This window comes from Citrobacter sp. MGH100 (genome assembly GCF_001034465.1).
GTDB classification, from domain to species: domain Bacteria; phylum Pseudomonadota; class Gammaproteobacteria; order Enterobacterales; family Enterobacteriaceae; genus Citrobacter; species Citrobacter youngae.
In genome coordinates this window covers 1486882-1544552 of sequence record NZ_KQ089800.1, presented here as the reverse complement: position 1 = coordinate 1544552, position 57671 = coordinate 1486882, and the positions used below count along the sequence as shown (strand labels likewise).

Here is a 57671-nt window from a genome sequence, read left to right as displayed (position 1 = left end):
GACAACGTGAGTGGCATTTTCACCCACCAGTTTGCTGCCAGGCGGCGGGAGCGGCCAGGTATTCGCTTGAGCCGGAAGCGCTAACGCGACGGTCGCCGCGAGTGTAAAAAGCGTTAGCCAGCGAGAGAGTTGTTTCTTGTTTAACATCACCATAAATCCATTGTTTTTACGTGGTTTTTATAATGTAAAAGTAAACAGGAATTATGGCGGTTTGCTGTGTCGGGAAGTGCAGGGAAGTGCAAAGAGTTTGTAAATTCATCGGCCGGGCAAGCACCGTGCTCACCCGGCCGGAACGCTACGCTACGGCGTTTTCTTCAAGTTGACGCATAAACTGACGTACCCAGTCGATACGGGTTTTACGCTCGCTCAAATCTTGCATGAACTTCAGCCGGGTTGGGCCATCCAGACGGAAGTGTTGGGGTTGCTTTTGCAGTAAGCCAATCAGCCACACCGGGTTGACGTGGTTCTTCTCGGCAAACTCAATCGTCCCGCCTTTTTCATTGCCTTCGAGTTTTCTGATGCCCAGTTTTTGCGCTTGCTGGCGCAAACGGGCAATATCCAGCAGCGTACGGGCCGGGTCAGGCAACAAACCAAAACGGTCAATCAGTTCGACTTTAATCTCTTCCAGCTCGTTTTCGCCTTTCGCACTGGCGATCCGCTTGTAGAACGACAGTCGCGTATTCACATCGGGGATGTAGTCATCTGGCAGTAGCGAAGGCATCCGCAGCTCGACTTCAGTTTGCTGGTTGGTGAGATCTTCGAGCGACGGTTCTCGTCCCTCTTTTAGCGCATCAACCGCGTTCTCCAGCAGTTCCATGTACAGTGAGAAGCCGATGGTTTCCATCGAACCGCTCTGATCTTCACCCAGCAGTTCCCCCGCGCCGCGAATCTCGAGGTCGTGAGTGGCCAGCGCAAAACCTGCACCCAAATCTTCCAGTGATGCAATTGCCTCAAGGCGTTTTTGTGCATCGGTGGTCATTGCTTTCGGATGCGGCGTCAACAGCCACGCATAGGCCTGATGGTGTGAGCGTCCCACACGTCCGCGCAACTGGTGTAATTGCGCCAAACCGAAGTGGTCGGCACGTTCAATGATGATGGTGTTCGCGGTGGGAATGTCGATCCCGGTTTCAATAATAGTGGTACACACCAGCACGTTAAACCGCTGATGGTGGAAATCGTTCATCACGCGTTCCAGCTCGCGCTCACGCATTTGCCCGTGGCCGATGCCAATACGCGCTTCCGGCACCAGTTCTGCTAATCTGTCAGCGGTTTTCTGGATATTTTCGACATCGTTAAACAGGTAATAAACTTGTCCCCCGCGCAGAACTTCACGCAGGATAGCTTCGCGTACTACCAGGCTGTCGTATTCGCGCACGAAGGTTTTGACCGCCAGACGACGGGCGGGCGGTGTGGCGATGATCGACAGATCGCGCATCCCGCTCATTGCCATATTGAGCGTACGCGGAATTGGCGTTGCCGTCAGGGTCAGAATATCGACGTCTGCGCGCATGGCCTTGATCCGCTCTTTGTGACGGACACCGAAGCGGTGCTCTTCATCGACAATCAGCAGACCCAAATCTTTGAGTTTCACATCGCTTTGCAGCAGTTTGTGCGTGCCGATGAGAATATCGATTTTACCTTCGGCAACCTGCTCCAGAATCTGCGCTTGCTCTTTGGCGCTACGAAAACGGGACAGCATCTCAATGCGTACCGGCCAGTTGGCAAAGCGGTCACGGAAGTTGTCGAAGTGCTGCTGGGCGAGCAGGGTGGTCGGCACTAAAACGGCCACCTGTTTGTGGTTCTCGACGGCGAGAAATGCGGCGCGCATCGCCACTTCGGTTTTGCCGAAGCCGACGTCACCACACACCAGACGGTCCATGGCCAGCGGCTGACACATATCGCTGAGCACCGCGTTGATCGCCTGTGCCTGGTCGGGCGTGGTTTCAAACGGGAAGCTGTCGCAAAATAGCTGGTACTGCTCACGGTCATGCTTAAAGGCAAAACCTTCTTTCGCCGCGCGCTGGGCATAAATATCCAGCAACTCCGCCGCGACATCACGCACCTTTTCGGCGGCTTTCTGCCGGGCGCGTGACCAGGCATCGCCGCCAAGTTTATGCAGCGGCGCATTCTCTTCCGCGCCACCGGCGTAGCGGCTGATCAGATGCAACGACGACACCGGCACATACAGTTTGGCGTCGTTGGTGTAGGTGAGCATCAGGTATTCACCGGTGATGCCGCCGGCTTCCAGCGTGGTCATCCCGGCATAGCGACCCACGCCGTGCTCAAGGTGCACAACGGGCTGCCCCGGATGCAGCTCCGCGAGGTTTCGGATCAATGTATCCGGGTTAATCGTGCGGCGGGAATCCTGGCGGCGGCGAGCCACACGTTCACCAAGGAGATCGCTTTCGCAAATCAGTGCCAGGTTGCGTTTGGTATCAATGAAACCATGTTCTGCCGCACCAATCATCAGATAACGACCGCTGTCGGCGGCTTCATCAAGGCGTAAAATACGTTTAGGCGCGACTTTGATGCGAGCCAGAAGCTCGCCGAGTGCTTCACGGCGACCTTCACTCTCTACCGAGAAAATGACCGGGCCGCTGAAGGTTTCCAGGAATTTACGCAGCGCATCCAGCGGCGATTTCTGTTGCGCTTGTACGGCGATGTCCGGCAGCTTCTGGAATCCCAGATTAGTGTTTGCCGCTTTGTTTGCCAGACTTTCGGTTTTGAGCTGGACGCGAGGCCAATGTTTAAGCTCGGAAAACAGTTCGTCAACCCGCAGCCACAGCGATTCTGGCGGCAGCAGTGGGCGCATCGGATCGACACCCCGGTTCTCAAAACGTGACAGTGTATCCGCCTGGAAACGCTCTGCGCTGGTTTCAATATCACCGGTATTCACTAACAGCGTATTGGCAGGGAAGTAACTGAACAGCGGTGGCAGCGGCTCACTGAAAAACAGCGGTTGCCAGTATTCAATCCCGGCAGGTAACGTGCCTTTACTGACCTGCTGATAAATATGTTCGGCGTCGCGTTTAACTTCAAAGGTGTCGCGCCACTGACTGCGGAACAGCTCAATGGCTGTTTTATCGGTTGGAAATTCGTGGGCAGGCAGCAAATTAATGGCATCGACTTCTTCCAGCGTGCGCTGAGTGTCAGTATCAAACAGGCGCAGGCTGTCGATTTCATCATCAAAGAAATCCAGGCGATAAGGCAATTCGCTGCCCATCGGAAACAGATCCAACAACGCGCCACGCGTGGCGTATTCACCGTGTTCCATGACCTGATCAACATGGCGATAACCGGCGCTGTCCAGTTGCTCACGCAGGGCATCACGCGACAGGCGCTGACCCTTTTTCATCACCAGTGCATGGCCGTGTAGATAGCTGTGCGGACAGACGCGCTGCATCAACGTGTTGACCGGTACGATCAGCACACCGCGTTGCATCGCAGGCAGTTGATACAACGTGGAGAGTCGCGAGGAGATAATTTCCTGATGTGGGGAAAAACTGTCATAGGGCAGCGTTTCCCAGTCAGCCAGATTCATCACCATCTGGTCGGTAAACTGACGAATTTCATCATGCAGACGCAAGGCATTTTGCATGTCCGGCGCGATAAGCACCACTGGTCCCGGATGGTGTTCGGCGATTTCTGCGACCAGCGTCGCGCAGGCGGCACCGGTAAGTTCACCCAACTGGCGCTGATCGCCAGCTTTTGCTGGAAGCGTGTAACGATGTTGTTCAGGCATTCGGTTGTCAGGATCTCGTTTGGATATACGTCTGATAAGCAATGTTCTTTATTATCCGTGATCGTTTCTCATAAGCAAATTGATTCGCCCCCGGATGGGGGCAAAAAGCGCGTAAGGTTTAGCGGGGAACGGTGGAGAAAGACGGCGGGGAGAAGAGCAGGTCGGCAACGGTTTTTTGTGAAATTTTTCGAACCATTAGTCCGACCAGCGTACACAACAGTAAGCAGGCGAACGGATACACCAGTAGCAGGGCCAGCTCTACGTTTGCGGACCAGGCGGTATGATTGAGTTTGGGAAGCAGCATTAAACTTATCAGTTCCACCAGAATTCGGTGGGTAGTGTAGATGGCGATGGTATTGGCACCAATCACGCTTAACGGACTGGACGTGCGCATACCAAAGCGGAGCTCAAATTGATAAAACAGCTTCATGATCAGCACAATGGAAAGAAGAGAAAGGAATAGTGAGACATTTGCCAGCCACGCGACGGCGGCGACGATTGTGCTAACCAGAAAAAGCACAGAATGGCGGCGCAGGGGAACATCTTTGATCCACATCATCAGCGTTGTGCCAAACCAAGCGCCGAGGCTGTAGTATGGCAGATTACGTATTACGCTGTTCAGCCCCCACCATGGGGTCGGGAAAAAGTTGATTGCCACACTCAGGAATGCAAACAGCACCAGTAGCGGCAAGGCCCAGCGGCTGAAGATCTTACACAGGACAAAATAGACAATCAGCGCATACAGATACCACAGACTGGTACTGGCTGTGAGCATTCCCCGGGTAAAGTCTCCCACCGAACCGGCATAGGCTGCATTGGCCGCATGGCCCAGGTCGCGTTGCGGAGCCAGCCAGTTATTGAGCGTGGTCAACGCCAGCCATTGCACGATTCCCCACAGTATCAGCACCCAGGCAATACTCCAGATGCGTTTGTCTACACAGGTTGTCCACGGGACGTTTGTAATGTAGCGGCGGATCAGATAGCCCGAAATAAAGAAAAAGACTGGCATGCGAAACGGTGCCAGATACAGATTGAGGTAGATCCAGCATTTGGTTAGCACCTGTGAGAGTGGATGCTGAAAGGTAGTGAGATGGGGATAAAAGGTAATGACTGAGTGGTAAATGACCACCAGACAGATACATAACCCTTTGATTTGATTAATCCATAACTCTTTTTTATTCATTGCAGTGGCGTATCCATATTGTGTGAGATAGCTTGCCATCCTGCAAAACCCTGCGTTCACTGTAATGCGTAACCGTCTGCTTTTTATTTTTTTAAGATAAAGATCAGGAAAATGGATGAGGGCAAAGTGGAAACTTTAGCGAATTGATTTGGTTATACTTTTCAGAACAATGCTGACGAACACTTACGGTTCAGTCATTTACCCATCCCGCTTTCGCTTATATACTCGTGACTTTGCTAACAGCAACCAGACGGATTTCATGTACCAACCTGTCGCTCTATTCATTGGCCTGCGTTATATGCGTGGGCGTGCAGCAGATCGCTTCGGTCGTTTCGTTTCCTGGCTCTCTACCATTGGCATTACTCTTGGGGTAATGGCTCTGGTCACAGTATTGTCGGTGATGAACGGTTTCGAGCGCGAGCTGCAAAACAATATCCTTGGCCTGATGCCTCAGGCCGTTCTCTCGTCTGAACAGGGTTCTCTGAACCCGCAGCAACTGCCGGAAAAAGCGGTGGTGTTGAACGGCGTCAACCGCGTCGCACCGATAACTACGGGGGATGTGGTGCTGCAAAGTGCGCGTAGCGTGGCGGTCGGCGTGATGCTGGGCATCGACCCGGCGCAAAAAGATCCTCTCACGCCGTATCTGGTCAATGTGAAGCAAACAGATCTGCAGCCGGGTAAGTATAATGTCATCCTCGGTGAGCAGCTTGCCGGGCAGTTGGGCGTCAATCGCGGCGATCAAATTCGCGTGATGGTGCCTTCGGCCAGCCAGTTTACGCCGATGGGGCGTTTGCCGAGCCAGCGTCTGTTTACGGTGATTGGCACCTTCGCCGCCAACAGCGAAGTAGACGGCTACCAGATGCTGACCAACATTCAGGATGCTTCCCGCCTGATGCGCTATCCGGTGGACAATATTACCGGCTGGCGTCTGTGGCTGAACGAACCGTTAAAAGTTGACACGCTGAGCCAGCAAACGCTGCCGCAGGGCACCAAATGGCAGGACTGGCGCGAGCGCAAAGGGGAACTGTTCCAGGCCGTGCGCATGGAGAAAAACATGATGGGGCTGCTGCTTAGCCTGATCGTGGCAGTTGCGGCTTTTAATATTATTACCTCGTTGGGTCTGATGGTAATGGAGAAGCAAGGGGAAGTGGCGATTCTACAAACGCAGGGGCTAACGCCGCGGCAAATCATGATGGTGTTTATGGTTCAGGGGGCCAGTGCCGGAATTATCGGCGCGCTGCTGGGCGCGGTGCTGGGCGCATTGCTTGCCAGCCAACTGAACAACCTGATGCCGATTATCGGCGTGCTGCTGGACGGTGCCGCGTTGCCGGTTGCTATTGAGCCGCTGCAGGTGATCGTCATTGCGCTGGTGGCGATGGCCATCGCGCTGCTGTCTACGCTTTATCCTTCCTGGCGCGCTGCCGCCACTCAACCCGCTGAGGCTTTACGTTATGAATAAGATCCTGTTGCAATGCGACAACCTGTGCAAACGCTATCAGGAAGGCACGGTGCAGACTGATGTTCTGCACGATGTCAGTTTTAGCGTCGGCGAGGGTGAGATGATGGCGATTGTCGGCAGCTCAGGCTCCGGCAAAAGTACACTGCTTCATCTGCTCGGCGGGCTGGATACACCGACTTCCGGCGACGTCATTTTTAGCGGTCAGCCGATGAGCAAACTCTCGTCAGCGGCGAAAGCGGAACTGCGTAATCAGAAGCTCGGATTTATTTACCAGTTCCACCATTTGTTGCCAGACTTTACCGCGCTGGAAAACGTGGCGATGCCGTTACTGATTGGCAAGAAGAAGCCGGCTGAAATTACCGAGCGCGCACGTGACATGCTGAAAGCGGTTGGGCTGGATCACCGTGCCAGTCATCGCCCGTCTGAACTGTCGGGCGGCGAACGCCAGCGCGTAGCCATCGCCCGTGCGCTGGTGAATAACCCGCGCCTGGTACTGGCAGACGAGCCAACGGGTAACCTTGATGCGCGAAACGCGGACAGCATTTTCGAACTGCTGGGTGAGCTGAACCGCTCTCAGGGCACGGCATTTCTGGTGGTGACGCACGATCTACAACTGGCGAAGCGGATGAGCCGCCAGCTTGAAATGCGCGATGGTCGCCTGACGGCTGAACTGAGCCTGATGGGGGCCGAGTAATGGCATCGCCTTTATCATTATTGATTGGTCTGCGCTTTAGCCGCGGTCGGCGACGCGGTGGCATGGTGTCGCTGATTTCCGTGATTTCTACCGTCGGTATTGCGTTGGGCGTGGCGGTGTTGATCGTCGGTCTAAGCGCCATGAACGGATTTGAGCGAGAGTTGAACAACCGTATTCTGGCCGTGGTTCCGCACGGTGAGATTGAAGCGGTAAATCAGCCGTGGAACAACTGGCAGGAAGCACTCGACAAAGTTCAGAAAGTGCCGGGTATTGTCGCTGCGGCGCCTTATATCAATTTCACCGGGCTGGTGGAGAGTGGGGCGAACTTGCGCGCCGTACAGGTAAAAGGTGTTGATCCGCAGCAGGAACAGCGTTTAAGCGCACTGCCATCCTTCGTGCAAAACCACGCCTGGGATAATTTTAAAGCCGGTGAGCAGCAGGTCATTATTGGCAAGGGGATTGCGGACGCGCTGAAGGTGAAGCAGGGGGATTGGGTGTCGATTATGATCCCCAATGCCAGCGCGGATCATAAGTTACAGCAGCCTAAACGCGTGCGTTTGCACATTACCGGTATTCTGCAACTGAGCGGTCAGCTCGATCACAGCTTCGCCATGATCCCAATGGAAGACGCGCAGCAGTACCTGGATATGGGTTCCAGCGTTTCCGGGATTGCCCTGAAGGTCAACGATGTCTTTAACGCCAATAAGTTGGTGCGAGATGCGGGCGAAGTGACCAATAACTATGTTTATATTAAGAGTTGGATCGGTACTTACGGCTATATGTATCGCGATATCCAGATGATCCGCGCCATTATGTATCTGGCGATGGTGCTGGTGATTGGCGTAGCCTGCTTTAATATCGTTTCAACGTTAGTGATGGCGGTAAAAGACAAAAGCGGCGATATTGCGGTATTAAGAACGCTGGGAGCGAAAGACGGACTGATCCGCGCCATCTTCGTCTGGTATGGACTGCTGGCGGGTCTGTTCGGTAGCCTGATAGGTGTGGTTATTGGTGTTGTTGTTTCTCTACAGCTCACACCGATTATCAATGGTATTGAGGCGCTTATCGGCCATCAGTTCCTCTCCGGCGATATCTATTTCATTGACTTCCTGCCATCGGAATTACACTGGCTGGATGTGATTTACGTGCTGGTGACAGCATTAGTGCTGAGTCTTTTGGCGAGTTGGTATCCGGCGCGTCGCGCCAGCAATATTGATCCTGCGAGAGTACTTAGCGGCCAATAACAATATATACACTAAAGCATTCATGCTGCATCAAGGAGCGGTGATGTATTACGGATTTGACATCGGTGGGACTAAAATTGCGTTAGGCGTATTCGATAATCAACGTCGTTTGCAATGGGAAACGCGCGTCCCTACGCCGCGTGACAGTTATGACGCTTTCCTTGATGCGGTGTGCAATTTGGTGCAGGAAGCAGACCAGCGGTTTGGCATTAAAGGTTCGGTTGGCATCGGCATTCCTGGTATGCCGGAAACGGAGGACGGTACGCTGTATGCAGCCAACGTTCCTGCTGCCAGTGGCAAACCGCTGCGGGCCGATCTCAGCGCACGACTGGATCGTGATGTGCGTCTGGATAATGACGCCAACTGTTTTGCACTCTCCGAAGCCTGGGACGATGAGTTCACCCAGTATCCGTTAGTGATGGGCTTAATCCTCGGCACCGGTGTCGGTGGTGGCCTGGTGCTTAACGGAAAGTCTATCACTGGACGTAGCTATATTACCGGCGAGTTCGGTCATATCCGTTTGCCTGTTGATGCGTTGACGTTGATGGGATTTGATTTCCCGCTGCGTCGTTGCGGATGTGGTCAACTGGGGTGCATCGAAAGTTATCTTTCCGGTGGCGGATTTGCGTGGTTGTACCAGCATTACTACCATCAACCTCTGGATGCCCGTGAAATTATCACCCTCTGGGAGCAAGGCGATGAGCACGCGCATGCGCATGTAGAGCGTTATCTGGATTTGCTGGCCGTTTGCCTGGGGAATATCCTGACTATCGTCGATCCAGATTTAGTGGTGATTGGCGGTGGCTTGTCGAACTTTACCGCTATTACGACGCAACTGGCGGGCAGGCTGCCACGTCATTTGCTGCCCGTTGCCCGTGTGCCGCGTATTGAGCAGGCACGACACGGTGATGCGGGTGGGATGCGCGGAGCCGCTTTCCTACATCTTACCGATTAATACAAAGAGGTTGTTATGCTGTCGCGTCGGGGTCATCGATTAAGCCGTTTTCGTAAAAATAAACGCCATTTGCGCGATCGCCTGCGTCAACGGATCTTTTTCAGAGACAGAGTGGTGCCTGAACTGGTGGAAAAACCAAGGGTGTTAGTCCTGACTGGCGCGGGAATTTCCGCTGAATCAGGGATTCGTACCTTCCGTGCTGCGGATGGTCTTTGGGAAGAACATCGGGTTGAGGATGTGGCAACGCCGGAAGGATTTAGCCGTAATCCTGGGCTGGTTCAGTCGTTTTATAACGCCCGTCGTCACCAGTTGCAACAGCCCGAAATTCAGCCAAACGCGGCGCATATTGCGTTGGCAAAACTCGAAGCCGAGCTGGGTGATCGCTTTCTACTGGTAACGCAAAATATCGATAATCTGCACGAACGTGCGGGAAGTCAGAACGTTATCCACATGCACGGCGAGCTTCTTAAGGTTCGCTGTTCGCAAAGCGGGCAGATTTTAGACTGGACAGGGGATGTCACGCCAGAAGACAAATGCCATTGCTGCCAGTTCCCCGCGCCCCTGCGACCGCACGTTGTCTGGTTTGGCGAAATGCCGCTGGGGATGGATGAAATTTATATGGCGCTGGCGATGGCAGATGTTTTCATTGCCATTGGCACGTCAGGGCATGTTTATCCGGCTGCGGGTTTTGTCCACGAAGCGCGTCTGCATGGGGCGCATACGGTGGAGTTAAATCTGGAGCCAAGCCAGGTGGGTAGCGAGTTCGAAGAGAAGTATTACGGCCCGGCAAGCCAGGTGGTGCCCGAGTTTGTAGAGAAGTTATTGAAGGGATTGTGATCACGGATGGCGTAGGCCCGATAAGCGCAGCGCCATCGGGCAGTGATGATGCGCCGGATGCGACGCTGGCGCGTCTTATCCGGCCTACGAGGAGGGCAATTAGCGTCCTGCTTTCAGCTTCTGATAATACTCTTCATAGATGGCGCTGGCGGAACCAACATCGTTCTGCCATTCCCCTTTGTTGATGGTTTCTGCATCCGGGTACAGAGTTTTATCATTCGCGACTTCCGGACTTAGCAGCTTGCGTGCCGCCAGGTTTGGCGTTGGATAACCAATAGTTTCCGCCACTTCTTTCGCCACGTCCGGGCGTAGCAGGAAGTTAATCAGCTTCAGCGCACCTTCTTTGTTTTTAGCATTTGCCGGAATAGACAGGCTGTCCATCCAGAAAATCCCACCTTCTTTCGGCCAGACGACTTCCAGCGGTGTACCTGCCTGACGCGCAACATATGCGGAGCCGTTCCACACCATCCCCAGATTGACTTCACCTTCCATATACGGGTTGGCCGGGTTGTCAGAGTTAAACGCCGCAACGTTAGGCATTAGCTTCTTCAGCTCGTTATACGCAGCTTCAATCTCTTTCGGGTCGGTGGTATTCCCGGAGTATCCCAGCTTGCGCAGCGCCATCTGGAACACTTCGCGGGCATCATCCGTTAACAGCAGGCTGCCTTTGTATTCCGGTTTCCACAGGTCAGCCCAACTGGTCACGGTTTTGGGATCAATGGCATCACTGTTAATACCAATGGCCGTTGCACCCCAGATATACGGGATTGAGTAGTCGTTGTTCGGGTCAAACGGCTTATTGAGCATTTCCGGATCGAGGTTGTGGAAGTTGGTTAACGTCGACTTATCGATCTTTTGGATCATGCCTTCTTTACGCATTTTGTCGACGTAATAGGTGGAAGGCACCACCAGATCGTACGCACCGTCTTTATAGGTTTTGAGCTTGGCGTACATGGTTTCGTTCGACTCGTAGGTCGAATAGATTACCTTAATGCCGGTCTCTTTGGTGAACTGTTCCAGTAATCCTGGCGGAACGTATTCGGTCCAGTTGTAGAAATAAAGCGTGTTGTTGTCATTCGCGTGAGCGGCGCTCATGCCCAGTGCCAGAGCACCCGCCGCGAGCAGGTGGCGTGACCATTTTTTCATCATTTAACGTCCCCTGAATTAAGGGCCTTAACGGCCCTTGGTTTTATCACGTGCAATAAGCTGGCTGGCGATCACCATAACCAGCGACAGAACCAACAAAATGGTTGCCAGTGCATTCACCTCTGGTGATACACCGACTTTAACCATTGAGTAGATTTTTAATGGCAAAATTTCATAGCCGGGTCCGGTGACGAAGGACGAAACCACGACATCATCCATCGACAGCGTAAAACTTAGCAACCAACCTGCAGCTACCGCCGGCATGGCCAGTGGCAGAATGATCTTGCGCAGAATGGTCACTTCACTGGCACCCAGGTCTTTAGCTGCTTCAAGCATACGTACGTCAAAGCCTTTCAAACGTGAGTAGACCGTTACGACCACAAAAGGCAGGCAGAACGTGATATGTGAAAACAGCAGCGACCAGAAGCCCAGTTGAATGCCAATCAGCATAAACAGCACCAGCAGCGAAATTGCCATCACGATATCCGGCGACATCATCACCACAAACAACATGCCGCTGACAAATGGTTTGCCACGAAAACGGTAGCGATATAAAGCGACCGCAGTCAGTGAACCGATCAGGGTGGCAAAGGTCGCGGAGAGCACGGCCATCGTCAGTGAGTGCTGTGCCGCCTGCAGCAAACTGTCGTTGTTCATCAGCAGCCCGTACCATTTGGTGGTAAAACCCTGCCAGTTAATGCCGAAGCGCGAGCTGTTAAAGGAGTTCACAATCAGAATGATGATTGGAATATACAGATACGCGTAGATAGCGGTCATGAAACCGCCTCTGAGCAGCCGACCGATCATTCGAGTTCCACCTTCTTGTTCAGCAAGCGCGAGGCGCGCCAGTAGATCAGCAGCATCAGCCCCATCACAATGGTCAGCGTAATGCTGGTGGCGGCACCAAACGGCCAGTCGCGGATGTTCAGGAACTGCACTTTAATCACATTACCAATCAGCAGGTTTTTCGCCCCGCCCATTAAGTCGGATACGTAAAACAGCCCCATGGCTGGCAGCATAACCAACAGACATCCGGCGATAATTCCCGGCATCGTCAACGGAATAATGATGCGGGTGAAGGTCTGAAGTTTACTGGCACCCAAATCACGCGCGGCTTCCAGTAGCGGTTTATCGAGTTTTTCAATGCTGGAATAGAGCGGCATCACCATAAACGGCAGCAGGATGTACACCAGGCCGATAATCACCGCGCTGGGTGTAAACATGATACGAATAGGAGTATCGATAACGCCGAGCCACAACAGAAACTCGTTGAGATAGCCTTTGGTACTGAGGAAAATTTTGAGTCCGTAGATGCGGATAAGTGAGTTGGTCCAGAACGGAACAATCAGCAGGAACAGCAGCAGCGGGCGCACTTTTTCCGGCAGTTTCACCAAAAACCAGGCAAACGGGTAGCCGAGTACCAGGCAGGCGAGCGTGGCAATCAGCGCCATATTGAGGGAATGAACCAGCACCTCAAAATAGAGCGGATCGAGCAGGCGTGTATAGTTTTCCAGCGTAAAGACCATTTTGACGAAATTGGCGTCGTCGCGGGTCAAAAAGCTGGTACCGATGATCATCAGGTTGGGCAGAAAGACAAACAACACAAGCCAACCGACAATGGTGACGATCACCACACTCTGGAATTTACTTGTGTTCTTCATCAGCCAGTACGACCTCCCAGCTTTCTACCCAGTTAATCGCCATTTTCTGGTCGAGCGAGTGGTCAAAGTCAGGATCGTCTTCATTGAAGAATTCGCTGACCATCACCATCTTGCCATTTTCCAGTTCCACAACCGACTCCAGCGTCATGCCTTTGTAGTTGCGTTCGCGCACGTAGCCGATCAGGCCTTCGATATGATTATCGTCGTTGATTTCATCCACGCGCAGATCTTCCGGGCGTAACAGAACGTGCAGTTTCTGTCCGGGAACCACCGCGAAGTTGACGTAAATATTGCACTCGCGGCCTTCAACGTTAGCACGAACACGCTGCTCGTCCAGACGTTCTATCACCGTGGCGTTAAACATATTGATCTCGCCGATAAATCCGGCAACGAACAAATTTTTCGGCTCTTCGTAGATCTCGCGCGGTGTACCGTCCTGCTCAATCTTGCCGTCACGCATCACCACGATACGGTCTGACATAGTCAGCGCTTCTTCCTGATCGTGAGTGACAAAGACGAAAGTGATACCCAGCTTACGCTGTAACGCTTTCAGTTCGTTCTGCATCTGCTTGCGCAGTTTGTAGTCCAGCGCAGAGAGAGATTCATCTAACAGGAGTAAACGCGGTTTATTGACCACCGCACGGGCAATCGCCACGCGCTGCTGTTGGCCACCGGAGAGTTGATGCGGTTTTCGCTGAGCGAACTCTTCCAGTTGCACCATGCGCAGGGCTTCAGTAACGCGAGGAGGAATATCGGCTGCGGGGGTTTTCTGCATGCGTAAACCAAAGGCCACATTCTCATACACGGTCATGTGGGGGAATAACGCATAGCTTTGGAAGACGGTGTTCACGTAGCGGTTTTCCGCAGGAACGTGAGTGATGTCCTGGTTGTCCAACATAATATGACCGGAATCAACCGTTTCCAGACCGGCAATCAGGCGAAGAACGGTTGTTTTACCGCAGCCAGAGGGGCCGAGCAGCGTGAGAAATTCGCCATTGTTGATGGTCAAATCCAGGCTGGAAATCACCTCTTTGCCATCGAAACTTTTGCGAATTCCCGCTAATTGCACCAGTGGAGAAAGCGAACGCGGTTGTTTATTCAATTTTTTACTCTGTCCCATGTAAACGCAACGGATGGCTGACCGATGCGGGGTTTGTGGTTAACCACCTTGATGACTCTTAATGAGGGCGGTTATTCTACGGCAAACCATTGTAATCGCCAATCCTTGTTGCGAATTACTGACTTAACCCTATAGTCAGAGGGGATGTCAGGGAGAAATATTCTCACTTGCGGGGATAAAAGTGACCTGACGCAATATTTGTCTTTTGTTGCTTATTGATAATGTTGTCACAAAAAGTGAGGGTGACTGCATGGATAAACTACTTGAGCGTTTTTTACACTACGTGTCGCTGGACACCCAATCAAAATCGGGCGTGCGGCAGGTACCCAGCACTGAAGGACAGTGGAAGTTATTGCAGTTGCTTAAGCAGCAACTCGAAGAGATGGGGCTGGTCAATATTACCTTGAGCGACAAGGGGACGTTGATGGCAACGTTGCCCGCTAACGTTGCAGGCAATATTCCCGCGATCGGTTTTATTTCCCATGTGGATACCTCACCGGATTTCAGCGGTAAAAACGTTAATCCGCAAATTGTCGAAAACTATCGCGGCGGCGATATTGCGCTCGGTATTGGCGATGAGGTTTTGTCGCCGGTGATGTTCCCGGTGCTGCATCAACTTCTGGGTCAGACGTTGATCACCACAGATGGCAAAACGCTGCTGGGTGCGGATGATAAAGCCGGTATCGCCGAAATCATGACCGCACTGGCTGTGTTGATACAAAAAGATATTCCGCATGGCGATATCCGCGTGGCCTTTACGCCAGATGAAGAGGTCGGTAAAGGCGCGAAGCATTTCGACGTTGCAGCATTTGATGCGCAGTGGGCCTATACCGTCGACGGTGGCGGCGTGGGCGAACTGGAGTTTGAAAACTTCAACGCCGCGTCGGTCAATATCAAGATCGTCGGTAACAATGTGCATCCGGGTACGGCAAAAGGGGTGATGGTGAACGCGCTGTCGCTGGCGGCTCGCATCCATGCCGAAGTTCCCGCCGATGAAAGCCCGGAAGCGACGGAAGGCTATGAAGGTTTTTACCATCTGGCAAGCATGAAAGGGACGGTTGATCGGGCTGATATGCACTACATTATCCGCGATTTTGACCGTAAGCAGTTTGAAGCGCGTAAACGCAAAATCATGGATATTGCCAAAAAGGTCGGTAAAGGGTTACATCCGGACTGCTATATCGAGCTGGTGATTGAAGACAGCTACTACAATATGCGTGAAAAAGTGATCGAGCATCCGCATGTGCTGGATATCGCCCAGCAGGCAATGCGCGATTGTGACATTGAGCCGGATCTTAAACCCATTCGTGGTGGTACCGACGGCGCGCAACTGTCGTTCATGGGATTACCTTGCCCGAATCTGTTCACCGGTGGCTATAACTACCATGGTAAGCATGAGTTTGTGACACTGGAAGGCATGGAAAAAGCCGTGCAGGTGATTGTGCGAATTGCGGAATTGACGGCGAAACAGTAGCCGCTTTTGCCGGTAGATGCCGGATGGCGCTTCGCTTATCCGGCCTACAAATATCGTATCCCGTAGGCCGGATAAGCGAAGCGCCATCCGGCGCACTCTCAATAGGTTACCCTTCGAAGAACCAGTATCCGCTATTCACCAGTGCGGCAAGCATGGCGAGGAAAGACGGATCTTCCAGTGCATCCTCAAAGTTTTCCGCTGTTAGAACAATATGGCTGGCGAGCGCATCCAGCGCCGGACGGTGAGGGGAGTCAATTTTCTCACCATTTACATAAACGTCATCGTCAATGCGCAGTACACGCAATCCACCCAGACGAACCAGGACATCGCCTTGCTTCAGGGCATCATAGATTTCGTCAGGCTGATAAGGCGGCTCAGGCGGAGCAACGTCCAGTTCATGACGCGACTGAGAGATAAACTCGCCAAACCACTGTTTAAAATGCTCCGGCTGGTTAATGAGCCCCAGCATCATTTCGCGCAGCTTGTCCATTTCCTGTGGCAGCACGTCTGCTGGATGGTCGCGCGGCGGTAGATCTGGATCGCTGTAGTACGTGCTACCCAGTTCGCGTTGCAGAACGTAATCCGCAAATCCGCTGATCAGCTCCCGGGTATTCGGTGCGCGGAAACCTACCGAGTAATTCATCGCGTTTTCTAACGCGTAGCCTTCGTGCGGGAATCCAGGTGGAATATACAGAATATCGCCTGGCTCCAGCTCTTCATCAATGATGGCTTCAAACGGATCAACCTGGAGCAGGTCAGGGTGCGGACAGTGCTGCTTCAACTGCAGTTTTTCACCCACACGCCAGCGACGGCGACCGGTTCCCTGGATGATGAACACATCATATTGATCCAGATGCGGGCCAACACCACCGCCGGGTACAGAAAATGAGATCATCAAATCGTCAATGCGCCAGTCCGGCAATTCACGGAATGGCCGCATCAGCGCGGCAGTTGGTTCATGCCAGTGGTTTACGGCCTGGACCAGCAGTGACCAGTTGCTTTCACCAAGATGGTCATAGCTTTCGAAAGGACCGTGGCTAACCTGCCATTTGCCATCCTGGTGGCTGACCAACCGGCTGTCGACTTCGCTTTCCATTGCCAGCCCAGCCAGTTCGTCAGGGGAGAGTGGATCAATAAAGTTGTTAAAGCCGCGTTTTAAGACCACCGGGCGTTTTTGCCAGTGGCGTTCAAGAAAATCGGGCCAGTTAAGAGTGAGTTGGTATTCCATAATGAGCATCCCGCAGGCTGGTATCTGCAACCGATTATAACGGATACTTAACCTCAAGCGTGAAGTCAGTACATATTTATTACATGTAAAGATTACTCGTCTTTTTGTCCCGGATGTTGGCGGCCGAAAATAACTTCCATGCGCGCTCCGCCCAGCAGACTGTCGCCAGCGATAATCTGCCCGTCATATTGCTCGGTGATCTCACGTGCGACAGCCAAACCCACGCCTTGCCCGGGGCGTAAGGTATCCACGCGCTGACCACGGTCGAACACCACTTCACGTTTACTGTGTGGAATACCGGGGCCGTCATCTTCTACCACAATGTGTAGATGATCTTCCGTTAATTGCGCTGAGATCTCGACAAATTCCAGGCAATATTTACAGGCGTTATCCAGGACGTTGCCCAGCACTTCGACGAAATCGTTCTGTTCACCCACAAAGCTTGTCTCAGGCGAAATGTCGAGATTAATGTTAACCCCTTTACGCTGGTACACCTTGTTTAATGCAGAGGTCAGTTTATCCAGCAACGGTGCAACCGGATGCAATTCCCGGCTGAGAAGGGCGCTACTGCCGCGCATGCTGGCACGATGCAGATAATAGCCAATTTGCTGTGAAATACGGCTAATTTGCTCCAGCATGACGGGTTCAGCATCGCTCACGCTCATTTTCTCATTACGCATCGAGCGTAGCGTGCTTTGCAATACGGCCAACGGTGTTTTCAGGCTGTGGGTGAGGTCAGTTAACGTGGTACGGTATTTATCGTAGCGCTCACGTTCGCTCTTTAATAAGCGGTTGAGGTTACGCACCAGACTGGTGAGTTCACGCGTGGTGGCAGGATTAAGCATCTCGCGATGATGCTCTTCAAGCTCACGGACTTCGCGCGCCAGTGATTCGATAGGTCGCAGGCTCCACCAGGCTGCAACCCACAGTAACGGGATAACCAACAGTAAATTGGCAACCAGCACATAAATAAACCAGCTCCAGACCATATATGAGCGTTTGAGCTCAATAGGAATGGTATCAACAACCACAATGGTCAGTTGTGGCATTCTGGCGGTGGCAGGGTAGATGTTCACTGCCACGGAGTGGGTCATTTCTGCATTATCGTCATCTTCTCTGACTTCTCTTAGCTTCTGTTGCGCCGAATGATCCTCGCGTAGCAATGTGCTGGTGGCGTCGACATTGGCTTCAATCTCATGAAAACCATTTGTCTTTAGCCAGTCTGGTTGAATACGTTGTACCAGCCAGGGTACGTCGCGTTGGGCCCAGAGCAGCTTACCGTTTTCATTATAAATCAGCGACATTGTAGGGCTTTGCATATCGAGATTTTCAGGTAGCTCGACATTGATTTTGCCGTTTTCCCATTTCGCCAGGGTATAGAACAGATTACTTTCGCCACGTAGCAGACGAAATGTTGTTTTATCAAAGCTGACGCTATAGCCAACCAAAGCCACCATGCCGTAAGCCAGCGAGAGGACCAGTACAACGCCTGCGGTTGCCAGCAAAAAGCGCAGCCGCAGTGATAACGGGAAAAAATGACGCAGTAATTTATTCATCAGCGCAGTTCAAAAAGATAACCTTGCCCACGTACCGTGGTGATCACATCGTCCGGATATTGCGCCTGAATTTTCTTGCGCAGACGTCCCATTAAGACATCAATGGTGTGACTTTCACGCATTTCAGCATCCGGGTAGAGCTGTAACATAAGCGAATCTTTACTAACGACTTTGCCGCTATTACGGATCAGCGTCTCCATAATGGTGTATTCGAACGCCGTGAGTTTGATCACTTCATCGTTCACGGACAGTTCGCGGCGAGAAAGGTCCACCTGAAATGGTGGAAGCGAGATTATCTGCGAGGCCAGACCACTATTGCGGCGCATCAATGCCTGCATTCTTGCAACCACTTCTTCAATGTGAAACGGTTTTGTGACGTAATCATCTGCACCGGCACTGAGCACTTCCACTTTGTCCTGCCAGCCTTCACGGGCGGTTAACACCAGAATGGGCAATGAAACGTCATTACTGCGCCAGCGGCGGATCAGTGACAGTCCGTCTTCATCGGGGAGTCCTAAATCGACGATCGCAATATCCGGCAAGTGTTCATTAAGAAAATAGTCTGCTTCCTTTGCATCTTCTGCATCATCCACCTGGTGGCCTAAATCCTGGAGCTGAACCTTAAGGTGGTGGCGTAATAATGCATTATCCTCAACAACCAGCACGCGCATCATTGTTTCTCCCTAAATTCATGGTACGAATAGTTTAACGCTGATTATGTGGTAGTGGGGATAAACATTTAATAAACCGGGGGAAGGGATGTTAATGCGGCGATAAAAAGCCGGAATCGCTTACGCTTATCCGGCTTCTGTTCAGCATCTGGCGGAGTGCTGATTACTTCAGTTCATCAACCATGGTGATGGCGCGACCAATGTAGTTGGCCGGTGTCATCGCTTTCAGGCGGGTTTTCTCGTCTTCCGGCAGGGCCAGACCGTCGATAAACTGCTTCATGCCTTCAGCGTCAACGCGCTTGCCACGGGTCAGTTCTTTCAGTTTCTCGTACGGTTTTTCAATGCCATAGCGACGCATTACGGTTTGAATCGGCTCAGCCAGAACTTCCCAGTTGTGATCCAGTTCATCCAGCAGATGATCGCGGTTCACTTCCAGTTTGCTCACTCCCTTCAGCGTGGACTGATAGGCGATCAGCGCATAGCCAATGCCCACGCCCAGGTTACGCAGAACGGTTGAATCGGTCAGGTCGCGCTGCCAGCGGGAAACCGGCAGTTTGCTCGCCAGGTGCTGCAGAACCGCGTTAGACAGGCCCAGGTTACCCTCAGAGTTTTCGAAATCGATAGGGTTCACTTTGTGCGGCATGGTGGAAGAACCAATTTCACCGGCGACAGTTTTCTGCTTGAAGTGACCCAACGCAATGTAACCCCAGACGTCGCGATCGAAATCGATCAGAATGGTATTAAAACGGGCGATGCAATCAAACAGCTCAGCAATGTAGTCGTGCGGCTCAATCTGCGTGGTGTAGGGGTTCCACTGGATGCCCAGCGAGGTGACGAACTCTTCGCTAAACTGATGCCAGTCAACTTCCGGGTAAGCGGCGATGTGGGCGTTATAGTTACCCACAGCACCGTTGATTTTACCGAGGATTTCAACCTGGTTGAGCTGGCGATACTGACGTTCCATGCGGTACGCCACGTTTGCCATCTCTTTGCCCATCGTTGACGGGGTGGCAGGTTGACCGTGAGTACGGGAGAGCAGGGGAATATCGCGATATTCAACAGAAAGCGCGGTGATGCTATCAATCAGTTGGCGCCAGTACGGCAGGACTACTTCGTCGCGCGCCGTTTTCAGCATCAGCGCGTGAGACAAGTTGTTGATGTCTTCTGAGGTGCATGCGAAGTGGATAAACTCGGAAACAGCGTGCAGTTCCGGGATATCCGCCACTTTTTCTTTCAGGAAATACTCAACTGCCTTCACGTCATGGTTGGTCGTACGCTCGATGGTTTTGATACGCGCAGCATCTTCTTCATTGAAGTTAGCGACGATCGCATCAAGGTAACCGATTGCGTCGGCAGCAAAAGCAGGAACTTCCTTGATCGCTGCGTGCGCGGCCAGTTTTTGCAGCCAGCGTACTTCAACCTGTACACGGAATTTCAGCAAACCGTATTCGCTGAAAATCCCGCGCAGCGCGCTGACTTTATCGCCGTAGCGTCCATCGACAGGGGAAACGGCGGTCAGTGAGGATAATTCCATAGATCACAACTCCGGGGTTAAATGAGCAAGAATTTGTTTTGCCTGAGTCGTCAGGCGATTACGAGAAAACATGAGTTGCAGACGGCCGCCACCTACCTGATGCCAGAGCACGGCAGCGCGAATGCCAGCCAGCAATGAAGCGCGTACTTTGGCCTGAACCTGTGGGCTCTGCAGGATAGCCGGGGAGCCAGTGACCTGAATACGCGGGCCGAGTGGGCTGATGACGTCAACATAAATGCCGGCCATCGCACTCATCAGTGTTTCTGACTGCAAATCAAAATGGTCCAGTTGGCGCTGCAAGCCGTTGATACGGTCTCCCAGCGTGTCCATGGCGCCTTTGGCGGCTGAAAGCTTACGCTCCAGTACCATCAGGCTTAATGTATAGCGGGTAAGTTCCGCGTTCAGCCCCTGACGGCTGCTGGCGTTGAGCACGCCGAGCATCGTTTCCAGACCGAGACGCAGGTTGGCCTCGCTGCCGCCAAACACGCCCAGCGTAGAGCTGGGATTCATGTCAATGACGCTGTTCAGTGAAACGTGTAATGCATCGGCATCACAATGCCCCTGGTGCGCCAGTTCTTGCACCAGGCGTGCCGACTGGCAAATGCCTGCCAGGGCGAGGGTGATGTCATAATAATTCTTTGCCACGTTCACTGCTTCCTTGTATCAAATGTGTAAATAATTATACCGGCAGAGGCAATCGTTGTTCGATAATGCCGCCGCCGAGGCACACTTCGCCATTGTAAAAGACCGCCGACTGACCCGGCGTTACTGCCGCGACGGGTTCATCGAAAATGACTTCAATACGCTCGGCATCCAGTGCCTTAACGGTGCACGGAATGTCGGTCTGACGATAGCGGGTTTTCACCGTGCAGCGCATGGTGCCGGTGAACGGTTGACGGTCGACCCAATGTAATTGCTGTGCAATCAGGCCAACGGACATGAGGCGCGGGTGTTCATGACCCTGAGCGACAACCAGAATGTTGTTCTCAACGTCTTTATCCACGACATACCATGGATCTTCGGTACCTTCTTTTGTTCCGCCAATACCCAGACCTTTACGCTGGCCCAGGGTGTGATACATCAGCCCCTGATGCTGGCCAATTTCTTCACCGTCAACGGTAATGATCTTGCCGGGTTGTGCCGGCAGGTAACGACCGAGGAACTCACGGAACTTACGTTCACCGATGAAGCAGATGCCGGTGGAGTCTTTTTTCTTCGCAGTAACCAGACCCAGATCTTCGGCAATTTTACGTACCTGCGGTTTTTCCAGTTCGCCAACCGGGAACAGGCTTTGCGCAATTTGCTCATGGCCGAGGGTATAGAGGAAATAGCTTTGGTCTTTATTGCCATCAAGCCCACGCAGCAGTCGACTTTTACCGTCGACATCCGCGCGACGCACGTAGTGACCGGTGGCGATGTAATCGGCACCTAAATCTTCAGCGGCAAATTCGAGGAAGGCTTTAAATTTAATTTCTTTGTTGCACAGAATATCCGGGTTCGGCGTACGGCCCGCTTTGTACTCTTCAAGGAACAGTTCAAAGACGTTGTCCCAATATTCTGCGGCAAAGTTGACGGTATGCAGCTCAATGCCGAGTTTGTCACAGACAGCCTGAGCATCCGCAAGGTCGGCGGCTGCTGTGCAATATTCCTCGCCATCGTCCTCTTCCCAGTTCTTCATGAACAGGCCTTCTACCTGATAACCCTGTTGTTGCAACAGCCAGGCAGAAACGGAGGAATCGACACCGCCGGACATGCCGACGATCACTTTTTTTGGGCTTTCAGACATAGGAATACTCACGACATTGAACTTCAAGGCGGCATATTCTAGCACGCAGCCCCTTACTTGACACCCTCTGTAAACGGCCAGTTAAATTCACCGATCATCGCCAGCGGGTAGCGTTGTCCGCTCTGGTAGCAGCGAATGCTCTCCGCAACCAGCGGTGAGCGCAGGTTTGGCGCGCAGAGAACCTCTTCTGCGCTGACCCAGTGACAGCAATCTATATCGCTGTCATGAGGTTCGGTAGCGCACATATTGGCAAGCTCGATAGAAAACAGAAAACGTAAAAAGGGCGTTTTATCCGGCGCAATCCATTGATGCATTCGAATGAAATGCTGTGGCTGTGCGTGGATACCTGTCTCTTCCCAGAGCTCGCGCGCGGCGGCCTGCACTAACGTCTCATCCGCTTCCAGATGTCCTGCTGGTTGATTCCACAAGGCTTTGCCATTGATTGTTTCCTCAACGACCAAAAACTTATCTTCTGCATGCACAATGCAGGCGACCGTGACGTGCGGTTTGAACATACCTGTTCCTTATTCAGTTAGTTACATCCCGCCATTGACCATTGGCGAGATTATCCAGTGTGTAATCCCCCATGGCGTAGCGAATGAGGCGCAGCGTCGGGAATCCAACGTGGGCTGTCATGCGGCGAACCTGGCGGTTGCGGCCTTCATATAAGATCACTTTCAGCCAGGTGGTGGGGATATTTTTCCGCTCCCGAATGGGCGGGTTTCTCGGCCACAGCCATGCAGGCTCTTCTACCACTTCAATACCTGCTGGCAGCGTGGGACCGTCATTGAGCGTTACCCCGGTACGCAGCGCATTCAGCGCTTCTGTCGTCGGCTCGCCTTCAACCTGGACGTAATAGATTTTCCCGGTGCGCTTTCCGGGTTGTGTTAAACGGGCCTGCAGTGCACCGTCATTGGTCAGCACCAAAAGCCCTTCACTGTCCCGGTCGAGTCGGCCCGCAGCATAGATTCCCGGCACGGGAATAAAATCTTTTAACGTGCTTCTGCCTGCCTCGTCCGTAAATTGCGGCAAAACATCGTAGGGTTTATTGAACAAAACCACGCGTTTTGGCTGGTTTTCTTTACGCTGCCTGGTGACTTGTCGTGAGCTGAATCGCTCAACCCGGTGATTTCTAAAAGAAGTTTTTTGCATGGTATTTTCAGATTATATCAATTGCCGCATTATAGCCTAAGAACGAGTGTCTTTCATGGCGGCAAACATTAGGGTAGTATTGACATGCTCATTACAAAACATTAACAAAAAATTGCTCTAACGCATTCGTGCAGCAGGACGCAAACGCACATGCAGCGCGATGACAGACGAGCAGAACCAGAAGCGCTCGAAGGAGAGGTGAATGGAAAGCAAAGTAGTTGTTCCGGCGGAAGGTAAGAAGATCACCCTGCAAAACGGCAAACTCAACGTTCCTGAAAATCCGATTATCCCGTTCATTGAAGGCGACGGTATCGGCGTTGATGTAACCCCACCGATGATCAAAGTTGTCGATGCTGCTGTCGAGAAAGCCTATAAAGGCGAGCGTAAAATCTCCTGGATGGAAATCTACACCGGTGAGAAATCCACTCAGGTTTATGGCCAGGACGTCTGGCTGCCTGCTGAAACTCTTGATCTTATTCGTGAATATCGTGTTGCCATCAAAGGCCCACTGACCACTCCAGTTGGCGGCGGTATTCGCTCTCTGAACGTTGCCCTGCGTCAGGAACTTGACCTGTATGTCTGCCTGCGTCCGGTGCGTTATTACCAGGGTACACCTAGCCCGGTTAAACACCCAGAACTGACCGACATGGTCATCTTCCGTGAAAACTCAGAAGATATCTATGCGGGGATTGAGTGGAAAGCTGACTCCGCTGATGCTGAGAAAGTGATTAAATTCCTGCGCGAAGAGATGGGCGTGAAGAAAATCCGCTTCCCGGAACATTGCGGTATCGGTATCAAGCCGTGTTCCGAAGAAGGAACCAAGCGTCTGGTTCGTGCAGCGATTGAGTACGCCATCGCTAACGATCGTGATTCTGTTACCCTGGTTCATAAAGGTAACATTATGAAATTCACCGAAGGCGCGTTCAAAGACTGGGGTTACCAGTTGGCGCGTGAAGAGTTCGGTGGTGAACTGATTGATGGCGGTCCGTGGGTTAAAATCAAGAACCCGAAAACCGGTAAAGAGATCGTGGTTAAGGACGTTATCGCCGATGCGTTCCTGCAACAGATCCTGCTGCGTCCCGCTGAGTACGATGTTATCGCGTGTATGAACCTGAACGGTGACTACATCTCCGATGCGCTGGCAGCACAGGTTGGTGGTATTGGTATCGCACCGGGTGCCAACATTGGTGACGAATGTGCGCTGTTTGAAGCAACCCACGGTACTGCACCGAAGTACGCAGGCCAGGATAAAGTGAACCCAGGTTCCATCATCCTGTCTGCAGAAATGATGCTGCGCCACATGGGTTGGACCGAAGCGGCTGACCTGATCGTTAAAGGTATGGAAGGCGCGATTAACGCGAAAACCGTCACTTACGATTTCGAACGTCTGATGGACGGCGCTAAGCTGCTGAAATGTTCAGAGTTTGGTGACGCGATCATCGAAAACATGTAATCCAGATTCTGGGTTGTGTGAGAACGGGAACCGGGGGGTTCCCGTTTTTTTTAAATGGAATTCGGTGGCGATTAAAACCGCTTTAAACCTGCCGGGGCTCTACGCCAGATTTGTATTTTTTACCCTCATGGTATTTGTGATTAGTGTTGGCGAACATAAATTGATATTTACGTCTGGTCTGTAAGCTCAATGACGCGGTTCTTGCCAGGATATCTCGACCCGACAAGCAATCATATTTTTTATAGATGAGCTGCAAAACCAGGTTCTGGTGATTCATTGCACAGCACTCATTCGATGAGAGGCGTGAAACCCTCTGCCGGAAAAACAATATCCTGCTGTTGCCTGAAAAAATAGACCTTTATATTTATGTGTGTTTATTTTTACCACTTAAACAGGCAGCTTATTTTTTGTACGGTGGTAGCGAAATTTACTGTGTCGCAAATAACAGCAATGGCCTTTTTTAAGCAATGTCAAAAAATAAATTTAGATTAACTCTTTGATTTTAATGGGCTAAAAGATGGGGAGGCTTACAGTATCAATAATCGCTGGGCAGCATGTGTAAATAGCATAATAACTAAATTATAATTCTCTTACATTCGATAGATTGGTGAGGTTAGAATGCGGTTAATTGTCATGTTGTTAAGCTTTGTCGTCACTACCCAGGTCTGGGCCGGTGAACTTTCCAAACCTGTCGGTAAAGTCCTTTTAACAGTGTCCGGTAATATAGAAAATACCAATGAAGACGGGAAAGCCATTTTTGATATCGCCAGTCTCGAGAATCTGGGCACGGTAAGTTTCCAGACCTCCTCACCCTGGTATAATGGACGCACTACCTTTACGGGTATCTCACTGCAAAAGCTCATGGATTATGTCGGGGCAAAAGGTTCTGTTGTTAAAGTCACTGCGCTCAATGACTACACCACCGTTATCCCACTCAGTGATTTCAAAAAATATAATGTTATTCTTGCTCTAAAAATCAACGGAGAATATATGCGCATCCGTGATAAAGGCCCACTATTCATCGTGTATCCCTATGACAGCATTCCTGAACTGAATAATCAGATTTTTTATTCAAGGTCAGCATGGCAGGTCAGCTCAATGAAAATTGAGTAGGGGTTCAGAGGACCATCATGAACAGAATACTGGCTGGCATTATATTCTTCCTTTTTATATCTACCGGATATATATCTTTTCTTGTGCACGAAAGACAACAAGAACTACAGAAACTGACTCACTACACCGACTCATGGTCTGCTGTTCAAATGGTATCAGAATATTACCGATTTGAATCGTGGCTTGGTCTCTACATTAGTGATGATACGATGACGCTCGATGCTGTGCGCCTGCGTCTCGATATTATGCTCAGCCAGAGCGATTTAATAAAGGAAGGTGATTTAGGGCATTATATAGAGAGCAATCAAGCGCATTATGAACTGGCTATACAGCTTGAAAAAATGCTTAATTATCTGGATGTTCATCTTGAGAAAATGAATCGTTCAGAACTCAAGGCATACCTGAAAGAAATGCATGCGCTTGATGCACCGCTAGCCCGTCTTTCATCCGGTGCGTTAGATAAAGATGTTAGCTCGATTAATAATACAAATATTAACATTCAAACCCTGTATTATATTTATTCAGCTATTTCAGTATTGCTTATAATATTGAGTGCGATACTGGGGGTTCTGATTTTTTTTCAGAACAGAAACATTTTGAGAGCACATCTCCAGGTTAAGTGCCTTGCTGAGGAACTTCAGGAATCTAAAGAAAAACTGCAGATCCAGAATGCAAAACTGGAGTATGACGTCTATCACGACTCTCTCACCGAGATGAATAATCGCCAGTTGTTCTGGGGGGATTTAAATAAAACCATCGAGATGGCAGAAAAAAACAATGACTCTGTGACGGTGATGTTGTTCGATTTAGATCGATTCAAAGAGGTAAATGATACGTATGGCCATGATGCCGGTGATATGTTATTACGTCAGATATCCCATCGTTTGATTTCTATGAGCCAGGGTTCCGACACGCTATATCGTTTAGGCGGCGATGAGTTTGCTTTTCTTTCGAGCGGTCTGACAGAGAGTCATGCTGTTTCCCGAGCCCAAAAAATATGTGATTTTATCAACCAACCCTACACTATTTATAACGCAATTATAAATATAACCACTTGTGTTGGTATTGTTATCTCTGAAACTGAACGCCGTTCCGACTATCTTTATAAATTTGCCGATCTGGCGCTTTATGAAGCGAAAAATGAAGGCTCGGGTAAAATAAAAGTCTTCCGACAGCGGATGTTAGAAAAGCTGCAAGAAAGCAGAACTCTTGAGCATGATATGGCAATGGCCATAGTGAATAAAGAATTCGTGGTTTATTATCAGCCTATTGTCGATTCTTTCAGCCAGGAAATTTACAGCTATGAAGCCCTTATTCGTTGGATACATCCTCTAAAAGGGCTTCTGTCGCCGGATAGTTTTATTCCTGTTGCAGAAAAAACAGGAATGATTAACGAGATGGGAAAATCTGTGCTTGAAATTGCATGCAGGGAAGCAGCGTCCTGGACCGTACCGGTTAAAATTTCAGTCAATGTTTCACCTGTCCAGCTAAGCAGCAAGGCCTTTGCCGGAATCGTGCTGTCCATTCTGAAAGAAACCGGACTTCCGGCAGACCGTCTCGAGCTGGAAGTGACGGAATCCTCTCTCTTTACGGAGAGCAATACGCCGATGAATACGCTTAACAAGCTCAGAGCTCTGGGGGTAAAAATCTCCATCGATGATTTTGGTACCGGATACTCTTCTCTTTCGCGACTGAGTCGGCTTGCCTTCGATAAAATCAAAATAGACAAGTCCTTTGTGCATTCGATATCTACGCAGGAAGACGCCCTTAATATCATCAGGCTTATTACTGGTATGGCGAAATCGCTGAATATGAAAGCTGTTGCAGAAGGTGTCGAAACAGAGGAACAGCTGGCGAGCCTTCAGGCTTTGGGCTGCGATTTCGCGCAAGGGTATCTGTTTGGTAAACCGCAGCCGGGTATCAATGGGAAAATCAGAAACGGTTAAATAACGCCCGTTCCTCGTGCCCTGGCGATATGCTAAATCAGCGTAACGACAACGTACTTGCCAGCGCTAAGACGTTGGCAATTGCCGCTTTCGCTTGCGGACTGTTTTTCCAGCATGTCGAGCCGACCATTGACGCCGCTTGCTGGGTAATATCGTCGACAGTAGAGTTTTTAAGATCGGCAAGCGAGTGGAAACCAAGTTGCTCAAGCCGCTCGATGACTTTGGGGCCAACGCCTTTTAATGACAGAAGTGCCTGACGCTCAGTGGTTGAAAAGGGCATTGTCTCTCCTTACGTATGCGCAATACTGACAATCCGCTTACGAATACACGCTGATAGCGGCCAGGCTATCAGTTATAGCCTGGCCAACAGAGGTAAGCAAAACTAGAACTGGTAGTTTAAGGATACCCAGTAGTTACGGCCCGGGTTGACGTATCCGGTCGTGGATTGTGCAGTCTGATAGTAGTCGCCTGCATAAGTACTATTGCGGCCAACCTGATACAGCGTGACGTCACTAAAGTCTTTATCCAGCACGTTGTTCACCGCCGTATTCAGCGTCAGTTCTTTGGTCAGTTTATAAGACATCCCCATGTCCAGAACGGTCCAGGCTTTTAAATTTGCACCTTTGTCGTCATACACCGCCTTTTGGACGGCGCTGAGGTTGTCGTAATTCTCCGTATAGCGTGGAGCCTTACCGCGGTAGCGAGCGCTCAGCCAGGCGTTCATATCTTCCGTTGCCTGCCAGTTCAGACGGACGTTCGCCATGTGTTTCGGGGTATAACTCAGTGGCGCGCCTTTATTCTCGCCATCTTTTTGCTTGCTCTGGGTATAGGTGTAGTTGAGAGATAAGCTCAGCGAGTCCGACCATAGCGGGAATGTACTGGCAAACTCGATACCATCGGTTCTTGCTTTACCGCTGTTGGTGTAGCTGTTGGTATTATCATCGATAGAATACGAAACGATTTTATTTTTGTATTCAGTATAGAAACCCGTGACGTTGGCGTTCAGCCCAGCGTCATTCTCATAGTAAAGCCCGGTTTCGTAACTGGTACTTTCTTCAGGTTTAAGGTTCGGGTTCCCGACGGTATTGACCGTCCCCTGTGCCGTTACGCCACTGATGCCATTATGAAGTTGGCTGAGCGATGGCGCTTTATAACCCGTTGTGACGCCGCCTTTGAGGGTCCACTCATCGGATACGTCCCAGACCATATAGGCACGTGGGCTGAGGTGCCCGCCAAAGACGTCATTATGTTCATAGCGAGTCCCCACGGTTAAGGCCAGAGAATCGAGGATATGCCATTCATCTTCAGCATAGGCCGACCATGTTTTCTGGTGGAATGTCTCGCCGGTATTGGCCTGCACGACACCGTCCTTCATGCGGGCATCCCAGTATTCTCCCCCGAGAGTCAACAGGTGCGAGTCACCTAACGGCGTCAGCAGCATGGAATCCAAAATAACGTTGGTGTTCTTCAGTTCACGTGCGTCGCCGGCCCGGCTCGCGTTCTCTGGTGTCAGTGCCGAGGAGACCAACTGGCGGCCTTTGTTCTCGGTTTCATTCCAGCCTACAGAGGATTTCCAGGTACCAAATGTTAATGCGGTATCGTGGCCGAGCGTCACTTTGTTACGCTCATAACGCAGCGTCTTATCATATCCGCCGGTCAGATTGCCAAGCTGTCCATCATCGTTATCGTAGCGTTGTCTGGCGGAATCGAGATCCAGCCACAACGTATTGCTGTCACTGGTTTTCCAGTCCAGGCGAGTGCCAATATTGTAATTCTCAGATTCCGTAGGATACGGCACGCGGGTGGAAGAGGTATCGCTCAGCGAAGTGACACTGGAGCCTTGACGCTGCGTGGTGCTGCCGCGAACTTGCATATCCAGTACACCGGCGATCAATGGGCCGCTTGACCAGAAGTTGGCGACAGTGCTGTTACCCCATTTATTACTTTCTTGCAGGTTAACGCCGGTATTAATGGACGTGCTCCATTTATCGGTGCTCTTTTTGGTGATGATATTGACGACGCCGCCAATGGCATCGGAACCGTATAACGTCGACATCGGACCGCGGATCACTTCAATATGGTCGATTGCCGCCAGTGGAGGCATAAAGCTGGTGTTCATGGCTGAAAAGCCGTTCGGTGTCACGTCGCTGCTACCATTTTGACGGATACCGTCAATCAAGAGCAGGGTATAGCTGGCGGGCATACCACGGATGCTAATTTCCAGACCGCCGGTTTTACCCGTGCTACTTTCGACATCCACACCTTCCACAGAACGCAGAGCTTCACCTAAATCGTTATATTTATTGGTTTGTAACTCTTGCTGTGAAATAACGGAAACGCTGGCAGCCGCATTGGTGATCTTTTTTTCGTAACCAGAAGCGGTTACTACCATCACGTCTTCAGCGAAGGCAAAGGGGCTGGTAAACCCTATACAGGACAGAACGACAGAGGCAACAGGTTTTAAACGCATAGTCAAACTTCCTTTGTTAAAAATTCAAAGGCAGTAAGATAATTGATGAAAATGATAATACAAATAATTATCATTATATATTTACATAACTTGTCACTTACTGTGTCTTTCTTTAATAAATATACATAAATTGTCATGAATTTGAGGTAGGTAAAAACCGAAGCTGGTGAATAGTTTTTCCTGCAACTATTGCTTCTTATTTAATATAAAGGCGAGTAAATACGGTGATTTTGCTTAGCCACTTCAGCGAAGTGAGAGGTGAAAGTACTGGGTATTAGAAAGTCGTATGATGTTTTTTAAAAATCGTCATACTTTTCTGCGCTGCATCATTTTTTTCGACATTACTGTCCGCCATAATCCCTTCCCCAGGAGACCGTCTAACGTAAATTGTTCGTTAAACGCGATAAAAATAACGTAAATCTGGATAAGAGAATGATTAAAGGCAAGCTGGCACTGCTGACGTGCGCACTGACTCTCGCATTAACCTCACCACTCCTCGCTGCGCAAAATGCAGACGAAGGCCAGACGTTAAAACTGGCCATTGGGCCCGAGCCGACGGAGGGATTTGACCCGATGTTGGGCTGGAGTCATGGCAGCTATCTGTTGTTGCATGCACCTGTGTTAAAGCAAAATGCGGATATGAGCTGGGGAAACCTGCTGACGGAAAAAGTGGTGACCAGTGCCGACGGCAAAACCTGGACGCTGACGCTTAAGCCCGATCTCAAATTCTCTGATGGTTCGCCGCTAACGGCTGAAGATGTGGTCTTCACCTATAACAAAGCCGCAAAAAGTGGTGGGAAAATTGACATGGGGAATTTCACCCATGCCCGCGTGATAGACAACCGCACGGCAGAAATTACGCTTAGCCATCCGCAGAGCACTTTTGTGAACGTGCTCGGTTCGTTAGGCATTGTTCCGGCAAAACAGTATGACGAAAAAACATTTGCCAAAAATCCGATTGGCGCAGGTCCTTACCGCCTGGTGAGCTTTCAACCTGGGCAGCAACTGATCGTGGAAGCAAACCCGTGGTATGCCGGTAAGAAGAATGATTTCAACCGGCTTGTGTTTGTATTCCTCGATGAGGATAACGCATACGCCGCAGCGCGTAGTGGCCAACTGGGACTGGTACGTATTGCGCCGTCGATGGCGGTGGCGCCCGCACAGCAGAATTTAAAACTGTGGGTTCGCGACAGTGTAGAAAACCGCGGTATTGTTTTCCCAATGGTTCCGGCTGGGAAGAAAGATGCTAATGGTTATCCGGTTGGGAACGATATTACAGCCGATATTGCTATCAGGCGTGCGATCAATTACGCCATTGACCGTAAGCAGCTTGCCGGGCAGGTTATGGAGGGGCATGCGATCCCCGCGTATAGCGCGGTTCAGGGGTTGCCATGGCAGGGGACTTCGGTGGCATTCAAAGATGGCGACGCTGAAAAAGCCCGGACGATTCTGGATCAGGCCGGCTGGAAAGTGGGCAAAGACGGCGTACGGGTGAAAGACGGTAAAGAGGCGCGTCTGACGTTGTGGTACGCCAGCGGCGACAGTACGCGCCGGGATTTAGCCGAGGCCGTACGTGCGATGCTGGAGCCAGTGGGTATTCAGATTTCGCTGCAGTCGGGTAGCTGGGAAACCGTTGAACGTCATATGCATGCTAATCCTACGTTGTTCGGCTGGGGGAGCCTGGATCCGATGGAGCTTTTCCATCACTACAGCGGGCAGGCGGCGGGTGTGGAGTATTACAACCCGGGCTACTACAGCAATCCGGTGGTCGAGCAACATCTCAAGCAGGCCATTGATGCACCAGACTGGCAAAAAGCGTTGCCTTTCTGGCAACAGGTTGAGTGGGATGGTAAACAAGGCGCAGGCGTACAAGGGGATGCCGCATGGGCATGGCTGCTGAATATTCAGCACACCTATCTGGCGAATCCGTGCATCGATCTGGGCAAAGGTGCACCGGAAATTCACGGTAGCTGGTCACTGCTCAATAATCTGGACGAATGGACCTGGACCTGCCGTTGATGAAGTCTGTTTTAGGCCATGTATTACGGCTGATAGTGTTGTTAGTGCTGGTCGCGGCTGGCACTTTCATCTTGCTCAGCTTTTCGCCGGTCGATCCAATCCGGGCCTATATTGGCAACGATTTGCTGCATGTTCCGCCGGAGCAATATGCACGTATTGCTGCGCGTTGGGGGCTGGATCAACCACTGTGGGAGCGTTTTTTCCACTGGTTCTTACGCGTGCTACAGGGCGACCTTGGTTACTCGATGTTGTTTAATGCCCCTGTTGCCAGCGTGATTAAGGAGCGGTTTGCGACCTCGTTTGCGCTGCTGAGCGGTGCGTGGCTGGTTTCCTGTTTATTGGGAACGACAATGGGGTTTGTTGCCGGCCGCTACCTGAACCGTTGGCCGGATAAAGCCATCTGCCGACTTAGCTATCTGCTTTCTTCCTTACCGACCTTTTGGATTGGCATGCTGCTGTTGGCAGTATTTGCGGTACGCTGGCCGCTGTTCCCGGTCTGTTGTGCGTGGGAACCGGGAAATAACAGCGATATGGCAACGCTGACTGAACGTCTGCGCCATTTGGTTCTCCCTGTTTGCGCACTTAGCCTGCTGGGGCTGGGGCAAATTACGTTGCACACGCGGGAAAGTATCGCCAGCGTGATGAAAAGCGAATTTGTTCGTTTTGCGCGTTCGCAGGGTGACAAGGGGTGGTCGCTGTTGCGTCACCAGGTTCTGCGACACGCCATCACGCCAGCGCTATGTCTACAGTTTGCCTCGTTGGGCGAACTGTTGGGCGGTGCGTTGCTGGCTGAGAAAGTTTTTGCCTATCCGGGGCTGGGGCAGGCTACCATCGATGCCGGATTACGCGGTGACCTGCCGTTACTGATGGGGATTGTCTTGTTCAGTACCGTGCTGGTGTTTATTGGTAACTCTCTCTCTGCCTGGTTTGTCCATGTTCTGAATCGCGCGCTGGAGCGACCTGATGCTCTATAACCCGACGCCGACGCTTGTTCGTCTTCTGCTATCCGTGAGCGGCCTGTTATTTATTGCAGTATATGGCGCAGCTATGCTGGATAATCCGTTGAACGTGAATCTTCTTGTGCGTCATCTTCCGCCTGATGCGCTGTACTGGTTTGGTACCGACAATCTGGGGCGCGACCTGTGGGTTCGTTGCTTTCAGGGGGCGCTAACCAGCCTGCAAATCGGTATTGGCGCGGCGCTGTGCAGCGGATTCATTGCGTTACTGATGGCGGCGATTTCCCGTCTGCACCCACGCCTGGATGTCGTCATGCGTCTGATCACCGATGCGATGTTGTCCATGCCGCACCTTCTGCTGCTGATTTTGATCTGTTTTGCCTTGGGCGGCGGGAAAAGCGGGGTGATTATGGCGGTTGCGCTCACACACTGGCCGCGGCTGGCATTGATTTTACGTGCTGAAGCGGAACGCGTTGCCCACAGTGATTACCTGACACTCACCTGGCGACTGGGGCATGGCCACTTTTACTGCTGGCGGTATCACTATTTACCTGCGCTATTGCCCCAGTGGTTAACGGGAACGTTGCTGATGTTCCCTCATGCGGTATTGCACAGTGCAGCGTTAAGTTTCCTTGGCTTCGGGCTGGCACCCCACGAACCTTCGCTGGGACTGTTGCTGGCAGATGCGCTGCGGTTTATCAGTCATGGCGACTGGTGGCTGGTGCTGTTTCCAGGGCTGATGCTATTTCTCCTTGTGATGCTATTTGATCAACTTGCCCGGGCGGTACATCGTTTATGGTTGAGAGGTGATGCATGTTGAGTTTGCGGCAGATTTCGCTGGAAGTGGCGCGTTATCGCTGGTACGGCGCAAAAAAATGGTCCTCGTTGCTGCAGGATGTCTCTTTTGATGTTGCGCCGGGCCAGATGGTGGCGTTAGTGGGAGGCAGTGGTGAGGGTAAGAGCCTGCTGCTGCAATGCTTACTCGATCTGTTGCCGGAAAATTTGCGCTTTCATGGCAATATCACCCTTGATGGGAAAATGCTGGATAACAATGACATCAGGGCATGCCGTGGCAGTACGTTTAGTTATGTTCCGCAAGGTGTGCAGGCTCTGAATCCGCTGCTGTCTATTGAAAAGCATTTACGAAGAGCCAGCCAGCTTTCCGGTCAGGCGTGGAATGCAGGGCAAATTGAACACTTGCTCGAACGTCATCATCTGGAAACCACCGTGTTAGAGGCTTTCCCGCGTCAGCTTTCGGGAGGAATGGCCAAACGCATTCTGGCGTGTCATGCCGCACTCAGCCAGGCTCGTTATATTCTTGCTGATGAGATTACCGCCTGGCTTGATGCGCCTCTGGCAAATCAACTGCTGGAACAGCTACGCGGCCTGTGTGAGCGGGGCGCGGGCGTTTTATGGGTGACACATGATCTCACTCTGGCTGCACGTCACGCAGATCGCATTGTCGCGCTGCATCAAGGAACGGTGTCGGATAATGTCAGCCGGGAACAGCTTTTACGCGGTGAAATTAGTGAACATCTAAAACGGCAATGGCGAGCGCTGCCCGAAAGAAATCAACTTTTTGGAGAGCGGTATGCTGTGCTGTCGTGATGTGTTCATTCGTCAGGGAGGTAAAATACTGTGGCAAAATCTCTCGTTCTCGTTGTCACCAGGGGAGCGCATTGGGATTTGCGCACCCAGTGGAACCGGAAAAACAACGCTGGGACGTGTGCTTGCGGGGTGGCAAAAGCCGACGTCCGGCGACGTTCTGGTTGATGACCAACCGTTGCCGCGCCATCAATATTGCCCGGTGCAGCTTGTACCGCAGCATCCGGAATTAACCTTTAACCCCAGACGGAGTACCGGTGATGCGGTTCATGATGCATGGCGGCCAGATGCAGAAACGCTTGCCCGACTGCATATTAAGCCGGAGTGGCTAACGCGTCGTCCCGGACAACTTTCGGGCGGTGAGCTGGCGCGAATTGCCATACTGCGGGCGCTCGACCCGCGTACGCGTTTTCTGATTGCCGATGAAATTACCGCCCAGCTCGATCCTTCCATTCAAAGGGATATCTGGGCGCTGCTGCTTGAAGAATGTCAGCGTCGGCCATTGGCTATGCTGATTATCAGCCATCAGCAGGCCCTGCTTGATCAGCTTTGTTCCAGCAAGCTCATTGTAGCGTGAAATGAGACAAGGGCTTGCAGCTGGCCTATTGATTTAATTGATATGTTATATTATAACATTCCGCTCGCAAATGATTTGAGGGTGAAATTTTGGCTATGCATTTGGAAAAATTGGCAGTCGTTCTGGGGATGCTTTTTGTTAGTAGCCAGGTACTGGCGCATGGTCACCATTCCCATGGTGCACCAATGACCGAAATAGAACAAAAGGCGGCAGAAGGCGTTTTTGATGACAAAAATGTGCAGAACCGTACGCTAGCCGACTGGGATGGCATGTGGCAGTCTGTCTATCCGTATCTGGTGAGTGGCGAACTGGATCCGGTATTCAAAAAGAAAGCGGAGAAAGACAAGAGCAAAACGGCAGAGCAGGTTAAAGCCTATTACCGCAAGGGCTACGCGACCGATGTTGACACTATTGGTATTGAAAACGGCGTAATGGAGTTTCATACCGGTAAAAAGGTGGCATCGTGTAAGTATGATTATGCCGGATATAAAATTTTGAACTATACGTCAGGCAAGAAAGGTGTGCGTTATCTGTTCGAGTGTAAAGACGCTGGCAGCGACGCGCCGAAATACGTGCAATTCAGCGATCACATTATTGCGCCACGTAAATCGAGCCACTTCCATATCTTTATGGGTAATACCTCGCAGGCTGCCTTGCTTGAAGAGATGGATAACTGGCCAACCTATTACCCTTATCAGCTCAAGGGAGAAGAGGTGGTGGATGAAATGCTGCACCATTAATCCCGACTGAAACTGTTCACAAAAACCCGCCGATGTTGGCGGGTTTTTGTGTATTACACTGACAGGAACATTATTTCCCGGATGTCAGCGTGTTGTAGCTGGTCATCAGGTTGCGATAGTCAGGAATATGGTTGGAGAACAACGTTCCCAGCCCTTCAATATCGTTGCGCCAGTCACGGTGTAATTCGCAGGCCAGACCGAACCACGTCATTAATTGTACGCCGGCAGACGACATACGATTCCATGCGGAATCACGGGTCAGCGGATTAAACGTACCGGATGCATCAGTGACCACAAACACGTCGAAACCGGCTTCAATGGCAGAAAGCGCAGGGAATGCGACGCAGACTTCGGTCACCACCCCGGCAATAATTAGCTGCTTTTTGCCTGTCGCTTTGATCGCGTTAACAAAATCTTCGTTATCCCAGGCATTAATCTGGCCAGGACGTGCGATGTAAGGGGCATCCGGGAACAGTTCTTTCAGCTCAGGAACCAATGGACCGTTAGGACCCGTTTCAAAGCTGGTAGTCAGAATCGTCGGGAGTTTGAAATATTTCGCCAGATCGCCTAATGCCAGAACGTTGTTTTTAAACTTGTCTGGATCGATGTCACGGACCAGCGAAAGTAAACCCGTTTGGTGATCGACCAGTAGTACGGCAGCCTGATCTTTATCAAGACGTTTATAAGCAATAGTCATTTTTCTTTCTCCATGTGATGAGAGGGGGCCTTGCGGGCTGAATCTACTGATAAACATTAGTGGCTAAACGGGGCATTGGGTAGGCGCAAAAGTGGGTTTCATCGTTGCAAATCTGGAACGAATAATGATGTTGCAATCGGACTGAAACAGAATGCTATATTCTAAAGCTTCTCTTTCCATCCCCTGGCGCATTCGTTAGCATATTGTCTCGCAGCAAGTGCATGTGTTTTTTCAGGAAGAGGTTAACGTGTTCGCAGAGTATGGAGTTCTGAATTACTGGACGTATCTGGTGGGTGCTATTTTTATCGTGCTGGTACCGGGGCCAAATACGATATTTGTGCTGAAGAACAGCGTCGGTCGTGGAGTGAAGGGTGGTTATTTGGCAGCAAGCGGTGTGTTTATCGGTGATGCCGTATTGATGTTTCTGGCCTATGCTGGCGTAGCTGCGCTAATCAAAACAACACCCGTATTGTTCAATATTGTTCGTTATCTCGGCGCGTTTTATCTGCTGTATCTCGGTGCGAAGATCCTGTATGCCACACTGAAATCGAAAGCCAGCGACGCTGCGCCAGAAGAAGTTCCGTTTGGTGCGATTTTCAAACGTGCATTAATTTTGAGTCTGACGAATCCTAAAGCCATTCTGTTTTATGTATCGTTCTTCGTACAGTTTATTGATGTCAACGCGACTCACTCAGGGTTGTCGTTCTTTATTTTGGCGATGACGCTTGAAATAGTGAGCTTTTTCTATCTGAGCTTCCTTATTTTCTCCGGTGCGTTTGTGACACAGTATATTCGTACGAAGAAAAAACTGGCTAAAGTTGGGAATTCCCTCATTGGCTTGATCTTTGTCGGTTTTGCCGCACGTCTGGCGACGCTTCAGTCGTAACGCTATTGGCCCGCTGTTGACGGCGGGCTTTCAGTATTAAGCTGTTCCCTTCATTGAAAAATGGGATTGTTATAACCAATAAATGGTATTTTAAATATATATTTTGAAGCGTACCCTGTTCACAGCAGCGATTCAATAAGACTCGCTGGTTGTCGACTGGAAAAGGGAAGAAAAATGCTTCAAATTCCACAGAATCATATTCATACACGCTCAACGCCGTTCTGGAACAAAGAAACTGCACCTGCCGGAATTTTCGAACGCCACCTTGATAAGGGTACCCGTGCCGGGGTTTATCCTCGACTTTCTGTGATGCAGGGGGCGGTCAAATATCTCGGATTTGCAGATGAACACAGCCCGGAGCCAGAAGAGGTGATGATTATTGAAGCCGGTCAGTTCGGCGTTTTTCCACCGGAGAAATGGCATAACATCGAAGTAATGACCGACGATACCTACTTTAATATCGACTTTTTCGTGGCGCCCGAAGTGTTGATGGAGAGCGCAAATCAACGAAAAGTTGTGCGTACCGGCAAGGAGTAAATCATGGGTAAAGCAACCTACACCGTTACAGTCACCAATAACAGCAATGGCGTGTCTGTCGATTATGAAACTGAAACGCCGATGTCGCTGTTGATTCCGGATGTCGCCGCTGAAGTGGTTAAAGATCTGGTCAATACGGTTCGTTCATACGATACCGAGAATGAGCACGAAGTCTGCGGCTGGTAGATGTTAGCCTCTGCCTCTGATTGAATATTTTCGTTTTTGATTTATAAACCGCACTGCGTTTTGATGGCGCAGTGCGGTTTTTTTATCCGTGTTAAACCTGGAAATATCCGGAAAAAGATTTCTTAAGAATACCTTAAGAAATCCGCATTGATTGCTAATGTTGGATCATTCACAGGTTTTATGATCGTGAAACAGTCACAATACAGAACCTCGCTTATGAAACTGAATACCCGACTAACATTACCCATTTTCATTCTTGGGCTGGTCATCGTAGCGATCCCGTTCACTGCGAACTGGAATCTACCTTTGCTCAACGGTACTGTCGTCAGATGGATTGAGAATGGCCAGGCGTTATGGCTGCTGTTTGGTGCGCTTTTTACTCTCAGCTACATCCGGCCTTTATCACGTCCGGAAGGCGAGAAACAATTTTGGCTTTGGGCGGCTGTGTGGTGGTTGGTGTTGCTGGGTCGCAGTACCAGTTGGGGCCGTGATTATTTTCCGGAGCACCCTAAACTCCTGTTCAGAGCTATCTCAGTGGTATTGATTGCGATGATTATTTTGCCTGTCCTGATATCAAAACACTTACGCCAGGATATTGCCCGTCGCTTACGCAATGAACCGCTGCCGCTATGGCTGTTAGCGATCACCACCTGTGCATTTTTGATCTCCGATACGGTAGAGCATCATCGTCTGCTGGCCCCTATCTTTTTGCACAATGCGCAGTACGGCGATCTCATTGAAGAGCTGTATGAACTCCCGTTTATGGCGGGATTGTTTCTGATGAACCTCGGTTTTATGCAGCGGGATAAGCAGGTGGAATCAACTGCCATTCGCTTTAGTGAACCACAGCTGGCGAAATAACGAGAAAAAGCCTGAGTCTGGGAAGTCAGACTCAGGCGGCCTGGGCGGTGACTTACTCAATGGCCTCGCACAGGCGTGATTTCATGTCGCTATACGTTTGTGCGGCATACTTCTCTGCCCATCCTTGATCGCTAATGTGCTCAATATTGACGGCACAATATTTGGTTTCCGGGGTCTTCGAGATGGGGTCCAGATTATCCTGGGTCAACTCATTACACGCGCCAATCCACCATTGATAGGTCATATACACCGTTCCGGTGTTGATGCGTTCAGAGACATCAGCCCGACTGATAACCTTGCCACGACGCGAACTGACCCATACCAGGTCACGATGACGAATACCTAATTTTTCTGCATCATGGGTATTGATTTGCACATACCCAGGCTCATCGGCCAGGGCCTGCAATGCTGCGCAGTTGCCGGTCATCGAGCGGCACGAATAGTGGCCGACTTCGCGCACAGTGCATAATACCATTGGGTACTTTTCATCAGGTACTTCTGCAGGAGCACGCCACTGTGCGGCAAACAATTTACCTTTGCCATTGGCGGTATCAAACTGGCTGTGTGCATACAGATACGGCGTACCTGGGTGATCGAGTTCCGGGCATGGCCACTGTACATGACCCATATCACCCATTTTTTCGTAAGTCACGCCGTAGAAGAGCGGGCATAGCTCGCGCATCTCATCCCAGATTTGCTGGTTACTTTGATACTGCATCGGATAGCCCATTGCGGTGGCCAGCAGACTGATGATTTCCCAGTCGCGTTTGACATCCCCCGTAGGTTCAATCGCCTGTTCAAACCGCTGGAATCCGCGGTCGGCGCAGGTAAAGACGCCGCCGTGTTCGCCCCAGGAGGTGGCCGGCAGGAGGACGTCGGCCATTTCCGCTGTCTTGGTCATGAAGATATCCTGCACGACAATAAAATCGAGCGCGTTAAACCCTTCGCGGACCAGACCTAAATCGGCCTCGGTTTGCAACGGATCTTCCCCCATGATGTAGTAGGCTTTAATTTTGCCTTCGATAGCCAGATGCGGAACTTCGGTGATGCGCGTCCCAACCTTGTCATCCATCTGATTAACGTCAATCCCCCAGGCGTTGGCGAATTTCTCCCTGACGGTGAAATCGGTCACGTCCTGATACCCTGGGAACTGGTTAGGCAGCACCCCCATATCGCACGCGCCCTGCACGTTATTTTGCCCACGCACCGGCCCAACGCCGACGTTAGGGCGTCCCAGGTTGCCGGTCAGCAACGCCAGGCTCGACAAGCCACGAACCACGTCAACGGCCTGACCAAATTGGGTGACGCCCATTCCCCACATCACAGTTGCCGAGGGCGCTGCGGCAAAAGTACGCATCGCCTGACGAACCTGCTGTGCGGGAACACCCGTTAAATGTTCAACGGCTTCAGGCGCGTAATCCTTGACGGTTTCCCAGTATGTTTCCAGGCCTTCGGCATGTTTTTGCACATATTCGCGATCGTAAAGTTGCTCTTCGATAAGCACATGGCCAAATGCGTTGACCAGCGCCATGTTACAACCGTTTTTCAACTGCAGATGCTGGTCTGCAATTCGGGCAGTTTCAATGCGGCGGGGATCGCAGACAATGATTTTTGCCCCGTTCTGGCGAGCTTTGATCACCCGGCGAGCCACAATCGGGTGCGAGTCGGCACAGTTGTAACCAAAGATCAGCAGGCATTTTGAGTTTTCAATGTCGCTGATGGAATTGCTCATGGCGCCATTGCCTAACGTTTCCTGTAACCCGGCAACGGAAGGGCCATGGCAGACACGGGCGCAGCAATCGACATTATTGGTATGGAGAACACCACGCGCGAATTTTTGCATCACGTAGTTGGTCTCATTCCCTGTTCCACGTGAAGATCCGGTGGTCATGATGGCGCGAGGACCATAGGTATTTTTGATATCGGATAAGCGTTTTGCGGTGTAACGAATGGCTTCATCCCAGCTAACGGGAGTGAATTTCCCACCTTTTTCATAACGGATCATCGGACGAGTCAGACGGGGAGTAAGAAGGCGAGTGTCGTTAAGAAAGTCCCAGCCATAGTAGCCTTTCAGGCATAACTGGTTTTGGTTCGTTACACCCTCTGCGGCTTCGGCGCGGATGATTTTGTTATTTTCAACAACAAGCTTGAGCTTGCACCCGGCCCCACAGTAAGGGCATACACTGGTGATTTTTTTCATCAATAACAGACCTGTTAAATGCTGAAATAGCGCGAATTGTAAACGGAGCCACGCGATACGCATCGCGGACTACGATTTGTCATAGTGACAGGCTGTTTAAGCATAAAGTGTGCCAGAAGTGGAAACCCAGCAATGGCAGGGGCTGAGGGGGAGTCAGTAGACCTGAATGACTGACGATTCGACATTAATGACGAGCTACGTCAGGGCAAATGCCGCCATCGAATGGTTTAACCTTATGAAAGATCAGAAAAAGATGAAAATAACAGGTGATATTGATCACAAATTTTAATTTTTCAGCGCTATGCTATGCTTTTATACAACGAGTGAATCGTTAACTTAAAAACATAAGCGAGGGATATTATGGGCATTATTTCATGGGTGATTTTCGGTCTTATTGCGGGGATTTTGGCAAAATGGATTATGCCGGGTAAAGATGGCGGTGGATTCTTTATGACCATTATCTTAGGGGTGGTTGGTGCGGTAGTGGGCGGTTGGATAAGTACCTTCTTTGGTTTTGGTAAAGTCGATGGTTTCAACTTTGGCAGTTTCGTCGTAGCCGTTATTGGTGCGATTGTGGTGTTGTTTATCTACAGAAAAATCAAAAGCTAAGCAAACATACTGACAATAAAGGCCACTGATAAGTGGCCTTTTTCTCAGATTACCACCAGCCCAGTTCCGTTCCCAGCACGACAATAATGGCCACGCCAATCATAATAAGCGTTGTTTTTTTCATCGTTATGCTCCTGGTGAGGCGTAGCCGCCAATAAAGAACCAGGACAGGAAAACGACAGCGGAAATGAAAATAATAACGGGGAAAATAATACCGAGTCGCATACGCTTATCTGCCAGAATAATTTAAAGACGATTAAGCATAACAGGGCTTAATGTACGACAAAAGCGGTTTTATCCTGGCGTTTCTTATCCTGATACATCGCACTGTCTGCAAGATGAAGTGCACAGTTGACGTCTGTCTCCAGCGGGTCAATTTCTACAACTCCCAGACTGGCTCCCGGATAATACAGACAGATATCACCCAGGTCATAGTCACCGCAAATTAGCTGCTGTAAGTGGTTTTTCACGCTTTGCAAACGAACACACGGCGACATTTCGACTCCCCCTGACAGGCTGGCGACTAAAAATTCGTCACCGCCCAGACGACCAAGAATATCATTCTCACTGCATCCACGGCGTAAACGCTGGCCAATTTGGATCAAAAACTGGTCACCGACTTCGTGCCCAAAACGATCGTTGATCAGTTTGAAATCATCTAAATCAATATAGGCGACAATAATTTTGTGCCTCAGGTGGCGTGCCAGCGAGAAGAGGGTTTCGATATTTTCAAAGATTGCCCGACGGTTAGGTAGCCCGGTCAGAACGTCAGTGTAGGAGTGGGCGATCAGCGCAGCATTCGCTTCACGTAATTGAGCAACCAGCGATTCTTTCTGAATAGACTGCGCTATCAGGCCCGCGAACAGATGCAGTACCTGTTCACCTCGTTCACTAAGCGGTTGTTGCTGACGACTGGTGGCGCAGAGGGTGCCATAGAACGTGCCATCGGGCAGGTGGACAGGAGTACTCAGAAAGGTTGTGATCTCCAGCGCGCGTGCGGCGGTACATTCTGGCCAGCGCGCGGGAACGTTATCGCTATACAGACAGTTTGCGTCTATTGCGCGCTTGCAGAGTGTCTCATCCCACGGCACCGACAGCCCTTCGGGGATCTGCATTTGCTTACTATTACGCGCATACAGAATATGCTGCAGACGCGCATCTAAATCGACCTTAGTAAGATAGGTCGACTCCATCTCAGTCACTACCTCCAGCATCTCCAGAAGTTGCCGAACCAGACTCTCAACAGACTGCTCTGTGGCTAATGATTGTGAGACTCGGGCAAGGATCATGTCTGACATGAGAGGCAAATACTCCAGAATGCTGATAAGTCCTGTATTGCCCGCATAATAGAACATCGGAGGGAAAGATGAAACACGCTATCCGGGTCAAAATGTAGACATGGGATTGAAACTCGTCAGTAAAACATGGAGATAGGTGGGGAGTCGGGGTACTCTTCCAGTGTAACGTTTTTAACAGGAGTGAATATGAAACTTGCCTCTATTGTTGTGCCCGGCATTTTGGTGCTGGCGGGGTGTTCCACATCACCTGAAGCACCAGTACCACCGAAAATTGGCATGGCGAACCCGGCATCCGTATATTGTGAGCAAAAGGGCGGCGTGCTGGTTGCGGTGCAGACACCGCAAGGCGTAAGGTCGGATTGCAAACTACCCGGTGGCGAAGTTATTGATGAATGGGCGCTTTGGCGCAGAGATCATCCGGCAACGGGCAAATAACCCGCTGTCACAATTGACGTAACCACTCAGCCAGAACCAGCGCATGGTTTTGCTGTGTATCCTTCGCTGCATACAGCAGCGTTAACGGCTGTTGCCGGGCAATGTCCGCGAGTCGCTTGCCTTCCTGCTGTTGCTGGGCAAGTTCTACGCGGTATTGCTCGGAGAAATGAGCAAAATCGATGATATCTGCGTGGAATGCCTTACGTAAATCAGATGAGGGCGTCAGCGCTTTATCCCATTCATTGAAAACAAGATCGGTTTTTTTCACCCCGCGCGGCCACAGCCTGTCGACCAGAACACGATAGCCATCACTTTTTTCTGCCGGGTCATACACGCGTTTACACTGAATATTCATCTCTTAATCCGCTCCGTTAAGCTACTGAACTCGTCTTCACTAAGGCTAAATAAGATCGTAAAACGTGACCATTATAGCATTTTGGCCACATAGACTCTCAATTTAAGGGATTGTGGTAACAACAAAAAATCGGTAGGCTGAGGCTCCTTATGTTGTCCCTCATTGTCTGGACATAAGGAAAGTTAATGGAAATTTCCCCTGTTAAAGATACGCTTCGCATTGCGCTGGTGGGCGATTACAGCCCCGATATTATGGCGCACCAGGCTATTCCCCTTGCCATCGATGATGCTGCTGCCGTTCTGGAATTAGTGGCTGATTATGACTGGCTCACCACATCTGATATTAGTAGTGGCGAAGATTTAGTCGGCTATGATGCCATCTGGGTGGTCCCTGGCAGTCCTTACCAGCACCCGGAAGGCGCGCTGACGGCAATACGTTACGCCCGCGAAAACAGCATTCCATTTTTGGGCACTTGTGGCGGTTTTCAGCATGCCATTCTCGAGTATGCTCGCAATGTGCTGGGCTGGCGTGATGCTGCGCATGCGGAAACAGAGACCTCGGGCCGTATGGTGATTGCACCGCTGACCTGCTCGTTGGTCGAAAAGACGGATGATATTGAACTGCGCGCGAATACGCTGATCGCCAGAGCCTACGGACGGGATGTCATTACAGAGGGGTATCACTGTAACTATGGCGTGTCGGAAACTTTTGCCGCTGAGCTTGAAAGCGGCGATCTGCGAGTGACGGGCTGGGATGACTCTGGAGATGTTCGCGCTATTGAACTGGTGACACATCCGTTTTATGTCGGGACGCTTTTTCAGCATGAACGAGGGGCACTGGCAGGAAAGCCTGTACCGCTCGTCCAGGCACTGCTGCGCGCGGCCAGAGGATAACAACTGGGCAGGTTGCTTATTCACCTGCCCGGTGTATTACGTGCTGGCGATCTCTTTGTCGCGTCCTGAACAGACGCCAAACACGGCCATGATGAGAGCGAGCAGTGCGACGCCAACCAGCGGGATCTGCCAGCTATCGTTAAGATCGTGAATTTTCCCCATCACCGGCGGCCCACATGCGGCCAGCAAATATCCGACAGATTGCGCCATGCCTGATAGCGCGGCAGCCTGGTGCGCTGAGCTTGCACGTAGCCCGATAAAGGTGAGACCGAGGATCATCGTGGCACCGGAACCAAAGCCAAACAGCACGGTCCACAGGGCCGCCTGCCCGGGCATAACAGCAAACCCTGCAGCGCCAACAGCGCACATTAACGAGACCAGTGCGGCGATAGTACGCTGATCTTTAAACCGATACAGAACGAGGGGGATCAGTAGCCCGGGAGCTGCGGTCGCCAGTTGCAGCAAACCATGCAGCGATCCCGCCTGTGCCTCACTGTAGCCGTGGCTGATCATAATGGCGGGTAACCAGCCGATAATGACATAATAGATGAGTGAGTTGATGCCCAAAAACAGCGTGACCTGCCAGGCGAGACTGGAGCGCCAGATCGCGCGGGAGTGCAACGCTCGCGAATTACTGAGGCTGGCATTGGCCGTCTGGCGCCATTGAGGTAACCAGATCAATAACGCCAGCAGCGGAAAGATCATTAACATCATCAGTGCGCCGCGCCAGCCAAAGCCATTTAACGCCAGCGGCACGACCATTGCCGACCCCAGCGCTGCTGCAGCGCCCATCGTTAACGAATACGCCCCGGTAAGCTTTGCCACATGCTGTGAAAAATCACGCTTAATGAGTCCCGGCAAAAGGACATTTCCCAGTGCGATGCCACAGCCAATGACTGCCGTCCCACCAAACAAGGCTCCGGATGAAGGGAGCGAACGTATAGCAATACCCACACAGATCAGCAGCATGGCGGCTAACAGGCTGCGCTCAATGCCCCAACGGCGCGCAACGGCGGCAGCGAGGGGGGATACCAGCGCGAAGGCCAGCAGCGGCAGGGTAGTCAGAAGTCCCGTCTGGGCGGTACTCAGGCCGTAGTCGGCGCGAATGGCATCCAGCAATGGGGCTGCACCGGTAAAGGTGACGCGTAGTGTGGTGGCAATCATCAGGATCCCCGCGATCAGCAGCGCTGCGCTTTTGCCGCGGGAGGAAGGTGTAATAATCATTTTTTTCTCATATCGTCAGGCGAGGCGATACTTTAGCGTTTTTACACTATGGATGAATCAAGCTAAAATGACAGTTTATCGCTAAAATAGGACATTCTTATGTTGGGGCTGAGACTGGATGGGTATCAACCCGATCTTTACCACGATGCCGCCGTGGCTTTTTGTATTCAGGCTCAGGAAGATGAACTTTTCAGCCCACTGCATCAACACCGCAAAGGTCAGTTAATCCTGGCGTTGCATGGTGCAATTACCTGCGAAGTGGAGAACGCCATGTGGATGGTGCCGCCGCAATATGCGGTGTGGATCCCTGGCGAAATTCCACACAGCAACCACGTTACCGTGGGCGCGCAATTGTGTTTTCTGTTTATTGAGCCGCAGGCTGTCGTGATGCCTGAATGTTGCTGCACGCTGAAAATCGCTCCGTTATGTCGGGAACTTATTCTTGCGCTGGCGAACAAAACGGATGCCCAGCTCTGTGAACCAGCTACCCAGCGGTTAACGCAGGTGTTGTTTGACGAACTCCCGCAGCAGCCACAGGAGCAAATGCAGTTACCAGTATCCGATCACCCGAAAATTCGCAAGATGGTGGCGACGATGGCGCAGGAACCTGCACAATGGCAAACACTGGGGCAGTGGGCCAACGTGTTTGCCATGAGTGAGCGTAACCTTGCTCGTCTGGTTGTCAAAGAAACAGGATTAAGCTTTCGCCGCTGGCGTCACCAGCTACAGCTGATCCTGGCGCTGCAAGCTCTGATCGACGGGTACAATGTACAGCAGGTTGCTCAAATGCTCGGTTACGATTCAACGACCGCGTTTATCACCATGTTCAAAAAAGGCCTGGGACAAACGCCAGGCCGTTATCTGGCAGGATTGACTACTGCTTCCCAACAATCAACGAGACCAGACCTGCCGCAATGAGCGGTCCCACTGGCACCCCGCGAAACAGCGCCACGCCCAGAACCGTGCCCACCAGTAAACCGGCGACGAGTTGAGGTTGGCTACCCATCAGCGTGACGCCGCGCCCGCCAAGCCAGGAGACAACAACGCCGACGGCGATAGCGACCAGCGACTTCCAGTTTACAAAGGAGTGAATAAGCGTAGAGGGGGGCAGCGTTCCGCTGGCGATCGGCGCCATGACGCCAATGGTCAGAATAATAATCCCAACGGTAAGCCCCTGCTTTTCAATCCACGGGAAGAATGTATTCAGCGGAGTAACACGGACGATTATCAGCACCAGAATTGAAACGGCGACAGTGGTGTTGTGGCTGACAAAGCCCAGAGCTGCCAGTCCGAGGAGGATCAGCAGAGTGACATCAAACATCGTAGTTTCCTTGCCAAAAGAAAAAATAAGCCTGCTTACTGTACGCGTAAACGCGTGACGGAACAGGCTTTTTTTAATGATTATGATTTTTTTTGGGCTAACGCACGATGCGACGTTTTTTACTGCTAACGCAGACCGTTATTGTTCGCGGCGGAAAGGGATTAATTCAGGTTGCGCGATACGCAGGTAATCTGCGGTATCCATGATCACAGATTTTTCCAGCAACCCGGCATTAAACGCAATTTCATGAAAACGCTCAAACAATAGCGGATCGGCGACCAGCTTGAGATTCGGGTGGAAGCTAAACGGCGGGATCGCGCCAAATACACAGCCGGTAAGTTCATCGACTTCCGCCGGGCTGGCAAGCGATGCTCTTAACCCACCAATATGACCCGCTAACAAACTGAGATCGGCCTGCTGGTCAGCGGGCAAAATTGCCAACACATGCTGATTAACGCCGTTGCCTTTGACCTTACAGACCAGGGCTTTTGCTCCCTGGCCGAGCGCGGTACCACGAATTTCAGAAACTGCCTCACATTTGCCGACGGCTTCATGGCTTACCACGCGGTACGTTGCGCCTTGCTCTGACAACAGCGAAATTAAACGCTGATGCGTTGCGTTACCTTTGTTCACTTCCGTCATGACTTACTCCTGGTACAACAATGAAAATCCTGCAGAAAAATAATCACGCACCGGCGCGTTTTTTCTGTTTGTTCAGATAGAGCTGTGCATCAGATGCTTTGTAAGCATCATCAATAGTGTCGTTCGGCTGCATATTATAAACCCCGGCGGAGAAGCTGATGGAAATATCATGCGCAATAATTTGTAAGTTATAGCGAATTCTCTCCAGCAGGCGGGGCGTTAAATCACTGGGATGGTCGATGAGGATGATACAAAACTCATCGCCGCCGAGGCGGATGGCGTAGTCGCTTTTGCGAATGGAACTTTGAATGGCTTTGGCCAGATGAGTGATAATCCGATCACCTTCTTTATGCCCTAACGTATCATTGATGACTTTCAGCTTATCGCAGTCGATGGCGATAAAGGTGACGAGAGTGCCCGTATTGACCAACTGCTGCAAACGTTGTTCGAGCGTCGGGGTTAAAACTTTCCGATTGTAGAGTCCGGTCATGGCGTCACTGATATTTTCGCGCGTGACGTTGTGATACAAGCGAAAATGCGTTCTGACCAGATTCAACAGCAAAATTGTTGCCAGCAGATAGAAAGCGAAGATTTTCCAGGATGAGACAATAAAGTACATTAAATCAAGCGTTAAGGTGATGCGTATGCCGCCTGGAATGTCCTTCTCGTAGTGAACATAGTGAAACAGGTTAGTCTCACTTTGGTGAACGAGAATCTCTTTACCGGAGCTGGTATCCGAGAGCGTAACGTTAAGATAGCGCCATACCAGAGGCCGGTCGCTGGTATAAAAGATATTCTTTAAATTCTCTTTGTTGATATCCACCATTACTACACCTTTTAACTTACCGGTAGAGTAGACCGGCGTTAAAAAGCTCATCACCTTTTTCCCGGTCAGGTTATCCAGATAAATACTGGAGATCACCGTACGCCCCGTGAAAATACCGTCAATATCATTCTGGTCGATGCCCAGGGTGCCTTTTTGCAAAAACGTCCAGTTATGTATCGCAAATTGGCGCGAGTCGATTCGGTCATAGAAATAGACGTAGTTATTTTTGAGGTCGACGTAATATCGGAATTTATACTCCAGCGTACCTAATCCCTGACCGTAATCTTTCTGCTCACGATTAGCGTTTACCGCCTTATCAAAAGAGGGCAGCAGGAATATGTCTTCAAGTTGTTCGCTACATTTCGTTGAGGTGGTTTGCAGCGTCCCGTGCAATGGCGGGTAGTTATGCTCTGTGAGATTGAGTCCATGAGTGCCGTTAACGCTGTCGAAAGCGTTGCAAAGTGCTTTTTGTTGTTCGACAGACGCGGGTTCCTGAGGGGATGAAAATGTGCGCATCAGATGGGCGGCAATACTTTGATTAGTATACTTATCATAAAGAAACGATGAGTCGGCTTTCTCATTGATATAGCGCATGTACGCATTCATCGCTTTATCGCTGGCAATGAGCTCATAAACCAAAAAAGAAGACGTCAAAACAATTACGCTAACGGAGATAAAGAGCCTGAGCGCTTTATGATGCAATTTCATAATGATTTACAGCCCTGTAAGTCTGATACTTCAGTCTATCACACGGTATAGCTCCTCTCTAACGCTACGCGGAAGGACATTTTGTAATAAAAAACATTCGTACTCTTCACCTTTAACTCTTAATGTTGTATTTATAATGCAACTTATAGAAAAGGAGACAGGCAGATGAGCACGACTGAAAAAGCGGGCCATACGTTTTTAGCCAGCCTGGGCAAAACCCGTCTGCGTCCGGGGGGCATTGAAGCAACAGAGTGGTTGTTCAGCCAGTCACAGCTGGCGCCCGACAGCCAGGTGCTGGAAGTGGCCTGTAATATGGCCACCACGGCGATAGAGATAGCACAACGCTTTGGTTGTACGGTCTACGCTATCGATATGGATAAAACCGCGCTATCAAATGCCAGAAATAATGTGGCAGCAAATGGGCTGGAAAATCACATTCATGTGATGGCTGCGAATGCCAGTACCCTTCCTTTTGCGGATAACAGCTTCGATGTGGTGATTAACGAGGCCATGCTAACAATGTATGCCGATAAAGCGAAGGCGAAATTAATTGCCGAATATTATCGCGTGTTGAAACCCGGCGGTCGTCTGTTAACCCACGACATTATGTTCACCACTCAAAGACTGGACGCGAGCGAGCAGGGCAAGCTTGTGGAGGTGGTGAAATCAAACGTGAGTCCGATGACCAGACAAGGCTGGCGTGAGTTATTTCTCAACTGCGGTTTTGAACAGGTCATGCAGCAGAATGGCGCTATGTCGCTGATGTCGCCAGGAGGATTAATTCGTGATGAGGGAGTTACTGGGGCGATTAAAATTATGTTTAACGGTTTACGCACTTACGAAAATCGCCGTCGGTTCCTGAAAATGTTTCGCTTCTTCCGTTCGCAACGTCATCAGCTAAACTACATTGCCTGCTGCTCTGTTAAGGGAAAATAAAAACAGGATGGGGCACTATTTATAAAATCAGTCAGCACATATACGCGCTGACTGATTTGTTTAGGCTAATTATTGCTGGTCGTACTTTGCTTATGGAACAGTTCGCGGAATACCGGGTAAATATCATCCTGATCGCGAATATGCTGCATCGCAAAGTTATCAAAGGTTGATTGCAGATGTTCGTATTCACGCCACAAGGTCTGGTGCGCACGGCGAGTGATTTCGATATAGCTGTAATATCTCACCACCGGCAGCAGTTTTTTCGCCAGGATTTCATGACACAGTGGTGAATCATCTGCCCAGTTATCGCCATCCGATGCCTGAGCGGCATAGATATTCCACTGGGCAGGGTTGTAGCGATCTTTTACCACTTCATCCATTAACTTCAGGGCGCTGGAAACTATGGTTCCCCCCGTTTCCTGAGAGTAGAAGAACTCGTGTTCATCAACCTCTTTCGCCTGAGTATGATGGCGAATATAGACAACCTCCACGTTTTTGTAAGTGCGGCTCAGGAACAGATACAGCAGGATATAAAAACGTTTTGCCATATCTTTAGTCGACTGATCCATTGAGCCGGAGACGTCCATCAGACAGAACATCACCGCCTGGCTGGAAGGATCGGGTCGTTTCTCATAATTCTTGTAGCGCAAATCAAAAGTATCTATAAACGGCACGCGTTCGATTTTTGCCCGTAGTTCGGCAATCTCTTTGCGTAACCGTTCCTCTTCCAGCAGCTGCGCGGGTTCACTTTTGGCGATGGTTTCCAGATCGGCCTCAAGCGCATGCAGTTCACGACGTTTACCCGCCGTCATTGCTGTGCGACGCGCCAGTGAGTTTTGCAAGGAGCGCACCACGCTGATATTGGCGGGCACACCGTTGGAGGTAAATCCTGCACGGTGCGTTTTAAACTCCGTTAACTGACGTTGCTGATTCTGCTTCAGATTAGGAAGCGCTAAATCTTCGAACAGCAGATCAAGATATTCATCTTTAGATATCTGAAAGACGAACTCATCCTGACCCTCGCCATCCTGACTGGCCTGGCCTTGTCCGCTACCTGAACCGCCGCCGCCCCCCTGCGGACGTTCGATACGGTCATTCTGTACAAAATGATCATTACCTGGATGCACGCGATGACGCAGGCCACCGCGCCCCTGATGAAACATCGGTTCGCTAATATCATCGGTCGGAATAGAGACGGATTCGCCGCTATCTACATCGGTCACCGAACGCTTGTTAATGGCCTCGGAGATCGACTGTTTAATTTGCGATTTATAACGGCGCAAGAAGCGTTGGCGATTTACCGTGCTCTTGTTCTTGCCGTTAAGACGCCGGTCAATAAACCAGGTCATATGCCCCCCGTACTGCCAACTGTTCGCCATGTCTGTAAGTGCCGGATGGCGCTGGCGCTATCCGGCCTACGGAACATTATTTTGCAAGCCCGGTAAGCGCATGCACCACCGGGCACTTATGTTAAGACGATTTACGTACGCGCAAATACCATTCGCACAGTAAACGTACCTGTTTACGCGTATAGCCTTTTTCCATCATACGGTCGACAAAATCGTCGTGCTTTTTCTGCTCGTCAGTCGAGGTTTTAGCATTGAACGAAATGACCGGCAGCAACTCTTCGGTATTCGAGAACATTTTCTTCTCAATAACCGTGCGCAGTTTTTCGTAACTGGTCCAGTTTGGATTGCGACCGCTGTTATTCGCTCTGGCACGCAGAACAAAGTTGACGATCTCGTTACGGAAATCTTTCGGGTTGCTGATACCCGCCGGCTTTTCAATTTTCTCCAGTTCTGAGTTCAGTGATTCGCGATCAAACAGCTGACCGGTATCTGGATCGCGATACTCCTGATCCTGAATCCAGAAATCCGCATAGGTCACATAACGGTCAAAAATGTTCTGTCCGTATTCGGAATAAGATTCGAGATAAGCCGTCTGGATCTCTTTGCCGATGAATTCAGCATATTTCGGGATCAGATAGCCTTTCAGGAACTCAAGATAACGCTCAGCCTGCTCCTGCGGGAATTGCTCGCGTTCGATTTGCTGCTCCAGTACGTAGAACAGATGAACCGGGTTAGCTGCCACTTCGGCATGGTCAAAGTTAAAGACGCGAGAGAGGATCTTAAACGCGAAACGCGTGGACAGACCGTTCATTCCCTCATCAACCCCGGCGTAATCCCGATACTCCTGATAGGATTTCGCTTTTGGATCGGTATCTTTCAGGCTTTCGCCATCGTAAACGCGCATCTTCGAGTAAATGCTCGAGTTCTCAGGTTCTTTCAGGCGAGAAAGAATGGTAAAGCGAGAGAGGGTTTCCAACGTGCCCGGTGCGCAAGGCGCATGGGCCAGCTCACTATGGTTAAGCAGTTTTTCGTAAATTTTGATCTCTTCAGAGATCCGCAGGCAATAAGGCACTTTGACGATGTAAACACGGTCAAGGAACGCCTCATTGTTTTTGTTATTACGGAACGTTACCCATTCAGATTCGTTCGAGTGGGCAAGAATAATCCCGTTAAACGGCAGGGCGGAGATACCTTCTGTCCCGTTGTAGTTTCCTTCCTGGGTGGCAGTCAGCAGAGGATGCAGCACTTTAATCGGTGCTTTAAACATCTCAACGAATTCCATAATCCCCTGGTTGGAGCGGCACAGCGCACCTGAGTAGCCATAGGCGTCAGGATCGTTCTGGGCGTGGTGTTCGAGTTTACGAATATCCACTTTCCCGACCAGAGCGGAAATGTCCTGGTTGTTTTCATCACCAGGCTCCGTTTTAGCGATGGCGATTTGCTCGAGAATAGACGGCCAGACTTTGACGACGCGGAATTTAGTGATGTCCCCGCCGAAATCATGCAAACGCTTCGCAGCCCATGGCGACATGATTGTACCGAGATAGCGACGCGGAACCCCATACTCTTTTTCCAGGATCTGCGCGTCTTCCTGCGGATTAAACAGGCATAACGGATGATCGTTAACCGGGCTACGTTCACCATTGGCGCTGAGGACATAAATGGGCACTCTTTGCATCAGCGATTTCAGTCGCTCTGCAAGCGATGATTTTCCGCCTCCCACCGGCCCCAGCAGATAGAGGATCTGCTTCTTCTCTTCCAGCCCCTGAGCCGCATGTTTCAGATAAGAAACAATCTGTTCAATCGCGTCTTCCATGCCGTAAAACTCTTCAAAAGCGGGATAACGTGCAATCACCCGATTCGAAAAGAGTCGAGAAAGTCGAGGTTCGTGGGCAGTGTCAACCATGACAGGCTCACCAATAGCCATTAATAGCCGCTCTGCCGCGTTGGCATAAGCACTGCGATCTTGCCGACAAGTGGTAAGAAACTCCTGCAGCGTGAACTCTTCGTCCTTGGCAGCTTCATAACGCTGGCGATAGTGATCGAATATATTCATGGTATGCCGTCCTTTCGTTTTTTAGCACATGTTAAGAGCCGTTCATATGAATAGTAGAGGCCCCTGAAGAGGTAAACTGAACGACGTCGCTGCTGAAGAAATAAGCAACTCTCATGCCATTTCGATGGTCAGGAGATCAACGTATTCGGTGATACACCTTCTAAATTTAAGCGTAGATGGCATTTGCAAAACTTGCCTGTACGCGCAAATGAATTTCAATGGCATATCAATAACTCATCAGCAAAAAAAGCACATGTTATGTAAAGAAATGGGGCTGAATTCATGTGGTGTTCACCGTACTGCAAGCAAAATGTCATCACTCGTTGAGAAATTAGGGGGTTACATTGGGCAGGTAATACGTAAAATAGTTGGGCTGAAGCGTATTGGCGGTTACACTTTCGTCGCTAAACATTTGAATAAGGAATTATGGATTGTGACCAAACTCAAACTTCTGGCACTTGGCGTGCTTATTGCCACGTCCGCGAGCGTCGCGCAAGCAGAAAGCAACCTGACGCTGGGCGCAGGCGTTGGTGTGGTTGAACACCCTTACAAAAACTACGATAGTGACGTTTACCCGGTCCCTGTTGTGACCTATGAAAGCGACAACTTCTGGTTCCGTGGTCTGGGCGGCGGTTACTACCTGTGGAATGACAATACAGATAAATTATCTGTGATGGCGTACTGGTCGCCACTGTACTTCAAGCCGGGCGACAGCGACGATAGCCGTCTGCGCAATCTCGATAAGCGCAAGAGCACCATGATGGCCGGGCTTTCTTACGTGCATAACACACAATATGGTTTCCTGCGTACCAGCCTCGCGGGAGACGCACTGGATAACAGTAATGGTATCGTATGGGATCTGGCATGGCTGTACCGTTATACCAACGGGGGCCTGACGCTGACACCGGGGATTGGTGTTGAGTGGAACAGTGAAAACCAGAACCAGTACTACTACGGTGTATCGCGCCACGAATCGTCCCGCAGTGGTTTACGCAGCTACGATCCTGAAAGCAGCTGGAATCCGTACCTTGAACTCAGCGCCAACTATAATTTCTTAGGCGACTGGAGCGTGTACGGTACTGCGCGTTACACCCGTTTGTCTGATGAAGTGACAGACAGCCCGATGGTAGACAAATCCTGGACGGGTCTGATCTCAACGGGTATCACCTATAAGTTCTGATGCATTTCCAATGCTGAACATGAGCCCGCGTTATGCGGGCTTTTTTATGCCTGACGGGAATGAATGTTGATCTCAAGCATGAGAATTCACGATTTCTGCTGATTCTGCCTTATGCGATGCTGCAACGAATAATTAACGTGTTTTACCTGGTGTAGTTACCAAAAAGGAACGTATTATTTAATTAGTCTGATATCGATTTTCTTACAGCGTAAGAAATACAGGTGTCGCAGAACCAATCATCGTTAGCGACTAACAAAATCTACTACGGCAATATACTGAAAATGCACTGTTTTGTTATTACTCCTGGATCTCAATTAACCTTGCAAAACGTGTTGAAAATATCTGATAACTATTTTTATCGTTTAATTTAACCATGAAAGTCATCTTTCATGTGAAAACTAAAAAACAAAACGTTTAATTTTTATTTTACATTCTTTAGGTAATTATCTGAAAAAATTAAAATTGACATTAAATATTCTATTGCAGATATTACTCAAACTTTGAAAATAGTGAGCGTAATTCTTTCTTGCAGAAATATAATCTGCGATGAAGGTTTTTGAGAATAAACCTGGTATAGATAATGAAAAAATTAATCATGATAGCTGTGATGGGTGGGGTTCTGGCGGGTTGTTCTACCGAGGCCTCTCGCATGAATGACTGTGAGAACAAGGGCGTCAGTCGGGATGCATGCTACGTTGTTGAGCAGAATCGTCAGGCTACAATCAATGCTGCAGCGGAAAAACAGGCTATGGAAAATGCACAGAACCTGTACATCACAAATGACGGTAATTCCAGCCATCATCATAATCACAATAAATATTAAGGTTTTACTCATGAATAAATTAATTATTACCGCTGCGCTGGTGGCATCAACTGTTGTCCCTGCTCATGCTATTAGCGAGGCTTACCGTCGTCAGTTGCAACATGATCATAAAACCATGGTTAGTGAAGCGAATGTTCCGGTTAACGCCAGTATGGTAAAATCTATACATGTGAATAAACTGGGGGTTGATTTTAAACGTGGTACCGATGGCATTGCCTACATTAATGGTAGCCCGGCAGCCAATGATGAAAATAATGCAGATGCGCAAACTTACAGTGCAGGCCTGATTTCGGTTATTGTGTATAAGAACGGAAAAATAAACGCCATGAAAGAAGGTAAATATTTAGGCCGTTTAAAATAATCTCAGTACAGCTAACAAGTTATCTGTCTGAGCCCGGAAATAAATACTGTTCCCGGGTTTTTATTGTGTCTGATTAACGACGAGCCCTCCAAACGAGGATGGTGCAATTTGTGCACCATCACAGGACACATCACCCATGTTTTGCTTTACTGTGGTGCATGTGCTCAGGGGGAACTATGACAGTAAAACAAGTGATGTTTACAAAACAGGTATCACTTCCTGCTATTGGGCAGGGAACATGGAACATGGGGGAGAACCCCTGCCGTCGTCGTGATGAAGTCTCGGCGTTGCAGGCTGGCCTGGATCTGGGACTGCGTCTGATTGATACGGCAGAAATGTATGCTGATGGTGCAGCAGAAGAGATTGTTGGCGAAGCCTTAGCGGGACGGCGCGATGGTGCATTTTTGGTTTCAAAAGTTTATCCGTGGAATGCCGGAGGCCAGAAAGCGATTGCTGCCTGTGAAGGCAGTCTGCGCCGGCTGAAAACCGACTATCTGGATCTCTATTTGCTGCACTGGACGGGGGACTTTACTTATGAAGAAACCGTCAGCGCCATGGAAAAACTCATCGCTCAGGGGAAAATTCGTCGGTGGGGTGTTTCGAATCTCGATTATGACGAGATGCAGGCGCTATGGCAGGTTGCAGGTGGACGACAATGCGCCACTAACCAGGTGCTATATCATTTAGCGTCGCGCGGCATTGAATATGACTTGCTGCCATGGTGTCAGCAACAGCAGATGCCGGTCATGGCTTACAGTCCGCTGGCCCAGGCGGGACGGTTGCGCCGTGGTCTGCTCACTCATTCGGTGATTAGCGACATTGCACGTGCACACGATGCCAGTACCGCCCAGATCTTACTGGCGTGGGTTATTCGTCAACCGGGCGTGATCGCGATTCCAAAAGCGGCAAGCGTAGCGCATGTCGAACAAAATGCCGCCGCGCTGAATATCACGCTCTCGGTTGATGA

General features: G+C 50.5%; 56 protein-coding genes and 1 pseudogene (2 of these 57 only partly in view). 28 read left to right on the top strand and 29 right to left on the bottom strand.

Features of this window, described 5'->3' with window-relative positions; all coding sequences use genetic code 11:
* The 3 genes from ldtC to SK32_RS07340 all read right to left on the bottom strand — a co-directional run.
* Positions 1-147, bottom strand: partial view of a L,D-transpeptidase LdtC gene (gene ldtC / locus SK32_RS07350; protein ID WP_048211957.1) — the 5' portion only. 819 nt of this gene lie to the left of the window's left edge; 147 of the gene's 966 nt are visible here — the first part of the coding sequence; the start codon lies at positions 145-147; its stop codon lies off the left edge, out of view.
* Positions 148-295: 148 nt separating this feature from the next.
* On the bottom strand, positions 296-3742 hold the full coding sequence (mfd, locus tag SK32_RS07345; RefSeq protein WP_048211956.1) for a transcription-repair coupling factor: 3447 nt from the start codon (positions 3740-3742) through the stop codon (positions 296-298).
* A 118-nt stretch (positions 3743-3860) separates the two neighbouring features.
* Positions 3861-4925, bottom strand: coding sequence for an acyltransferase family protein (locus SK32_RS07340; protein ID WP_048211955.1), 1065 nt, complete (start codon positions 4923-4925; stop codon positions 3861-3863).
* Positions 4926-5184: 259 nt separating this feature from the next.
* Here SK32_RS07340 and lolC point away from each other — a divergent pair, with 259 nt between their 5' ends.
* Genes lolC through cobB form a run of 5 tightly spaced genes read left to right on the top strand, consistent with a single transcriptional unit; the run spans position 5185 to position 10114 of the window.
* Positions 5185-6384, top strand: coding sequence for a lipoprotein-releasing ABC transporter permease subunit LolC (gene lolC, locus SK32_RS07335; RefSeq protein ID WP_048211954.1), 1200 nt, complete (start codon positions 5185-5187; stop codon positions 6382-6384).
* Positions 6377-7078 (top strand): lipoprotein-releasing ABC transporter ATP-binding protein LolD, encoded by a 702-nt coding sequence (gene lolD / locus SK32_RS07330; protein ID WP_003030805.1) that lies wholly within the window; start codon positions 6377-6379, stop codon positions 7076-7078. Before lolC ends, lolD begins: the two co-directional genes overlap by 8 nt.
* Positions 7078-8322, top strand: coding sequence for a lipoprotein-releasing ABC transporter permease subunit LolE (lolE, locus tag SK32_RS07325; protein ID WP_048211953.1), 1245 nt, complete (start codon positions 7078-7080; stop codon positions 8320-8322). Before lolD ends, lolE begins: the two co-directional genes overlap by 1 nt.
* Positions 8323-8365: 43 nt before the next feature.
* Entirely contained in the window at positions 8366-9277 is a 912-nt protein-coding gene (nagK, locus tag SK32_RS07320; protein ID WP_048211952.1) for an N-acetylglucosamine kinase, read from the top strand.
* A gap of 15 nt (positions 9278-9292) precedes the next feature.
* Positions 9293-10114 (top strand): Sir2 family NAD+-dependent deacetylase, encoded by an 822-nt coding sequence (gene cobB, locus SK32_RS07315; RefSeq protein WP_040231971.1) that lies wholly within the window; start codon positions 9293-9295, stop codon positions 10112-10114.
* A 99-nt stretch (positions 10115-10213) separates the two neighbouring features.
* On the opposite strand, the gene potD is transcribed toward cobB, so the two are convergent.
* From potD to potA, 4 genes are read right to left on the bottom strand one after another with little or no spacing between them, the layout of a single operon-like run.
* Positions 10214-11260, bottom strand: a complete 1047-nt coding sequence (gene potD / locus SK32_RS07310) for a spermidine/putrescine ABC transporter substrate-binding protein PotD (protein WP_029139492.1) — start codon at positions 11258-11260, stop codon at positions 10214-10216.
* A gap of 27 nt (positions 11261-11287) precedes the next feature.
* Positions 11288-12067 (bottom strand): spermidine/putrescine ABC transporter permease PotC, encoded by a 780-nt coding sequence (gene potC / locus SK32_RS07305; RefSeq protein WP_003030794.1) that lies wholly within the window; start codon positions 12065-12067, stop codon positions 11288-11290.
* Complete coding sequence (potB, locus tag SK32_RS07300) at positions 12064-12921, bottom strand: spermidine/putrescine ABC transporter permease PotB (protein WP_003030793.1); 858 nt, start codon at positions 12919-12921, stop codon at positions 12064-12066. The genes potC and potB overlap by 4 nt, the downstream gene beginning before the upstream one ends.
* Entirely contained in the window at positions 12905-14041 is a 1137-nt protein-coding gene (gene potA, locus SK32_RS07295; protein ID WP_048211951.1) for a spermidine/putrescine ABC transporter ATP-binding protein PotA, read from the bottom strand. Before potA ends, potB begins: the two co-directional genes overlap by 17 nt.
* A 250-nt stretch (positions 14042-14291) precedes the next feature.
* On the opposite strand from potA, the gene pepT reads away from it, so the two are divergent.
* Positions 14292-15515, top strand: coding sequence for a peptidase T (pepT, locus tag SK32_RS07290; protein ID WP_005121077.1), 1224 nt, complete (start codon positions 14292-14294; stop codon positions 15513-15515).
* A gap of 106 nt (positions 15516-15621) precedes the next feature.
* Here pepT and roxA read toward each other — a convergent pair whose 3' ends face one another.
* The 8 genes from roxA to rluE all read right to left on the bottom strand — a co-directional run bounded on the left by roxA (position 15622) and on the right by rluE (position 23442).
* The gene (roxA, locus tag SK32_RS07285; RefSeq protein WP_048211950.1) at positions 15622-16743 is read right to left on the bottom strand and encodes a [50S ribosomal protein L16]-arginine 3-hydroxylase; all 1122 of its coding nucleotides are present in this window, start codon (positions 16741-16743) and stop codon (positions 15622-15624) included.
* 92 nt (positions 16744-16835) lie between these two features.
* A complete protein-coding gene (phoQ, locus tag SK32_RS07280) occupies positions 16836-18299 on the bottom strand; it encodes a two-component system sensor histidine kinase PhoQ (protein ID WP_048211949.1) in 1464 nt (487 codons plus the stop codon).
* Positions 18299-18970 carry a two-component system response regulator PhoP gene (phoP, locus tag SK32_RS07275; protein WP_048212600.1) on the bottom strand — a complete coding sequence of 224 codons (672 nt, stop codon included), beginning with the start codon at positions 18968-18970 and terminating at the stop codon, positions 18299-18301. Before phoP ends, phoQ begins: the two co-directional genes overlap by 1 nt.
* Positions 18971-19133: 163 nt before the next feature.
* Positions 19134-20504, bottom strand: coding sequence for an adenylosuccinate lyase (gene purB / locus SK32_RS07270; RefSeq protein WP_048211948.1), 1371 nt, complete (start codon positions 20502-20504; stop codon positions 19134-19136).
* A 3-nt stretch (positions 20505-20507) separates the two neighbouring features.
* Complete coding sequence (hflD, locus tag SK32_RS07265; protein ID WP_016153409.1) at positions 20508-21149, bottom strand: high frequency lysogenization protein HflD; 642 nt, start codon at positions 21147-21149, stop codon at positions 20508-20510.
* 34 nt (positions 21150-21183) lie between these two features.
* Positions 21184-22290, bottom strand: a complete 1107-nt coding sequence (gene mnmA, locus SK32_RS07260) for a tRNA 2-thiouridine(34) synthase MnmA (protein WP_048212599.1) — start codon at positions 22288-22290, stop codon at positions 21184-21186.
* 53 nt (positions 22291-22343) lie between these two features.
* Positions 22344-22805 (bottom strand): NUDIX hydrolase, encoded by a 462-nt coding sequence (locus SK32_RS07255; RefSeq protein WP_048211947.1) that lies wholly within the window; start codon positions 22803-22805, stop codon positions 22344-22346.
* Positions 22806-22818: 13 nt separating this feature from the next.
* On the bottom strand, positions 22819-23442 hold the full coding sequence (gene rluE / locus SK32_RS07250) for a 23S rRNA pseudouridine(2457) synthase RluE (RefSeq protein ID WP_048211946.1): 624 nt from the start codon (positions 23440-23442) through the stop codon (positions 22819-22821).
* Between the two features lie 202 nt (positions 23443-23644).
* On the opposite strand from rluE, the gene icd reads away from it, so the two are divergent.
* From icd to SK32_RS07235, 3 genes are all read left to right on the top strand, one after another.
* Entirely contained in the window at positions 23645-24895 is a 1251-nt protein-coding gene (icd, locus tag SK32_RS07245; protein WP_003841892.1) for an NADP-dependent isocitrate dehydrogenase, read from the top strand.
* Positions 24896-25513: 618 nt separating this feature from the next.
* Positions 25514-26008 (top strand): putative pterin-binding protein, encoded by a 495-nt coding sequence (locus SK32_RS07240; RefSeq protein WP_048211945.1) that lies wholly within the window; start codon positions 25514-25516, stop codon positions 26006-26008.
* 17 nt (positions 26009-26025) lie between these two features.
* Positions 26026-27954 carry a putative bifunctional diguanylate cyclase/phosphodiesterase gene (locus SK32_RS07235; protein ID WP_048211944.1) on the top strand — a complete coding sequence of 643 codons (1929 nt, stop codon included), beginning with the start codon at positions 26026-26028 and terminating at the stop codon, positions 27952-27954.
* 37 nt (positions 27955-27991) lie between these two features.
* Here SK32_RS07235 and SK32_RS07230 read toward each other — a convergent pair whose 3' ends face one another.
* Both SK32_RS07230 and SK32_RS07225 read right to left on the bottom strand, forming a co-directional pair.
* A complete protein-coding gene (locus tag SK32_RS07230) occupies positions 27992-28234 on the bottom strand; it encodes a helix-hairpin-helix domain-containing protein (protein WP_048211943.1) in 243 nt (80 codons plus the stop codon).
* A gap of 102 nt (positions 28235-28336) precedes the next feature.
* Positions 28337-30424, bottom strand: coding sequence for a TonB-dependent receptor (locus tag SK32_RS07225; protein ID WP_048211942.1), 2088 nt, complete (start codon positions 30422-30424; stop codon positions 28337-28339).
* Between the two features lie 432 nt (positions 30425-30856).
* Here SK32_RS07225 and SK32_RS07220 point away from each other — a divergent pair, with 432 nt between their 5' ends.
* The 6 genes from SK32_RS07220 (at position 30857) to zinT (ending at position 36321) form a co-directional block, all read left to right on the top strand.
* A complete protein-coding gene (locus SK32_RS07220) occupies positions 30857-32443 on the top strand; it encodes an ABC transporter substrate-binding protein (RefSeq protein WP_048211941.1) in 1587 nt (528 codons plus the stop codon).
* Complete coding sequence (locus tag SK32_RS07215; RefSeq protein ID WP_048212598.1) at positions 32443-33417, top strand: ABC transporter permease; 975 nt, start codon at positions 32443-32445, stop codon at positions 33415-33417. The genes SK32_RS07220 and SK32_RS07215 overlap by 1 nt, the downstream gene beginning before the upstream one ends.
* Positions 33407-34219, top strand: a complete 813-nt coding sequence (locus SK32_RS07210; RefSeq protein WP_048211940.1) for an ABC transporter permease — start codon at positions 33407-33409, stop codon at positions 34217-34219. The genes SK32_RS07215 and SK32_RS07210 overlap by 11 nt, the downstream gene beginning before the upstream one ends.
* Positions 34213-35007: an ATP-binding cassette domain-containing protein gene (locus SK32_RS07205; protein ID WP_048211939.1), complete on the top strand. Its 795-nt coding sequence runs from the start codon at positions 34213-34215 to the stop codon at positions 35005-35007. Before SK32_RS07210 ends, SK32_RS07205 begins: the two co-directional genes overlap by 7 nt.
* Entirely contained in the window at positions 34991-35581 is a 591-nt protein-coding gene (locus tag SK32_RS07200) for an ATP-binding cassette domain-containing protein (RefSeq protein ID WP_048211938.1), read from the top strand. The genes SK32_RS07205 and SK32_RS07200 overlap by 17 nt, the downstream gene beginning before the upstream one ends.
* A 95-nt stretch (positions 35582-35676) precedes the next feature.
* Positions 35677-36321, top strand: coding sequence for a metal-binding protein ZinT (zinT, locus tag SK32_RS07195; RefSeq protein ID WP_161958604.1), 645 nt, complete (start codon positions 35677-35679; stop codon positions 36319-36321).
* A gap of 70 nt (positions 36322-36391) precedes the next feature.
* On the opposite strand, the gene ycaC is transcribed toward zinT, so the two are convergent.
* Positions 36392-37018: an isochorismate family cysteine hydrolase YcaC gene (gene ycaC / locus SK32_RS07190; protein ID WP_005120379.1), complete on the bottom strand. Its 627-nt coding sequence runs from the start codon at positions 37016-37018 to the stop codon at positions 36392-36394.
* 247 nt (positions 37019-37265) lie between these two features.
* Between ycaC and leuE the strand changes: the two genes are divergently transcribed.
* The 4 genes from leuE (at position 37266) to SK32_RS07170 (ending at position 39488) form a co-directional block, all read left to right on the top strand.
* The gene (gene leuE / locus SK32_RS07185) at positions 37266-37904 is read left to right on the top strand and encodes a leucine efflux protein LeuE (protein ID WP_048212597.1); all 639 of its coding nucleotides are present in this window, start codon (positions 37266-37268) and stop codon (positions 37902-37904) included.
* Between the two features lie 174 nt (positions 37905-38078).
* Positions 38079-38441 carry a DUF1971 domain-containing protein YeaR gene (gene yeaR, locus SK32_RS07180; RefSeq protein WP_045441926.1) on the top strand — a complete coding sequence of 121 codons (363 nt, stop codon included), beginning with the start codon at positions 38079-38081 and terminating at the stop codon, positions 38439-38441.
* 3 nt (positions 38442-38444) lie between these two features.
* Entirely contained in the window at positions 38445-38627 is a 183-nt protein-coding gene (locus SK32_RS07175) for a DUF1869 domain-containing protein (protein ID WP_048211936.1), read from the top strand.
* Between the two features lie 216 nt (positions 38628-38843).
* Complete coding sequence (locus SK32_RS07170) at positions 38844-39488, top strand: hypothetical protein (RefSeq protein ID WP_048211935.1); 645 nt, start codon at positions 38844-38846, stop codon at positions 39486-39488.
* A gap of 52 nt (positions 39489-39540) precedes the next feature.
* Here SK32_RS07170 and fdhF read toward each other — a convergent pair whose 3' ends face one another.
* Positions 39541-41688, bottom strand: coding sequence for a formate dehydrogenase subunit alpha (gene fdhF / locus SK32_RS07165; RefSeq protein WP_048212596.1), 2148 nt, complete (start codon positions 41686-41688; stop codon positions 39541-39543).
* 360 nt (positions 41689-42048) lie between these two features.
* Between fdhF and SK32_RS07160 the strand changes: the two genes are divergently transcribed.
* A complete protein-coding gene (locus tag SK32_RS07160) occupies positions 42049-42297 on the top strand; it encodes a GlsB/YeaQ/YmgE family stress response membrane protein (RefSeq protein WP_005120370.1) in 249 nt (82 codons plus the stop codon).
* Between the two features lie 49 nt (positions 42298-42346).
* On the opposite strand, the gene yoaJ is transcribed toward SK32_RS07160, so the two are convergent.
* Genes yoaJ through SK32_RS07155 form a run of 3 tightly spaced genes read right to left on the bottom strand, consistent with a single transcriptional unit; the run spans position 42347 to position 43595 of the window.
* A complete protein-coding gene (gene yoaJ / locus SK32_RS25995) occupies positions 42347-42421 on the bottom strand; it encodes a protein YoaJ (RefSeq protein ID WP_099530266.1) in 75 nt (24 codons plus the stop codon).
* 2 nt (positions 42422-42423) lie between these two features.
* Positions 42424-42522, bottom strand: coding sequence for a YoaK family small membrane protein (locus tag SK32_RS25990; RefSeq protein WP_086523648.1), 99 nt, complete (start codon positions 42520-42522; stop codon positions 42424-42426).
* Positions 42523-42569: 47 nt separating this feature from the next.
* Positions 42570-43595, bottom strand: coding sequence for a sensor domain-containing diguanylate cyclase (locus SK32_RS07155; protein WP_048211934.1), 1026 nt, complete (start codon positions 43593-43595; stop codon positions 42570-42572).
* A 186-nt stretch (positions 43596-43781) separates the two neighbouring features.
* Here SK32_RS07155 and SK32_RS07150 point away from each other — a divergent pair, with 186 nt between their 5' ends.
* Complete coding sequence (locus tag SK32_RS07150) at positions 43782-44030, top strand: putative hemolysin (protein ID WP_005120367.1); 249 nt, start codon at positions 43782-43784, stop codon at positions 44028-44030.
* Positions 44031-44037: 7 nt separating this feature from the next.
* Here the strand turns inward: SK32_RS07150 and SK32_RS07145 are convergent, their stop codons facing one another.
* Complete coding sequence (locus tag SK32_RS07145) at positions 44038-44385, bottom strand: DUF488 domain-containing protein (protein ID WP_048211933.1); 348 nt, start codon at positions 44383-44385, stop codon at positions 44038-44040.
* A gap of 185 nt (positions 44386-44570) precedes the next feature.
* Between SK32_RS07145 and SK32_RS07140 the strand changes: the two genes are divergently transcribed.
* Positions 44571-45278 (top strand): CTP synthase C-terminal region-related (seleno)protein, encoded by a 708-nt coding sequence (locus SK32_RS07140; protein ID WP_048211932.1) that lies wholly within the window; start codon positions 44571-44573, stop codon positions 45276-45278.
* A 36-nt stretch (positions 45279-45314) separates the two neighbouring features.
* Here SK32_RS07140 and SK32_RS07135 read toward each other — a convergent pair whose 3' ends face one another.
* The gene (locus SK32_RS07135; protein ID WP_048211931.1) at positions 45315-46502 is read right to left on the bottom strand and encodes a CynX/NimT family MFS transporter; all 1188 of its coding nucleotides are present in this window, start codon (positions 46500-46502) and stop codon (positions 45315-45317) included.
* A gap of 99 nt (positions 46503-46601) precedes the next feature.
* On the opposite strand from SK32_RS07135, the pseudogene SK32_RS07130 reads away from it, so the two are divergent.
* Positions 46602-47394 (top strand): annotated as a pseudogene (locus SK32_RS07130) (AraC family transcriptional regulator); the annotation flags it as partial.
* Here SK32_RS07130 and SK32_RS07125 read toward each other — a convergent pair.
* From SK32_RS07125 to dgcJ, 3 genes are all read right to left on the bottom strand, one after another.
* Positions 47377-47823 (bottom strand): DUF441 domain-containing protein, encoded by a 447-nt coding sequence (locus SK32_RS07125; RefSeq protein WP_042308914.1) that lies wholly within the window; start codon positions 47821-47823, stop codon positions 47377-47379. The pseudogene SK32_RS07130 and the gene SK32_RS07125 overlap by 18 nt on opposite strands.
* A gap of 138 nt (positions 47824-47961) precedes the next feature.
* On the bottom strand, positions 47962-48465 hold the full coding sequence (locus SK32_RS07120) for a YbaK/prolyl-tRNA synthetase associated domain-containing protein (protein ID WP_048211929.1): 504 nt from the start codon (positions 48463-48465) through the stop codon (positions 47962-47964).
* Between the two features lie 43 nt (positions 48466-48508).
* Positions 48509-49999, bottom strand: coding sequence for a diguanylate cyclase DgcJ (gene dgcJ / locus SK32_RS07115; protein ID WP_048211928.1), 1491 nt, complete (start codon positions 49997-49999; stop codon positions 48509-48511).
* A gap of 165 nt (positions 50000-50164) precedes the next feature.
* On the opposite strand from dgcJ, the gene SK32_RS07110 reads away from it, so the two are divergent.
* A complete protein-coding gene (locus tag SK32_RS07110) occupies positions 50165-50935 on the top strand; it encodes a class I SAM-dependent methyltransferase (protein WP_048211927.1) in 771 nt (256 codons plus the stop codon).
* Between the two features lie 65 nt (positions 50936-51000).
* Here the strand turns inward: SK32_RS07110 and SK32_RS07105 are convergent, their stop codons facing one another.
* Positions 51001-52284: a YeaH/YhbH family protein gene (locus SK32_RS07105; RefSeq protein WP_048211926.1), complete on the bottom strand. Its 1284-nt coding sequence runs from the start codon at positions 52282-52284 to the stop codon at positions 51001-51003.
* 121 nt (positions 52285-52405) lie between these two features.
* Positions 52406-54340 (bottom strand): protein kinase YeaG, encoded by a 1935-nt coding sequence (yeaG, locus tag SK32_RS07100; protein ID WP_048211925.1) that lies wholly within the window; start codon positions 54338-54340, stop codon positions 52406-52408.
* Between the two features lie 433 nt (positions 54341-54773).
* Between yeaG and SK32_RS07095 the strand changes: the two genes are divergently transcribed.
* The 4 genes from SK32_RS07095 to SK32_RS07080 form a co-directional block, all read left to right on the top strand.
* Positions 54774-55520, top strand: coding sequence for a MipA/OmpV family protein (locus tag SK32_RS07095; protein ID WP_048212595.1), 747 nt, complete (start codon positions 54774-54776; stop codon positions 55518-55520).
* Between the two features lie 580 nt (positions 55521-56100).
* Complete coding sequence (locus SK32_RS07090; RefSeq protein ID WP_048211924.1) at positions 56101-56343, top strand: hypothetical protein; 243 nt, start codon at positions 56101-56103, stop codon at positions 56341-56343.
* 10 nt (positions 56344-56353) lie between these two features.
* Positions 56354-56704, top strand: a complete 351-nt coding sequence (locus tag SK32_RS07085; RefSeq protein WP_048211923.1) for a hypothetical protein — start codon at positions 56354-56356, stop codon at positions 56702-56704.
* Positions 56705-56880: 176 nt separating this feature from the next.
* Positions 56881-57671, top strand: partial view of an aldo/keto reductase gene (locus SK32_RS07080; protein ID WP_048211922.1) — the 5' portion only. Its footprint extends 64 nt past the window's final position; 791 of the gene's 855 nt are visible here — the first part of the coding sequence; the start codon lies at positions 56881-56883; its stop codon lies off the right edge, out of view.

Bases quoted from the DNA above. Each gene is read 5' to 3' on its own strand.
- SK32_RS07135 (WP_048211931.1), bottom strand. From the start codon at position 46,502: ATGATTATTACACCTTCCTCCCGCGGCAAAAGCGCAGCGCTGCTGATC.
- SK32_RS07085 (WP_048211923.1), top strand. From the start codon at position 56,354: ATGAATAAATTAATTATTACCGCTGCGCTGGTGGCATCAACTGTTGTC.
- SK32_RS07175 (WP_048211936.1), top strand. From the start codon at position 38,445: ATGGGTAAAGCAACCTACACCGTTACAGTCACCAATAACAGCAATGGC.
- SK32_RS07240 (WP_048211945.1), top strand. From the start codon at position 25,514: ATGCGGTTAATTGTCATGTTGTTAAGCTTTGTCGTCACTACCCAGGTC.
- pepT (WP_005121077.1), top strand. From the start codon at position 14,292: ATGGATAAACTACTTGAGCGTTTTTTACACTACGTGTCGCTGGACACC.
- lolE (WP_048211953.1), top strand. From the start codon at position 7,078: ATGGCATCGCCTTTATCATTATTGATTGGTCTGCGCTTTAGCCGCGGT.
- SK32_RS07225 (WP_048211942.1), bottom strand. From the start codon at position 30,424: ATGCGTTTAAAACCTGTTGCCTCTGTCGTTCTGTCCTGTATAGGGTTT.
- SK32_RS07205 (WP_048211939.1), top strand. From the start codon at position 34,213: ATGTTGAGTTTGCGGCAGATTTCGCTGGAAGTGGCGCGTTATCGCTGG.
- mfd (WP_048211956.1), bottom strand. From the start codon at position 3,742: ATGCCTGAACAACATCGTTACACGCTTCCAGCAAAAGCTGGCGATCAG.
- SK32_RS07120 (WP_048211929.1), bottom strand. From the start codon at position 48,465: ATGACGGAAGTGAACAAAGGTAACGCAACGCATCAGCGTTTAATTTCG.
- SK32_RS07105 (WP_048211926.1), bottom strand. From the start codon at position 52,284: ATGACCTGGTTTATTGACCGGCGTCTTAACGGCAAGAACAAGAGCACG.
- SK32_RS07170 (WP_048211935.1), top strand. From the start codon at position 38,844: ATGAAACTGAATACCCGACTAACATTACCCATTTTCATTCTTGGGCTG.
- SK32_RS07110 (WP_048211927.1), top strand. From the start codon at position 50,165: ATGAGCACGACTGAAAAAGCGGGCCATACGTTTTTAGCCAGCCTGGGC.
- SK32_RS07140 (WP_048211932.1), top strand. From the start codon at position 44,571: ATGGAAATTTCCCCTGTTAAAGATACGCTTCGCATTGCGCTGGTGGGC.
- phoP (WP_048212600.1), bottom strand. From the start codon at position 18,970: ATGCGCGTGCTGGTTGTTGAGGATAATGCATTATTACGCCACCACCTT.
- potD (WP_029139492.1), bottom strand. From the start codon at position 11,260: ATGAAAAAATGGTCACGCCACCTGCTCGCGGCGGGTGCTCTGGCACTG.
- SK32_RS07145 (WP_048211933.1), bottom strand. From the start codon at position 44,385: ATGAATATTCAGTGTAAACGCGTGTATGACCCGGCAGAAAAAAGTGAT.
- SK32_RS07215 (WP_048212598.1), top strand. From the start codon at position 32,443: ATGAAGTCTGTTTTAGGCCATGTATTACGGCTGATAGTGTTGTTAGTG.
- SK32_RS25990 (WP_086523648.1), bottom strand. From the start codon at position 42,522: ATGCGACTCGGTATTATTTTCCCCGTTATTATTTTCATTTCCGCTGTC.
- yeaR (WP_045441926.1), top strand. From the start codon at position 38,079: ATGCTTCAAATTCCACAGAATCATATTCATACACGCTCAACGCCGTTC.
- SK32_RS07230 (WP_048211943.1), bottom strand. From the start codon at position 28,234: ATGCCCTTTTCAACCACTGAGCGTCAGGCACTTCTGTCATTAAAAGGC.
- SK32_RS07210 (WP_048211940.1), top strand. From the start codon at position 33,407: ATGCTCTATAACCCGACGCCGACGCTTGTTCGTCTTCTGCTATCCGTG.
- SK32_RS07235 (WP_048211944.1), top strand. From the start codon at position 26,026: ATGAACAGAATACTGGCTGGCATTATATTCTTCCTTTTTATATCTACC.
- fdhF (WP_048212596.1), bottom strand. From the start codon at position 41,688: ATGAAAAAAATCACCAGTGTATGCCCTTACTGTGGGGCCGGGTGCAAG.
- nagK (WP_048211952.1), top strand. From the start codon at position 8,366: ATGTATTACGGATTTGACATCGGTGGGACTAAAATTGCGTTAGGCGTA.
- dgcJ (WP_048211928.1), bottom strand. From the start codon at position 49,999: ATGAAATTGCATCATAAAGCGCTCAGGCTCTTTATCTCCGTTAGCGTA.
- roxA (WP_048211950.1), bottom strand. From the start codon at position 16,743: ATGGAATACCAACTCACTCTTAACTGGCCCGATTTTCTTGAACGCCAC.
- icd (WP_003841892.1), top strand. From the start codon at position 23,645: ATGGAAAGCAAAGTAGTTGTTCCGGCGGAAGGTAAGAAGATCACCCTG.
- potB (WP_003030793.1), bottom strand. From the start codon at position 12,921: ATGAAGAACACAAGTAAATTCCAGAGTGTGGTGATCGTCACCATTGTC.
- SK32_RS07340 (WP_048211955.1), bottom strand. From the start codon at position 4,925: ATGAATAAAAAAGAGTTATGGATTAATCAAATCAAAGGGTTATGTATC.
- rluE (WP_048211946.1), bottom strand. From the start codon at position 23,442: ATGCAAAAAACTTCTTTTAGAAATCACCGGGTTGAGCGATTCAGCTCA.
- phoQ (WP_048211949.1), bottom strand. From the start codon at position 18,299: ATGAATAAATTACTGCGTCATTTTTTCCCGTTATCACTGCGGCTGCGC.
- lolD (WP_003030805.1), top strand. From the start codon at position 6,377: ATGAATAAGATCCTGTTGCAATGCGACAACCTGTGCAAACGCTATCAG.
- SK32_RS07155 (WP_048211934.1), bottom strand. From the start codon at position 43,595: ATGTCAGACATGATCCTTGCCCGAGTCTCACAATCATTAGCCACAGAG.
- purB (WP_048211948.1), bottom strand. From the start codon at position 20,504: ATGGAATTATCCTCACTGACCGCCGTTTCCCCTGTCGATGGACGCTAC.
- SK32_RS07220 (WP_048211941.1), top strand. From the start codon at position 30,857: ATGATTAAAGGCAAGCTGGCACTGCTGACGTGCGCACTGACTCTCGCA.
- potC (WP_003030794.1), bottom strand. From the start codon at position 12,067: ATGATCGGTCGGCTGCTCAGAGGCGGTTTCATGACCGCTATCTACGCG.
- cobB (WP_040231971.1), top strand. From the start codon at position 9,293: ATGCTGTCGCGTCGGGGTCATCGATTAAGCCGTTTTCGTAAAAATAAA.
- potA (WP_048211951.1), bottom strand. From the start codon at position 14,041: ATGGGACAGAGTAAAAAATTGAATAAACAACCGCGTTCGCTTTCTCCA.
- mnmA (WP_048212599.1), bottom strand. From the start codon at position 22,290: ATGTCTGAAAGCCCAAAAAAAGTGATCGTCGGCATGTCCGGCGGTGTC.
- SK32_RS07255 (WP_048211947.1), bottom strand. From the start codon at position 22,805: ATGTTCAAACCGCACGTCACGGTCGCCTGCATTGTGCATGCAGAAGAT.
- yeaG (WP_048211925.1), bottom strand. From the start codon at position 54,340: ATGAATATATTCGATCACTATCGCCAGCGTTATGAAGCTGCCAAGGAC.
- SK32_RS07150 (WP_005120367.1), top strand. From the start codon at position 43,782: ATGAAACTTGCCTCTATTGTTGTGCCCGGCATTTTGGTGCTGGCGGGG.
- SK32_RS07125 (WP_042308914.1), bottom strand. From the start codon at position 47,823: ATGTTTGATGTCACTCTGCTGATCCTCCTCGGACTGGCAGCTCTGGGC.
- lolC (WP_048211954.1), top strand. From the start codon at position 5,185: ATGTACCAACCTGTCGCTCTATTCATTGGCCTGCGTTATATGCGTGGG.
- ycaC (WP_005120379.1), bottom strand. From the start codon at position 37,018: ATGACTATTGCTTATAAACGTCTTGATAAAGATCAGGCTGCCGTACTA.
- SK32_RS07160 (WP_005120370.1), top strand. From the start codon at position 42,049: ATGGGCATTATTTCATGGGTGATTTTCGGTCTTATTGCGGGGATTTTG.
- SK32_RS07200 (WP_048211938.1), top strand. From the start codon at position 34,991: ATGCTGTGCTGTCGTGATGTGTTCATTCGTCAGGGAGGTAAAATACTG.
- SK32_RS07090 (WP_048211924.1), top strand. From the start codon at position 56,101: ATGAAAAAATTAATCATGATAGCTGTGATGGGTGGGGTTCTGGCGGGT.
- zinT (WP_161958604.1), top strand. From the start codon at position 35,677: ATGCATTTGGAAAAATTGGCAGTCGTTCTGGGGATGCTTTTTGTTAGT.